A 57,671-nucleotide genomic window follows, 5' to 3' on the forward strand; every position below is an offset into this window, starting at 1 on the left:
GTGTGCAGCGTGGTGTCGAAAATTTTCAGGCTGTAGTCAGCGACCGAATCGTCTTCGTGAATTGCGAATTGCCCAAAGCTCGCGCCAGCTGCAAGGCTCTGCGCCAGCTTCAACTTCAAATCCTGAAAACCGGAGCAACCGATAGCGCGGCAAAAGCGCACGATGGTCGGCTCGCTGATACCCACGCTGTGGGCCAGGTCGGCCATGGAACTGTGCATCACCGCCGCAGGGTCAAGCAGCACGTGGTCGGCGACCTTGAGCTCCGACTTGCGTAACAGGTGACGCGACTGGGCGATGTGTTGCAGCAGATTCAAAGGGCTGGACTCTTTGTTATTGGCAGGTGCCGGGGATGTAGCAAGCTTGTAGTTATACTACAAGAACTTGCTTTTTGCCTGCTCAATGCGTAACTCGATGCCCCCATTCCACGCCACATACGCTTCATGTAGCCCTATAAGGGAATCGCGTCCTTGCGCAGCAGCTCACCCAAATCAGTGGCATCGACCGGACGACTGATCAAATAACCCTGCACTTCATCGCAGTGTTCGGCTTTGAGAAACTCAAGCTGCTCAGGCCGTTCGACACCCTCAGCCACCACTTTCAAGGACAATCCATGGGCCATGGCAATAATCGCTCGAGTGATCGCCGCATCCTCGCTGCCCTGCCCCAAGCCGCGAATGAATGCCTGATCGATCTTCACGTAATCCACCGGAATTCGCTTGAGGTAACTGAGGGATGAGTAACCGGTACCAAAGTCGTCGATGGCCAGTTTGACCCCCAGATCGCGCAACTGCTGGAAGGTCGCGATGATGTGCTCCACGCTGTCCAGTAATTGGCTTTCGGTGAGTTCCAACTCCAGGTAGTGCGGCGCCAGGCCGGTTTCTTCCAGCACCTGACGTACCAGGCTGACCAGTTTGCCCTGGCGCAACTGATGCACCGACAGATTCACCGACACACGAATCGGCTTCAGCCCCTGACGCTGCCACTCACAGGCTTGCCAACACGCCTGACGCAGCACGAACTCACCAATCGGGCTGATCAGACCGGTCTCTTCGGCCAGCCCAATGAAGTCGCCCGGCGGCACCCGGCCCATAGTCGGGTGGTCCCAGCGCACCAGCGCTTCAACGGCGTTCAGCCGGCCAGTGGCGAGGCATAGTTTCGGCTGATAGAACACTTTTAACTGCTTGTCTTCGATGGCTTTGCGAAGCTGATTTTCAAGCTGCAGGCGTTCCAGGGTGCTGGCTTGCAGGCTGTCGGTGTAGAACTGAAAATTATTGCCGCCCAAATGCTTGGCATGCTGCATGGCCATGTTGGATTGGCTGACCAGTGCGGAAATCTCTCGCGCATTGTCCGGCAACAAACTGATGCCCATCGATGCACTGACCACTAATTCATGACCGTCGACCGTCACCGGTAAACGCAGCTTGGTCGACAAGCGCGTCGCCACCCGCGCCAGACTCGACAGATTGCCGTAGGCATTGAACAACACCGCGAACTCGTCACCGGACAGGCGTGCGATGGTGTCCGCCTCTGGCAGCGCATTGACCAGCCTGCGGGCGATTTTTTGCAGTAACTGGTCGGCAATTTCATGACCCAGGCTGTCGTTGAGTAACTTGAAACGGTCCAGATTGATATGCAGTAACGCCAGATTTCGGTGGCTGCCTTGTCGTACCCGCTGATGAGCCTCGCGCAGCCGCTCACGGAACAGCGAGCGGTTGGCCAGCCCAGTGAGTTCGTCGTAATGCGTGAGGTAGCGCATGCGCTCTTCGGATTCGCGCCGGGCTGACAGGTCGGCGAAAAAACCGACAATGTGGCTGACCCTCCCCCGCGTATCACGCACAGCGTTCAGTTGCAGCCATTGCGGATAAAGCTCGCCATTCTTGCGGGTTTCCACCAACTCGCCCTGCCAACTGCCGTGCTGTTCCAGCGCTTGATGGATGATTGCGTAGTGCCGACGGGCATCACGGCTGCACGGCAACTCGACGACGTTGCGTCCGAGCATGTCTTCAATGTCATAGCCCGTGACTCGGCTGAAAGCCTGGTTGACCGCGATCAATGCGTAATGAGGGTCCAGGATCACGATCCCTTCACTCGCCGCCTCAAATACCGTGGCCGCCAATTGCCGCTGTTGCTCCAGTTCCTTGTTGGCACTGATGTCGCGGCGGGTGCCGACCATTCGCATCACCCGCCCGCTGGCGCTGCGCTCTACCGCTCGGCCGCGGTCCTCGATCCAGACCCAGTGCCCATCGCCGTGACGCACGCGATACTCGATTTGATAATCCTCGCTACGACCCTTCAAATGCTCCACCAGCGCCCTTTTGAGCGACGGTAAATCTTCGGGGTGCAGCCGCGGCCTGAGGTGACTGAGCATGGCCGTGACATATTCCGGCGCCAGACCAAACAACTCCTGAAGCTGGGTATGGTGAACTTCATCGGTTTGCAGGTTCCAGTCCCAGAGCCCCAGCTCACTGGCTTTCAATGCCAACGCCAAACGCGCTTCACTTTTGCTCAAGGCTTGAGTCGCCGCATCCAACTCAAGGGAGCGCTGGGTCACGCGGTTTTCCAGCCCGGCTTGGGCTTCTCGTAGCTTGTCTTCAGCACCGCGACGCTGGTCAATTTCCTTGGCCAGTTCGTGATTGAGCTGTTCACTGCGAATTTGCGCCTGCTGCAGATGCTCGATCAGCGCCTGGTTTTGAAAGCGCCGCAACAGCCCGCGATCGATCAGCCGATTGACCTGCCAGGCAACCACACTCAACGCCCCCAGCAGAATCAGCCCAAACCAGCCCCAGCCTTGCTGCTGTTCATCACCGCCCCAGAACAAATAGCCGATAGCCGGCAACAAACAGGGCAAGGTAAACGAGAGGAATGCCGGCAGGCTGACTGCGTAAGCGACACTGGCCGAGAGCGCTGCTGCGCCGATCAGGCCGAAGACCCAGGCTTGCTGCATGAAGGTGTCGGCGGGCACCAGCGCTATGCCGGCGCCCGCGAGCGTCAGGCCAGTCATGGCCGAACCCAGTGCAAACATCCGGCGCCAGATCGGATGCGCCTGACGGTTGGGTATTGCCGAGTCAAAGGCCGCCACCTGAATCACCCGTAGCGCCACCAGCGATAACAGCCACACCAGCCAGATGCTGACCAGAAAGTAACGCTGAGGGCTCCAGAGTAAACCAGCGCAAACCAGACCGTTGATCAGCATGAACAGCGTCGGCAGCAGCGAACCCTGATAAAGCAGGCGCGTGCGCTCTACCGCCATTTCCATGGCGTACTGTTGGCGAATAACCCGGGGCTCCACAGAGGGGCCCGACAGGTCGGTGCGGGAGGTCATAGGCAATATTCTTATAATGTTGAGCCCGAAACGTGGACGGAGCATACACAAGCGAATGACCTTACCAAACTGCTCCAGGTCATAAAATAAACAAAAGCATCAACAGCTGGCCTCTGCGTAAAAGCAGCCAGGCAAGCCCGCCAACGCTTGTAGCCTGTGACCGACCGGTCGTCCTCCTCGCCTCTTTTATCGGCTAAAGCAACGCCGGGTTTGCCCGGTGTGGCGCCGCCGCCTAGAATGCCCCGATGCGCGATGATCTCTCCCTTCTGCTGAACTCCCTCAACGATGCCCAACGTCAGGCTGTAGCTGCCTCCGTGGGTCGTCAGTTGGTCCTGGCCGGTGCTGGTTCCGGTAAAACCCGAGTGCTGGTGCACCGTATCGCCTGGTTGATCCAGGTCGAAAACGCGTCGCCCCATTCAATCCTGTCGGTGACGTTCACCAACAAGGCGGCTGCGGAGATGCGTCATCGCATCGAGCAGTTGATGGGTATCAACCCGGCCGGCATGTGGGTCGGCACCTTCCACGGCCTGGCGCACCGCTTGCTGCGGGCGCACTGGCAGGAAGCCGGCCTTAGCCAGACCTTCCAGATTCTCGACAGCGACGACCAGCAACGACTGGTCAAACGGGTGATCCGTGAGCTGGGTCTCGACGAGCAACGCTGGCCGGTTCGTCAGGCCCAATGGTTTATCAACGGACAGAAAGACGAAGGCCTGCGTCCACAACACATTCAAGCCAGTGGCGACCTGTTCCTGGCGACCATGCGCAGTATTTATGAAGCCTACGAGGCCGCCTGCCTGCGCGCGGGTGTCATCGACTTCTCTGAACTGCTGCTGCGTGCCCTCGACCTGTGGCGCGACAACCCGGGTTTGCTGGCCCATTACCAGAAACGCTTTCGCCACATTCTTGTCGACGAGTTCCAGGACACCAACGCCGTGCAGTACGCCTGGCTGCGTTTGCTGGCCAAGGGCGGCGACAGCCTGATGGTTGTGGGCGACGACGACCAGTCCATCTACGGCTGGCGTGGCGCGAAAATCGAGAACATTTATCAGTACTCTGACGACTTCCCGGACGCGCAAACCATTCGCCTGGAGCAGAACTACCGTTCCACAGCTGGCATCCTCAAGGCCGCTAATGCCCTGATCGCCAACAATACCGGACGTATGGGCAAAGAGTTGTGGACTGACGGCGGCGAAGGCGAAGCGATCAATCTGTACGCCGCATTCAACGAGCACGATGAGGCGCGCTATGTGGTGGAAACTATTGAAAGCGCGCTGAAAACCGGCTTGGCCCGCAGCGATATCGCGATTTTGTACCGCTCCAACGCCCAATCCCGCGTTTTGGAAGAAGCGTTGCTGCGCGAACGTATCCCCTACCGCATTTATGGTGGCCAGCGCTTCTTCGAGCGCGCGGAAATCAAGAACGCCATGGCCTACCTGCGGTTGCTGGAAGGTCGCGGCAACGATGCCGCACTGGAAAGAGTGATCAACGTGCCGGCCCGCGGTATTGGCGAAAAAACCGTTGAAGCGATTCGCGACCATGCGCGTCATAGCGATGTGTCCATGTGGGAAGCCATGCGGTTGCTGGTCGCCAACAAAGGCCTGACCGGCCGTGCTGCGGGCGCCTTGAGTGGGTTTATCGAGTTGATCGAGAACCTCGCCGCCAAATGCATGGAGATGCCGCTGCATTTGATGACCCAGACCGTCATCGAGCAGTCAGGGCTGATCGCCTATCACGAAGCGGAGAAAGGCGAAAAAGGCCAGGCACGGGTAGAAAACCTTGAGGAACTGGTCAGCGCTGCGCGCAACTTCGAAAACGCCGAAGAAGACGAAGACCTGACGCCATTGGCCGCGTTCCTCGGCCATGCGTCGCTGGAAGCCGGCGACACCCAGGCTGACGAGCACGAAGACAGCATTCAGCTAATGACCCTGCACAGCGCCAAAGGCCTTGAGTTCCCTTATGTGTTCCTGGTGGGCATGGAAGAAGGCCTGTTCCCACACAAGATGAGCCTGGAAGAACCGGGTCGTCTCGAAGAAGAACGGCGACTGGCTTACGTCGGCATTACCCGGGCGATGCAGAATCTGGTGATGACCTACGCTGAAACCCGACGCCTGTATGGCAGTGAAACCTACAACAAAGTGTCGCGCTTTGTGCGTGAAGTGCCAAAAGGTCTGATTCAAGAAGTGCGGCTGTCCAACAGCGTCAGCCGTCCGTTCGGCGGCGGTCAGCAGCAGAGTTCCAGCAGCCTGTTTGGCGGCAGCGAAATCCCGGACACCGGTTTCAGCCTCGGGCAGGCTGTGCGCCACTCGGTGTTTGGTGACGGCGTGATCCTGAACTTCGAAGGCGCTGGGGCTCAGGCCCGGGTGCAAGTGAACTTCGACGAAGGCAGCAAGTGGTTGATGCTTGGCTACGCCAAGCTGGAAGCCATATAAAGGCTATCTAATAGCTTTTCTGTGGTTTTTTACGGTGAACCTCTCTCAACAGGCTGATCTAGAAGGCGTAAATCATGGGCTCGGGATTCTTTTCTTCGTGGACATTCTGGGCCCTGTTGTCAGCCGGATTTGCTGCAATGACTGCCATTTTTGCCAAGGTCGGCATCGAAAACGTCAACTCCGACTTCGCCACGCTGCTGCGCACCGTAGTGGTTTTGGTCAGCCTGGCCTTGATTTTGTACGCCACGGGCCAATATCAGTCATTAGGATCGATCTCTGCCAAGAGCTACGTGTTCTTAGTGTTGTCGGGGCTGGCTACAGGCGCCTCTTGGATTTGCTACTTCCGCGCACTAAAACTCGGCCCGGCCTCGTTGGTCGCGCCGGTAGACAAGCTCAGTGTGGTGCTGGTGGCCGTGCTCGGCGTGCTCCTGCTGGGCGAGAAACTCGACCTGCGCCAATGGGGCGGCATCGGTCTGATCACGGCAGGTGTGGTGATGCTGGCGTTGCGGCGCTAAGAAACGTTCCTGCTGAACCTATTCACATTTCCTACAGACAAAAGTACATGGCCCTATTGCCTCGACTTAGCTGAACCCAACCTGTCAGGCAAAAGCCCGAAACACTCTGCCGCTAGCCAGTGTCACTTCAGCTGTGCAACATGGCGCGCGTGCCATCCACAAATGGGAATTCCCTTTATGAAACGTTTTCTTAGCATCGCCATGGCGTTGTGCATCGGCCTGACGATGAGCCTCGACGCCAACGCCAAGCGCTTTGGTGGCGGCAAAAGCGTCGGCGCTGCGCCGACCCACCAGACCAGCCAAATGGCCCCTTCTTCTCCAGGCATGGGCGGCGCTGCGGCGACCGCTGGTGCTGCCGGCGCCGCTGGCGCTGCAGCCAAGGCCGGCGGTGCTTCGCGCTGGCTCGGCCCTCTGGCCGGTATCGCCGCTGGCGGCCTGTTGGCCTCCATGTTCATGGGCGGCGGTTTCCAGGGCATGCAGATCTTCGACATCCTGATCATGGTCGTCATCGGCTTTGTGATCTTCCGCTTCATTGCCGCACGTCGCCGCAAGCAGCAGGAGCATTTGGCTCCCGCTGGCGCGCCGATGCAGCGTGAAGTGTTCGAGAACAAACCTGCTGGCGGTTCGATCTTCGGCGGTTCGGCAGCCCCTGCCGCTCGTCCGGTGATCAACGCTCCGGCCTGGTTCAATGAACAAAACTTCATCGAAGCTGCGCGCAACCACTTCCAGTCGCTGCAGCAGCACTGGGACGCCAACGAAATGGACAAGATTGCCGAGTTCGTGACTCCGCAAATGCTTGAGTTCCTCAAGCGTGAGCGTGCAGAGCTGGGCGACGGTTTCCAGTCCACCTTCATCGAGAACCTCACCGTGCAACTGGACGGCGTGGATGATCGGGCAGACAAGACCATCGCTACCCTGACCTTCAGCGGTGTATCGAAGAACTCGCGTTTCGATCAAGGCGAAGTGTTCAGCGAAAGCTGGAATATGGAACGTCCGCAGGGCGACAACCAGCCTTGGCTGGTGGCCGGTATCCGTCAAAACGGTTGAACCGACCCGCTTTAAGAATGCTCCTACGAAAACCCCGGACTTGTCCGGGGTTTTCTATTTCACGGTTACATCCACAGCGAGCTACTGTATAAAACGCCCCATATAAACCGCGCCATCAAGCAAGAGGATCCCGGACGTGGAAGAAATCATCGAACAACTGCGTGAAGCCAACGAACCGGTACCGGTCCCCTTGGAGTTGCCCGACGAAGATCAGATCGTGGAAATCGAAGAACAACTGTTCATCGACATTCCGTTTGTCTTCAGAGAATTTTTGCTGACCGTCAGCGACGTCGTCTACGGCAGCCTGGAGCCGGTGACCGTCACCGACCCGCAATCCCACACCTACCTGCCGGACGTTGCCGCCAACGCCTGGGACGCTGGCGTTGATCGCAGCATGATCCCGATCTGCCAGGACGGTGACGACTACTACCTGGTTGAAGAAGACGGCACCGTGGTGCTGTGGCAAGCCGAAGAAGAACTGATTGCCGAAGAAACCTGGGAATCGGTCTGGCACTGGGCGCGGGACGTCTGGCTGGAAAGCTGATTGCCTCGACGCCCCGGTGTTCAGTGCCCGGACGAATCCTTGTGGTTGTCCAGGGTTTCCAACAACGCCACCTGCATGCGCGTGTGTACACGGATGAACCAGCGCCACAGCACGGTGGCTACGGCGGCCGCCACCACGGCGATCAGCACTAGCAACTTGTTGGTCGGGAGAATACTGGCCGACAAAGCGGCCAGTAGCAGGAAGATCACCAGCAGCGAGAGGATCGGGATCACTTCAGCGATCACCCGGCGCACTCGCTGTGTATGGCGGCCAGCCATCTCCGGTTTGACGCCCATCTCTGCCAGCAGCATCGACAGTGCCTTGAGCTTGCGATAGGCAGCAATCAGGAAGGGCAGCGATAACAGCAACGCCCCACCCCAGACCAGCGCTTTCTGCCAGCTTGGGTCACTGATCCAGCCTTGCAGATAAGCAGCCATGCGCTCGGCGAAAAACGCGCCAGAGAAGAAAGTCGCAATCACCAGCGCCAGATTGACACCCACCTGCAACAAAATGCGCCGAATCATCGACGCCAGCAGCGCACCCTCGCCCTGTGGCTGGATGCTGCGCAACCATTCGCCGTACATCCCCAGCACTCGGCTCAATCGCGTAGGCATCACGGCGGCAAGCTTGATCGATAACGGATCGGCCGCGCGAATCAGGTAGGGCGTCAGCAGCGTAGTCATCACCGATACCGCGACGGCCACCGGGTAGAGAAAGTGGCTGGTGACCTGCAAGGTCATGCCCAGCGCGGCGATGATGAAGGAAAATTCGCCAATCTGCGAAAGGCCCATCCCGACTCGCAGCGAGGTCCGTCCATCATTACCAGCGATAAAGGCACCTAAGCCGCAGGACAGCATCTTGCCCAGCACCACGGCCACGGTAATCACGGCTATCGGCCAAGCGTATTGCAGCAGAATTACCGGGTCGAGCATCAAGCCAATGGCCACGAAGAAGATCGCACTGAACAGGTCGCGAACCGGTTCGATCAAGCGCTCTATCTTCACCAGCTGCCGGGATTCGGCCATGATCGCGCCAATCAGGAACGCGCCCAGGACCATGCTGTATTCGAGCTTTACTACCAGCAGGCAGAAGCCAAAACACAGGCCCAGCACCGTGATCAACAGCATCTCGTTGCTTTCGAACTTGGCCACATAGGCCAGCAGTCGCGGCACCAGCAAGATGCCGATGACCAGTGCGACGATCATGAACAGCGACAGCTTGCCGACCGTGGAAAACACTTCCCCGGAACTGACTGAGCCGCTGACCGCGATGCTCGACAGTAAGGCAATGATGCCAATGCCAAGGATGTCCTCGACAATCAGCACACCGAAAATGAGCTGCGCAAAGCGCTCGTTCTTCATCTTCAGGTCATTGAGGGCCTTGACGATGATAGTGGTCGAGGAAATCGCCAGGATCGCGCCCAGGAACAACGAATCCATCGTGCTCCAATCGAACCAGCGGCCAATTTCGTAGCCGACCCAGATCATCAGCACGATTTCCAGGAACGCTGCGATAAATGCAGTGGCACCGACCTTGAACAATTTGCGCAGGCTGAACTCAAGACCCAGGCAGAACATCAGGAAAATCACCCCCAACTCGGCGAGGGTCTTGATGGTTTGTTCGTCGTGAATCAAACCGAACGGCGGGGTGTGCGGGCCGATGATGAAACCCGCGACGATGTAGCCGAGCACCACGGGCTGTTTCAGTCGATGGAAAAGTACGGTCACCACGCCGGCGACTAGCATGATCACTGCCAAGTCCTGAATGAAACTGATGGCATGCATGGCGTGGCGCTCCTTGGGTGACATGGCTCGACGAGCAGACACAGAAAAGTCTGATCGAGCAGAGTGAAAATTCGTTTTCAGCGTAGGAAAGGCCCTTGGGGTGGGCTTTTGAAGGGTAACACCGCGACTTCAAGCAGAAAGGCGGTGCAATATATGGAAACAGATCGGTCCAGGCGTGACGGCAGCCTCCCGCCCGGCGTCCCGATAACTGTTAGTTTGAAAAAACTGACGAGGCGCCCGCAGAGGTGCATCCCATGAAACCTGCCTTGAACCGTGAGAACGCTATGGAACCCGGAAACGCCCAACTGTCGATGACGGTATTAATGACCCCCGACATGGCCAATTTCTCTGGCAATGTCCACGGCGGCACGCTGCTCAAATACCTCGACGAAGTGGCCTATGCCTGCGCCAGCCGCTATGCCGGCCGCTATGTCGTGACCCTGTCGGTGGATCAAGTGATTTTCCGCGAGCCGATTCATGTGGGCGAACTGGTGACCTTCCTGGCGTCGGTCAACTACACCGGTAATACGTCGATGGAGGTGGGCATCAAAGTGGTCACCGAAAACATTCGCGAACGCTCGGTGCGTCACACCAATAGCTGCTTCTTCACGATGGTAGCGGTAGACGACCAGCGCAAACCGGCCGCAGTCCCCGCGCTACAACCGCAGAATAGCGAAGACAAACGCCGCTTCATGCAGGCGCAGCAGCGCCGGCAGATTCGTCAAGAGCTGGAAAAGCGCTACCAGGAAATCAAGGGCGACGTCTGAGCGTCCTCGCACCGGTGATGAGAAGGCTTGCCCCCGTTGGGTCGCCTAGCGGCACGGCGATCAAAGACTGATCGCTGTCGCCTCAAACCGTACACGTGGATGAGCAATCCGGTCTTGCGCCCGCACCAACTCCAGCTCGTAACTGGCGCACGCCTGGGTTTCCAACAGCACTTCATGCACCGCCGCTGCCGTGAACTCAAACGCCGCGAGCAGACTGTCGCCCAGCAGCACGCGGGCCAGGAACAACCCGGACGTCAAATCACCAACGCCCACTGGCTGTCGGGGAAACGCGAGCAGCGGCCGACGTAGGTGCCAGCTGCCCTCGGCAGTCACCAACAACATTTCGAATCCGTCCGCCAACTTGCCGGGATATTCCAGGTGTTTGACCAGGATTGCCTTCGGCCCCCGCGCCAGTAGCGCTTGCGCCATGGCGAGGCAATCGAACAGCGACTGCGGCTTGCGCCCCGAGAAACTGTCCAACTCCAGCTGGTTCGGGCACATGAAGTCCGCCACGGCTGCCGCCTCTTCCAGCAGGAAATCACTGACCTCCACCGGCACACTGCAACCCTTTTCCGGATGCCCCATCACCGGGTCGCACAGGTACAACGCCTTGGGATTGACCGACTTGATCCGCGCCACTCCCGTCAGAATCGCCCGCCCTTGGGCGGCGCTGCCAAGGTAACCGGACAGCACCGCGTCACAGTGGCCCAACTCGCCGATCGCGGCGATCCCTTCAATCAGCTCGGGAATCTGATGGGGCGGCAATATTTCTCCGGCCCATTGCCCATATTGCGTGTGATTGGAGAATTGCACGGTATTGAGCGGCCATACGTTAACCCCGACCCGTTGCATCGGGAAAACCGCGGCGCTGTTGCCTGCGTGGCCGAACACCACGTGGGACTGGATGGCGAGCAGATGAGGCGAACGTTTCATGCGGTGAGTTCCGTAAAACGATTGAAATTCGAGCCGCGCAGTATGCGACGAAAAGTGGCCTGTACGACAGACCAGAGACGCAGTTAAGCTGGCGCTATCTTGTTGGAGCACCCCCGCTGATGCTTACCTTGGGAAATATCTTCGTGCTGATGCTGCTCGCCACCGGCGGCGCATGGCTGTGGCACAACCACGGCTTGCGCGAGCGCGCGCTGGAACGGGTCAAGCGGCATTGCGTCAAGCTCCAGATCGAGTTGCTGGACGGCAACGTGGCGTTGAAAAAAATCGGTTTTATCAAAGATGCCAACGGCCGTCGACGTCTGGCGCGCGTGTATAACTTTGAATTCACCGTGACCGGCGAAACCCGTCACATCGGCACCATCACCCAGTTTGGCGCTCACAGTGCGCAAATCGAACTGGCGCCCTACCCCATGCCGCAGGATGACACCGCGCCCGTGGTCGATGTGGCGAGGCCTCGCGCCGAAGTGATCGAACTCAGCCAATGGCGGCAGGATCACAGCAAGTTGCGTCCTTGAGGGTTGATGGCTCAGCATCGAAGCATTTCTGGACGCCCCAAGCGTTGCCGCTAACGCGGTTCGACCCTGCACCCCACCAACGCTTGCTGCAACCAATAGCCCTCTTGGGGCTCGGCAAAAATCAACTCAACCCGCGAATCCTGGCGCCATTCACTGGCCTGCCAATCCAGCGTCGAGTTGTCCAGCGCATTCGCTGAAACCCACCCCGCCGTGCTCTGGATAACCAGCTTCGCGCGCCGCCAGGCGAGGCCTTCAAGCCACATGGTAATGAGCGCGACATCGAACAGCTGGCTCGGGTGCCAACGCCAGCCTATGCTCCAGCCGCCCTCCTGCGCCTGACTCAAACAAATAGGCCGCGTGGGATCAGTCCAAAGGGCCGGCATCTGCCCAAGGCCCTTGGGCACGATGAAATTATCCACACCTGCCACAGCTCGAGCCTGAAGGCCCGGCAATGCGCTCAACGGCAACACAGCCTGCTGCGTCCAGTAAAGCGGACGTGCAGGCAACTGCGCGACGATTCGCTGACGATCACTGTCGCCAAGCTGTTCTGACTTGTTCAGCAACAGCAGTCCTGCGTGAGCAAGCGCCTGTTGCTGCGCCGCCGGCAGTGGTTTTCCGGCGGCCAGCGCGTGGGCATCAAGCACCAACACGCAAGGCTGAACGGCCAGAACACCTTGCCAAGGTGCCTCGCTCAACTGTCGCAGTAACTGCGCCGGATGCCCCAAGCCAGAAGGCTCGATGAATAAGCGGTCCGGCCGCGCCTTGCGCAGCAGGCGCCCAAGCCCGATCTGAAACGGCGCACCATTGACGCAACACAAACAGCCTCCGGCCACTTCCCCCAGTGCGATACCATCGGCATCCCGGGTCAGCAGCGCGGCATCGAGACCGATCTGACCGAACTCGTTGATCAGCACGGCCCAGCGTTCATCTGCCGGGCGCTGTGCCATTAAGTGCTTGATCAGACTGGTCTTGCCGGCGCCCAAGGGGCCAGCAATGACGTGAGTGGGAATGTTCTGCAGCATGGTCGAGGTTTTCTGAGGAGGTTGAAGATGCGGTGGATGGGATTGTCGTTGCTGCTGACACTGATGTCGGGCGAGGCGCTGGCCCAGGCTTGCGTGGTTCATAGCCAGGCAGAGCGGCTCGACGTGAAGGTCTGCCAGCAAAACCGCACTATTCCGCAAAAACTGTTCGCCGATGGCTTCTGCCAGCCGAACCTGCCCGGACAAAAGATCGACGTGCAATACGTTGACCAGTGCCCTGACGGCGCCATCGGCGTGTGCAGCAACGCTCAGGTGGCCAATATGCCTTACCGGCAGGATATTCACTATTACGGCGTGGCCACCGACGCAGCGTATTTGAAGCCGTACTGCGAAGCCCAGAGCCGGGGCTCCTGGCTCAACCCCTGAGGGGCTAGCTCAGCCAATCGAGGGTCAGGATCAATCGCCGAGCACCGGGAGCCGGCTGCGGAGAGCGATGGATCAAACCGAAACCTTCGTTGCCGCGCCAGTTCTCACCTTTGAGCAGCGCGACTTCGCCTTGGATGACTTGCTGGATCTGCGAAAGAGGCTCGGCCTCGGGCTGGCCAAGCTGCTGCCGATCCATCACCCCTTCCTTCAGCCACTGGCTGCCGATACCGGCATACGTAGTGATCAGCCGCACCGGCACATGATCGACGTGAAAGCGCGGGCACATGGCCTTGTCCAATACCCGCAAACGCACGCCGATACGCTGGGCACCCAATAGACACGCAAAGGCGCTGACCAACCAGGAAACATCGGCGATGAAGCCTTCATAGCCTTCAAGGTCGCTGAAGCTCGACGCCAGGCCTTGGAGGTTGGGCTCGGTGTCCTCGCCGGATAACTCCAGAGACAGCGCTTCGGCCAAGGGTTCGTTCAAGGACAGCAGCAGGCTGGCAAAGTCGGCGATGTGCGCCGGAAGTTGGCGCTGCCAGACAGCGAGATTCACATCGTCGTGGAGAATTTTCGTCAGGACTTTGGGGTTTTCTCCGTGATGTTGACGTATGGCCCGCACGGACGTCTTCGTAGGTAGGCTCGCACCCACTGGGGTAAGTGTGAGCATCAGGCAGCTTCCTCGTGCCAAGGGCCAAACGGGTCAGGCAACAATCGCCAGCCTTCGACGCCCTGGACCATCTCATCGTCGGTGAGCAGGCATCTGTCGAGCTCAGCTGTAAGCAGTGCGAAGTCGATGTTCTGCCCGATGAATACCAGCTCCTGACGGCAATCGCCGGTGGTGGTGATCCAGTTTTCCATGATCCCGGCCGTACTTTCTTCGTCTTGCGGCCACTGATCTTTTGGCACAAAACGCCACCAGCGCCCGGCAAAACCATGGCGCATCAGCCCCCCCGCCTGGGACCAGCTACCGGCGTCCATGTGTTTGCTGGCCAGCCAGAAAAAACCTTTGGAACGCAGCAGTTTGCCGTTGACCCACGGACGGTCGATGAAGCTGAAAAAGCGCTGTGGATGAAATGGGCGCCGCGCCCGGTAGGCCGTGGAGGCGATGCCATACTCGTCCGTTTCCGGTACATGTGCGCCGCGCAACTCCTGCAACCAGCCCGGCGCCTGAGCGGCTTTTTCGAAGTCAAAACGGCCAGTATTGAGGATTTTTTCCAAGGGAATTTCGCCCATGACCATCGGAATAATTTCCGCCTGGGAATTGAGGCGTTCCAGGATTGCGATCAGCTCCTGGCGTTCGCTGCTGCTGATCAAGTCGATCTTACTGATCAGGATTACGTCGGCGAATTCGATTTGCTCAATCAAGAGGTCGGTGATTGAACGCTCGTCCTCCTCACCAAGGGTTTCGCCCCTCGAAGCGAGGCTTTCGGCGGCTTGGTAGTCGAGCAGAAAGTTCATGCCATCGACGACGGTGACCATGGTGTCGAGCCGTGCGATGTCAGCCAGGCTTTGTCCTTCGTCGTCGCGGAAGGTGAAGGTTTCGGCAACCGGTAACGGTTCTGAGATGCCTGTGGACTCGATCAGCAAATAATCGAAGCGACCGTCCTTCGCAAGTTTGCTGACCTCTTCGAGTAGGTCCTCACGCAAGGTGCAGCAAATGCAGCCGTTGCTCATTTCCACGAGCTTTTCTTCGGCACGGTTCAAGCTGACATCACGCTGAACTTCGCTGCCATCGATATTGATTTCGCTCATATCGTTGACGATCACGGCAACCCGCAGCTTGTCGCGATTACGCAGCACATAGTTGAGCAGCGTGCTTTTACCGGCGCCTAAAAAGCCGGACAGCACGGTCACGGGGAGACGATTGGGCATCAGGTTTCCTCACAGGGTATGGCCGGTCAAATCGCCCAGCGATGGCGTTCGCGCAGCTCTTCACGTTCTTTGGCTTCGGTACACAGGGAACGCATATTTCGAATGTTATAGTATAACGGTACAAATTGACCACTCTCCTCTTGCTCGCATCGACAAAGAGACGGATGCTTGAAACCGTTCCAGCCTCGAGAAACACCATGGGAAACGCCCTTAATTGCGCGCTGTTGAGCCTTTCGCTATTGTTGGCGGCTGATGCCTGGGGACAAACCCCCAGCCTGGCCACATGCACCCGCAGCGCCAATCTGCTGGCGTGTATCGACCCCGAGGGCAATGCCTACAGCGTCAACACCGTCGGCAGCACGATCTATCTTCGAGGCTTTGAAGTGGCGGGCAAACGCTATTGGGCACAAACGAGCAGCCGCTATGGGCAACTGACATTTTTCACCGGCCTCGCTTCCGATGGCGAAGCCTGGGTCGGCTACAGCCGCCGCGTGGGCTGGACGACAATCAATCGGTTTTCCAGCTCTGGCGGCAGCAGCGCGAAGTTCACCTGTAGTCGGATGACGGGGTGCTAGACCTGCGCTTTGCGCTGCTCTTGTTGCCAGGCGACATAGCTATCGATCGGTGGATTCTTTAGAAAATACCGCTGCAAACCCTCAAACAAGCCGTTAGCCACCGCTTGTTGGTGACGTGCAGTGACCAACCGCTGGCTGTCACGAGCGTTTGAGATGAAACCGGTCTCCACCAGAATCGACGGCACATCCGGAGATTTCAGCACTGCAAACCCTGCCTGCTCGACGCGTTTTTGATGCAGCGAGGTGATACCCGCCAGACTGCCGAGCACCGTGCTGCCCAACTGCAAGCTCGCGGCGATGGTCGCGTTCATCGACATGTCGAGAATGACCCCGGCGAGCATCGGGTCCTTGTCCTTGAGATTAAGCAGGCTGGTGGCGCCCAACAGGTCCGCGCCGTTCTCGCGCTGCGCCATAAATCGTGCGGTGGCGGAGGTCGCCCCGCCTTCAGACAGGCAGTACACCGATGCGCCCGACGCAGTGAGCCGTGGCGCCGCATCGGCATGTACCGAAATAAACATGTCAGCGCTGTGCTTGCGAGCAATCTCCACGCGCTTGCGCAGCGGCACAAAGAAGTCGTCGTTGCGCACCAGTTTCACGTCAAAGCCTTTCTCGCGCTTCAAGCGTTTCGCCAGCAATTGTGCAATCGATAGCACCACGTCTTTTTCCCGCTCACCTTTAGCGCCGACCGCGCCCGGGTCTTTGCCTCCATGGCCGGGATCGACCACCACAATGATGTCGCGCTTGGGGTGAACCTTGTTGATGATCGATTCACGCAACGGCGCCGCCGCGATCTGCAACGGCGCGGCGGTCTTCATATCGAGTACCAATCGGTGCCCTTGCCCATCCTGTGGCGGCAGCAAAAAACTATTGAGCTGCACCGGCCCGCTGAGGTCGAGAACAATCCGCGTGTCGCTCTGGCCGAAATGGCCGGAGCGGATCGAGCGAATCACTGTGTTATTCAGCGCTAGCTGACTGAAGTCACCACTGAGACTCGCGCCGCTCAGGTCGATGATCAACCGTTCAGGCGCACTCAAAGAAAAGGTTTTGTACTGCACGGGCCCGCTCAAATCGAACACCAATCGCAACTTATCGTCCGAACGCCACAGTCGCGCATTGCGCACCTGCGTCGCCGAAACACTGAAGGGTAAAACGAAAGCCGCGCTGGCCAGAATCAGGTTGAGCAAATGACGTCTGTGCATGGTGAAAGCTCGCTCGCGAAAAAGCATCGTCGATTTGAATGTAATAATATAACATGCCAAATCAACTCCCACGATGGACCTGCTCATGAACGCCCAGACTCTGCCGGATATCGCCGCGCAGGCCTCACGCCAAGCCCTGCCACTGGAGTGGGTGGGCATGTGCGGCATTGCCCTTCCTGTTTTATTCGATGGCCAACGGCTGAGCGCCAAGGTCGACGCTGGCGTTAGCCTGGACGAGGGCGACGCACGCGGTATTCATATGTCGCGGCTCTACTTGGCGCTGGAAATGCTTGAGCAAGAAAGCCTCACACCCGCACGACTTCGCGAAGTCTTGAAGCGCTTTCTCGCAACGCACACCGGGCTTTCCAAGTGCGCTTACCTAAAAATCCACATCGGTCTAATGCTCAAAAGACCGGCGCTGATCAGTCCTTTGGCCGGTTGGAAAACCTATCCAGCGACGATTGAAGCGCAGGTAAAACACGAGATGTTCCACGTGGAACTTAAAATCGACGTCCCTTACTCCTCAACATGTCCTTGCTCAGCGGCGTTATCACGCCAGTTGATCCAGCAGCAATTCGTCGATGACTTTGCCAGCGCACCGTTGCAACACGCCGACGTTCTGGCGTGGCTCGGTTCCACCGAAGGGATCGTCGCGACCCCTCACAGCCAACGCAGCATGGCTCACCTGACGCTGCGTCTCGCCGACTACCTCGACGATTTTCCGCTGATTGCGGTGATCAATGACGCTGAAGCAGCGCTTGGCACCGCTGTGCAAACGGCGGTGAAACGCGCCGACGAGCAAGCGTTTGCGTTGGCCAATGGTCAGAATCTGATGTTCTGCGAGGACGCCGCCCGACGCTTGAATCTGGCCTTGAAACGCTCCCCCGGCATCAAGGCATTCCACGTGCGCGTGGTGCATGCCGAAAGCCTTCACGCTCATGACGCAGTGGCCGAAAGCCGCTGGCAGTGGGAAGCAGCATGATTCGTTGCCGGGCCCTACGCTGGGGCGCACCGGGACAACCACTTACGCCCGCCATCGATATCGAATTATCCAAAGGCAGTCTGACGGCGATTATCGGTGCCAACGGATCAGGAAAAAGCAGCCTGCTGAAAGTCATCGCCGGTCTGCAAAAACCGCTGGCCGGGAACGTAATCCTCGATGTACCACGCAAGAGCAGACTTTCGTTCCTTCCACAGCAGCAGCACCTCGACCGACAATTCCCCATCAGCCTGCAAGAGTTGATCGCCGCAGGCTTCTGGGGCAGTAAACAATCGGCAGCGCTGCGCGCACAACGCCTGAAGTCAGCACTGGAAGACTGGTGCCTGACCGGGTTGGAGCATCGGCCCTTAATGGCGCTTTCCGGTGGTGAATTGCAGCGCGCCTTACTCGCCCGTTTAAGCCTCGCCGACGCCCCTCTGCTGCTCATGGATGAGCCGCATGCTGCGCTTGACGAACTGGGTCAGGAATTGTTGTGGAAACACATTCACGCCTGGCATGACGAAGGCCGGACCCTCGTAGTGGTGTGTCATGACCTGAGCGCGGTGCGGCGGCACATTCCGCAAACCCTGCTGATAAAAAGCAGCGGCTGCACCCTCGGCCTCAGCACCGAGCTGATTCGCCAACAACCGCAAACGCAGGTGGCTTGCTGATGATCGCCGCCACCCACCTTTGGCAACCGTTCCAAGAGTTTGTATTTATGCGCCGGGCGCTGCTCGGCGGCCTGGTGCTGGCGTGCAGCACCGCACCACTTGGCGTGTTTTTGATCTTGCGCCGCATGAGCCTGATCGGCGATGCAGTGGCTCATGGCATTCTGCCCGGTGCCGCACTGGGCTTTTGGTTTGCCGGTTTAAGTCTTCCCGCGCTGACCCTTGGCGGACTCGGTGCCGGCCTGAGCATGGCCGGACTTGCGGCGTGGATCACCCGCCGCACCGGCCTGCGCGAGGACGCCAGCCTCGCCGCGATTTACCCAATTTCACTGGCCAGCGGCGTGTTAATCCTCGGCATCGCCGGCAAACGCCTCGATCTGCTGCACCTGCTCTTCGGCTCGGCGCTGGCGGTCGATGGGCCGACATTGACGGGCATGCTCTGGGTTTCGGGTTTCAGCCTGATAGCGATGGCGCTGATCTACAAGCCACTCTTGCTGGATACCCTTGACCCGCTCTTCTTGCAAACCGTCAGCCGCCTCGGCCCGCTCGCCCACGGCGTATTCCTGACCTTGGTCGTGCTGAATCTGGTGATCGGGTTCCAAGCCATCGGCGCGTTGATGGTGGTGGGCTTGATGATGTTGCCGGCCGCCGCCTCACGATTCTGGAGCCGACGCTTGCCGGTATTAATGGGTATCTCAGCCGTACTCGGTTGCTTGTCCGTGTGGTTCGGTTTGCTGCTGTCGTTCTATTACTCGCTGCCCAGTGGTCCGGCCATCGTGCTGGTGGCTGGCAGCTTATACCTGCTGTCCGTGGTGTTCGGTCCGGTGCATGGTTTGTTGCGCCGCCCGCCTTTGCTCACATCCCAATGAGGTGTTTCCCGATGCGCGCTTTACTCGTGCTGTTCAGTTTGATGCTGTCACTGTCGGTGTCTGCCGCCGAAAAGCTGCAAGTGGTCACCAGCTTCAGCATCCTCGCAGACATGACCCATCAGGTCGGCGGCGATCATATCCAGATCACCAACATGGTTGGCCCGGATGCCGATGCCCACACCTACGAGCCAACCCCGGATGATGCCAAAGCGTTGCTCAAAGCCAGGCTCATCATCAAGAACGGACTCGGCTTCGAGCCATGGCTGGATCGTCTGGTAACCAGTACCGAAACTAACGCCCAGGTCATCAGCGCGAGCCACGGTGTCATTCCTCGCTCGATGGATGAAGACGGCGAAACCATTCCGGACCCGCACGCCTGGCACAACCTGGCGAACACCGAGCTGTACATCGCTAACATCACCAAAGCACTGATCACCGCCGATCCTGCAAACAAAGCCGATTACCAACGCAACAGCCAGGCATACCTGAAACAGATCTACGCCCTGCTCGCCGAAGCGAAAGCCAAGCTCGGCTCACTGCCGCCGGGTAATCGCAAAATAGTGACCTCCCATGACGCCTTCGGCTACCTCGGCCAAGCCTACAGCATCGACTTCATGGCACCTCAAGGTCTGTCCACCGAGCGTGAACCTTCGGCCGCCGAAGTCGCGGCGCTGATTACCCAGATTCGCCAGGCCAAGGTCAAAGCGGTGTTCATGGAAAACATCAAAGACGCTCGTCTGCTCAAACAAATCGCCGACGAAAGTGGCGCGCAGATCGGCGGCACGCTGTACTCCGACGCACTCGCGGCTACCGGCCCAGCCAGCACGTTCACCGGGCTGTTCAAGTACAACCTCAACACCTTGTACGAGGCGTTGAGCAAGCCATGATCCGTAAGAATCCTTCGGGCGATCTGCCGTTGATTGCGGAGTCTGCCTACGTGGACAAAACCGCAATCATCTGCGGCAAAGTGGTGATCGGCGAGAACGTGTTCGTCGGCCCTTACGCGGTAATTCGCGCGGACGAAGTCGATGCCTCGGGCGAAATGGAGCCGATCACCATCGGCGCCAACTCGAACATTCAGGACGGCGTGGTCATTCACTCCAAGTCCGGTGCAGCGGTGACCATCGGCGAGTTTAGCTCCATCGCTCACCGCTCGATCGTTCACGGTCCTTGCACCGTCGGCAACCGGGTATTCATCGGTTTCAACAGCGTGCTGTTCAACTGCGTGGTCGGTGATGGCTGCGTGGTGCGGCATAACTCTGTGGTCGACGGTCGGGACTTACCCGACGCCTTCTACGTACCTTCCACGACCCGCATCGGGCCCGGCACCGACCTGTCGCAGTTCCCGCCAGTGAGCGTCAGCGCCTCAGAGTTTTCCGAGGACGTGGCGCGGACCAACGTGGATTTGGTGCGCGGCTACAAAGCCCTGCAAAACGAGTTTTGACCATGAGCAGCGTGCTGATTCGCAATGCCCGCCTAGTGAATGAAGGACGCGAATTCGATAGCGATCTGCTGGTGAGCAACGGCCGCATCGTGAAGATCGCCAGCAGCATCCAGGACGAACAGGCCGAGGTAGAAATCGACGCCGACGGCCAGTGGCTGCTGCCAGGCATGATCGACGATCAGGTGCATTTTCGCGATCCGGGCGCACCTGACAAAGGCAGTTTCTATACCGAATCTCGCGCAGCGGTGGCCGGCGGCATCACCAGTTTCATGGACATGCCGAACACCGCTCCCGCCACACTCACCCTGCAAGCACTCGCCGATAAAAAGCGCCGAGCGGCGATCCATTCCGTCGCCAACTATGGCTTCCACTTCGGCGTCAGCAACGACAACCTCGACACCGTCGCGGCACTCAATCCATGCGAAGTGGCCGGCGTCAAAGTGTTCATGGGCGCCTCCACCGGCAACATGCTGGTGGACGATCCACGCGTTCTTGAGCGATTGTTCGCCAACGTACCCACGATTCTGTTGGCCCACTGCGAACACACACCCAGCATCGGAGCCAATGCCGCGAACCTGCAAGCGCTGTTCGGCGAGCACATTCCGGCGGCGGCCCATCCATTGATCCGCGATGCCGAAGCCTGCTTTCGCTCTTCGTCATTGGCTGTGGACCTGGCCAGACGTCATGGCACCCGACTGCACGTTCTGCACCTGACCACCGCTCGGGAGCTGGCGCTGTTCGAAGACAAACCGCTGGCACAGAAACGCATCACCGCCGAAGTCTGTCTGCACCACTTGCTGTTCGATGATCGGGACTATTCGCAGCTGGGTAACTTGATCAAGTGCAACCCGGCCATCAAGTCTCAGGCCGACCGCGATGCGTTGCGTCAGGCCTTGTTGAGTCATCGCCTGGACGTCATTGGCAGCGATCATGCCCCCCACACCTGGGCAGAAAAGCAGCAATCCTATCGCTTGGCGCCCTCGGGCTTACCCTTGGTGCAGCATGCCTTGCCCGCACTGCTGGAACTGGTAGCGGACAAGGTGCTGCCGATCACTACCCTCGTGGCTAAAACCAGCCATCGGGTGGCCGATCTATTTGCCATTCCCGACCGGGGTTATCTGCGCGAAGGGTATTGGGCCGACCTGGTGCTGATCAAATCCGAGCCGGACGGCGTCGCCGTTTCCCAGCAACCCATCCTCTCGCAATGCGGGTGGACGCCGTTCGCGTATCACCGCTTTCGACACCGCGTCAGCACCACGCTGGTGTCAGGGCAATTGGCTTGGCACGGCAGTCGGCTACAGGACAACTGTCAGGGATTACCCCTGCGTTTCATGCGCTGAGCTACTGGCGAACGTAAAACGTAACGTCGCGGTGCGGTGGGCGATGGCAACGCTTTTAAGCCCTGGGTTTAACGGTGCCGCAATCCTGCCCCAGCCAAACCGCACGGGTGTCCAGGCTGCCCTTTTGCTGAATACCGGTGGCGTTGAAGGTGCCGTTGACCTTGGTCGTGAACTCACGATCGCCAAGGAAGGTGGCGACACCGGTCCCTTGGGCTTTCGGACAGCTAAAGCGGAATGTCCACTGATTGCCATTGCGCCCGGTGATTTCCTGCTTGCAGCCCGACTGAGGGTCCGTCAGCGGAATGTTGTCGGACTGTACTTGAGCCTGAGTCAGACAGGCACGAATGCCCTTGCCGCCCATGGTGATGCCCTGCTTTTCGAGCGCCGCTCGCTGCTCCGGGGTCATCTGGCTTTGCAGCTGACCCAGAATCAACTGCAAATCCGGAAGGTTCTGGTCATCGACCTTCATGTTGCTTGAAGTCAGCTCCCACAACCCCGGCTGTAGCATCTGCGCCTGAGCGACCACCGGAAGTGCTAAACCCAAGGCCAAGGCCAAACCCAGCAGACGAACATTCATCGAATAACTCCTGATCAATAGTGGCCGTTAGACGTCAGCCTGATGCTTCGGTTCATGGGGCAATTAAATAGCGACATTCTGCACGGAACATGGTCTGTTAAGCATCGATTCTTCAGGAGCAAGGCTGTCCCATGGATTATTTTGGACCGCATGTTTTCGGTTACGTGATTGCGCTGCTGCATTCGTTAGGCCTGATCGCCGCCATCCACGCCGTATTGACCGTGCGCACCGCCCAAGGCTCAATCGCCTGGGCCCTCTCGTTGCTGTTCATTCCCTACCTGACCCTGATCCCGTATCTGGTCTTCGGCCGCAGCACCTTCGACGGTTACATCAAGGCGCGACGTCAAGCCAACGAAGAAATGCGCAAAGCCATTTCCGAGCTGAACTGGCGTCCTTGGGTCGAGGAAGCGTTGGCTGCCCGCGCCTCCAGCGCTTACGCATCCTTGAGGGCGATGCCAAAATTGGGCCGCATGCCGTGTCTGGCGAATAACGAAGTGCGCCTGCTGATCAACGGTACCGCCACGTTCGATGCGATTTTCGACGCCATCAGCCACGCCAAAGAAGCGGTGCTGATCCAGTTTTTCATCATCCACGACGATCATCTTGGCCAACGGTTGCACGCCCTGCTGCTGCGCAAAGCCGCCGAAGGCGTGGCCATTTACTTGCTCTACGATCGCATTGGCAGTCACTCGCTGCCCCGTCGCTACGTGCAATCGTTACGTGATGCCGGCGCAGAGGTCAAAGCCTTTGCCACTCGCAGCGGCTGGCTCAACCGGTTTCAGGTGAATTTCCGCAACCATCGCAAGATCGTGGTGGTCGACGGAGTCCTGGGCTTCGTCGGCGGGCACAACGTCGGCGACGAATACATGGGCGAAAAACCGCCCCTCGCACCTTGGCGCGATACTCATGTGCAAGTACGCGGTCCCGTGGTGGCCTGTATGCAGGAATCCTTCGCTGAGGACTGGTTCTGGGCTGCTCGCTCACTGCCGCCGCTGATCCTGCCGGACGCTTATCCGGACGACGGCGTACTGTGCCAGTTGCTCGCCAGCGGCCCGGCGGACGCCTACGAAACCTGTTCGCTGTTCTTCGTCGAAGCCATCCATGCCGCGACGGAACGGGTGTGGATCACCAGCCCCTACTTCATCCCTGACGAAGCTGTGTTCGCGGCGCTACGCCTGGCGGTACTGCGGGGCGTAGATGTGCGGATTCTACTGCCCTCACGTCCCGATCACCGGGTCGTCTATGCCGCGTCCAGCCTGTATGCCTTCGAAGCAGTACGCGCCGGCGTAAGAATGTTTCGCTACCAGCCAGGCTTCCTGCATCAAAAAGTGGTGTTGATCGACAGCGAAATCAGCGCCATTGGCAGCGCCAACATGGACAACCGCTCGTTCCGGCTGAATTTTGAAGTGATGTTGCTGACAGTCGACAGCGTGTTTGCCGCCGAGGTGGAGCAGATGCTCAATGACGACTTCGCCCAAGCGCATGAGATCGCCAAAGAAGAAAGCCGCAAAACCCACCGCCTGCAAAAGGTTGGCATGCGGGTCGCGCGGCTGATTTCACCGATTCTTTAAGAGAAGTAGATGTCGTCCCGGGACCAGGGCAGGTCATGGCTGCCATCGGCGTAGGCTTTCACGGCAAGGATTTGATGCAGGTTGATCCAGCCTTTGGCGAACGCATAAGCGCAACCGGCCAGGTACAGCCGCCAGATCCGCAGGGCCTGCTCAGGCACCTGTTTGGCGGCGGCCTCGAGGTTGTCTTCCAGACGCTCACTCCAGTGGTCCAGCGTGCGGGCGTAATGCAGACGCAAACTCTCGACATCAACGATCTCTAAACCGGCGTCGCTGATCTCGGCCGAAATCATCGCCAGGTGCGGTAACTCTCCATTGGGAAACACGTACTTCTCGATGAAATCACCCGCACCGCGGCCCACGGGGCGGCCGTCGATGTGCTTGGCCGTGATCCCGTGGTTCATCACCAAACCGCCCTCCTTCACCGCACCGAACAACGTCTTGCAGTATTGGGCCAGGTTCGCGTGCCCCACGTGCTCGAACATGCCGACACTGACCACCTTATCGAAGCGTTCGTCCTGAGGCAGATCACGGTAGTCCAGCAACTGCAGCTCGACCTGATCGTCCAGGCCTTCAGCGCTTACTCGCTCACGGGCGAGAGCCAGTTGCTCTTTACTCAGCGTAATTCCGAACACTTTCACGCCAAATTCCCGCGCGGCATAACGTGCCAGTCCGCCCCAACCACAGCCCACATCCAGCAGGTATTCACCCGGCTGTAGCCGCAGCTTACGGCACAGGTGGCGGAACTTGGCTTGTTGGGCTTGTTCTAGGGTTTCGCTGCCCGTCTCGAAATAAGCACAGGAATACGCCATGTCACTGTCGAGCCACAGCTGATAAAAGGCGTTGGAGAGGTCGTAATGATAGGAAATGGCTTTCGCGTCGCCTTCCTTGTCATGAAAGGAGCGGATCGGCTGACTGTCTGCATCGCCCAGCAACGCCTGGCTCCACTCATCGCAGACGCGGATCACCTCGCTGATCGAACCTTCCAGTTCAAGTTTGCCTTCGACAAATGCCGCCCCCAGCAAGTCGAGGCTTGGGTGAGTGAACTGACTCACCATGTGTGGATCCTTGACCACAATCGTAACGCTGGGCGCCGGCCCTAAATTGAATTCATGGCCGTCCCAGAGCCGCAGGCGTAGCGGTAGGTGCAGATTCTGTAAGGCCGGTGGAAGTTGCGCGAACATGAAAAATCCCCCTTGTTTCAGACGTCTGAAATGAGGGTAGACCATCCTGAAAAAATAGCCGGCTATCTATTTAGCAGCCATTTCTCAAGGTTCGCGACGCTCTAGCCAGCCGTCGTAAATCCACTGCTTCAGCCAAGTGACCGCCTGAAGCGAGGCCCCCTCTCCATAGATGACTACCAAATCGAGGCACAGTTCTGAAAAGCTAGCCCCTTGCTTGGTCATGTATTTTAGAGCGCTCGCCTCGGCCCCCGCGAGACAGCGGTAATGGCAAACCAGCCCAGCGCGCCAGATGACTAAAGTCTCGGGCTCGTCGACAGCGACTGACCTCGGAAAATCCGTCTCCGCTTTCACTGCACGCCATAGCGCAATGCTGTTGAACGCACACGGAATGGACTGCACGCTGGGGCCCAGACTGACACGCAAGGTCGCCCAATCTTCGGCCGGTAGCTGGACCATGTCCTGCACCGTCAGCGACCGACCGACCGGCGCATCGAATGCTAGCGTAAATGCCCATTCCACTGCCGCCAACTCTGCCAATGCTGCGCTTTGCTCAGGAACCAGATATTGGCGGATGAACGCCTCAAACCCCTTGCCCAGCCACCGCAGGCTGTAATGGTTCGACGGAAACTGACGAATATAGGCCGCGACCAGCTGTTCGAATTCATCATCGCCGAGCCAATGCCAGAGCGTCGGATAGTCACCGCGCAGCACTTCCTGAAGCCTGGCCTGATACGCATGGTGATAAATCGCCAAACCGGCGCCAACGTCCAGGCTGGGACCACCGATCAAACTCCTCGACAACGCGGGATTGGGCGCTGCCGTGTCGCCCAACAGATAATCTTCAAAAGCCAGTTGCCAGTCGTTCAGGCGCATATCGACCTCCGGGCGAGCACACGGTCCCCCAGCTCTCGAGCCTTTTGCAACTCGGTGAGCAACGCTTCGAGCGGCGGAAAATGATCGTCGCGTTCCAGCAACGTGGCCACGGGACCGAGGTGCTCCAAGGTCTGTTGATACAACGCCCAGACCGGGTCGCTGACCGGGTGGTCGTGGGTGTCGATCACATAGTCGCCATAGTCGCTGTGACCGGCCAAATGCAGTTGGCGGACTTTGCTCGCCGGCAGTCCCTGAATGAATTGCCAGGGATCGAAACCATGATTACGCGAGCTGACATACACGTTGTTCACATCGAGCAATAGCTCGCAACCGGTGAGCCAACTGAGGGTCGCCAGAAACTCCCACTCGCTGAAATCATCCCCTGCGGCGCGCACGTAACTGGAGACATTTTCCAACACCAGCGGTCGTTGCAATACGTCCTGGACCTGACGGACCCGAGCGGCCACGTAATAGAGGCTTTCCTCGGTGTAGGGCAGAGGCAGCAAGTCATGGAGCTGATGGGCATTGCCACGGCTCCAGCACAAATGATCGGAGATCCACGCGGGTTTGACCCTATCGGCCAGGCGCTTGAGTTGATTCAGGTAGTTCGGATCGAGGGCATGTGGACCGCCGATGGACAGCGACACACCGTGCATCACCAGCGGATAACGCTCGGCAATCGCATCGAGGTAATGCAGGGCTTTACCGCCCGGCACCATGAAGTTTTCGGAGACGATTTCGAACCAGTCCACGCTCGGCGACTGTTCGAGAATCTGTTGATAGTAGGCACTGCGTAAACCCAGGCCATAGCCCAGACAAGGAAGGGAAGCAGACATTGGCGGACTCCTCGCAAAGTCGCCGCAGTGACCAAAAAACCACTGCGGCTGCAATCAGTAGTCGGTTATTCGCCGACCTTGCCACCTTCTTTTGCGCACTGGTCCTGTGTCATGGCCTTGAAGCCGTGGCCCTTGCAGGCGGCCTGACCTTTACAGGCATTGTCGACAGTCTTGCAGTCGTTCATGCCTTTGCAAGACGTCACACCGTAGCAGTGAACGTTTACCGCGTCGGCAGCCTGGACTTGAGTGGCAACACCGGCAAACATCGTTGCAGCGGCGAGAGCGAGAGCGGCACCAGCAGCGGCAGTTTTGAAAGTCATTTTTAAATCCTCAGCAAAGTCAGGGGGTGTCGGCTGGACGGTTGTTCAGTCCCGACTTAGCACTAGAGAGCACTGCCCCGACGGCGTTACAGAGGATGCAAAAAACTTTTAGAGGCTGTCCTTGAGTTTAAGCAGCGGCTCCTGAAAACGCAGGAGACGACCCGCATTCCCCAGCACCAACAAGGTGCTCAAATTGTGCAGCAACGCCGCAATCATCGCCCCCGCCGCACCGAGCCAGCCAAATGCCGCGAAGGCGACAATCGCCAGCGTCCAGCCGAGGCCAATGATGACGTTGACCTGCAACGTCTGTCGGCATTGGCGACTCAAGCGCACACACGTCCCAAGCCGTCGCAGGTCGCTGCCGATCAGCACGATGTCGGCCGACGCCAGGGCAATGTCCGCGCCGCCCGCACCCATCGCCACACCGACCACCCCGGCTTTCAGCGCCAGAGAGTCGTTGATGCCATCACCGACCACCATGGGCCGGAAACCGTTGTCGATTTCCGTGAGCACGCGATTGAGCTTGTCTTCAGGCAACGCCTGAGCTTGGACGTTGCTGATGCCGACATCACGCGCCAACGTATTCGCGACGCTTTGCCGATCGCCGGTGAGCAGCAACTGCCGCCCCAAACCGAGTTCACGCAACTCATTCAGGGCAAACCTGGCCTCGGGTTTAACGCTGTCAGCCAGCAGCAGCCAAGCGAGAAATTCACCGTTGAGTGCCAACCCGGCAATCGGCCCATCGTGCTCGGGAATGGCGGTGGTAGAGATACCCAACTGTGCGAACAGCTCCGGACGACCAAGCGCCGCCTCACCCTGCTCCGTCATCGCGACGACGCCCAGGCCTTGACGCTCATGGATGTCAAACAGCGGCCAAAAGTGCTCTTGTGTCACCAGACCGGCGAGCGCACGACTCACCGGGTGACTGCTTGCCGAGCCGAGGCTGGCGGCGAGTGCCTGGACGTGACGACGGTCTTCAAACGGGCTTTCGATGGATTGCAGGCGCAACGTTCCGAATGTCAGCGTGCCGGTCTTGTCCACCACCAGCGACGTAAGGTCTGCCAGCTCTTCAAGGAACGCCGAGCTGCGGATCAGAATCCCATGACGCGCGGCCACCGCCACTCCGGCAATCGCCGTGGCCGGTGCCGACAATACCAACGCACACGGACACGCAGCCACCAACACCGCGAGCATCGCCTGGGCATCGTTGGTCACGAACCACGTCACCGCCGCCAGCAACAACACCAGCACCATGTAGCTGCCGGCGTATCGCTCAAGCAAACGCGTAATCGGTGGCTTGGAGCGCTCAGCGCTTTGCATCAGCGCGATCACTTTCCCCAAGGTCGATTCGTTGCCGGTGCGGGTCACTTCAATGCGCAACAGGCCATCGAGGTTAATCGCCCCGCCGAACACCGGCATGCCCACGTCGGCCTCCAACGGCACCGACTCGCCGGTAATTGAAGCGGTGTCCAGGCTGGCCTGACCGGACAAGACCCGGCCATCCGCCGGCACCCGATCACCGGCCCGCACCTCAACGATGTCGCCGGCCTTGAGGATGCCGTTGTCGACTTCAAGGATGGTGCCGTCGGCTTGAACTTTGCGCGCATGGCTGCGGGTGAGTTTGCCAAGGGCGTGAATGGCTTCCTGGGAACCGATCACACTGCGCTCTTCCAGCACGTGGCCGAAGATCATGATGATCGGCAGCAGCGCGGCGGTGAGCAAATCGCCGGTGGCCCACGCACCGAGCATCGCCAACGCGATCAACTGATCCGTGATCCCGTGCAGGCTCGGATAACGCAGGCTGTACCAAGCCGAGCGCATCACCGGTACGGCAACCAGCAAAGAAGCAAAACCAAGCAGCAGTTGACTGACGCCCGTCTGCTGCGGCGACACCCAGCGCCAGATTAAGCCGAGCCCCAGCAAGCCTAGAGCGAGCATGGCCAGGGTCAATTGGCGGGCGGCGCTTCGCTGTTCAGCCGAGGACAATAGGCTCGGTGCGGCGGCGGTTGGGGCAGTCATTGTGCAGCTCCCTGAATGATCAGGCGGGAATCGTCTTTCGGATCAACCATGGTCACCGAACCCGCCTGACGGAGGATCTTCGGTATCCGTTCGCGGTACAGGCGCAGCAACATTTGCGGGTCAGTGCCCTGCTGTTGCGCCGTCGCCAGGCTCAGCACCGTCGCGGTGTCGGCCGAGGCTTTGGCCAAACGCTCACTGGCCTGGGCGTGGGCTACTTGCAACGCCCGGTCGGCTTGTTGGTTAGCGGTCTGAGTCAGCTTCTCGGCATCGGTGCGGGCGTTGGCCACGGCCTTGTCGGCTTGCTGGCTGGCCGTCAACACCGCGTTAAAGGCATTCACCGCCGGGCCAGGCAAACTGGATTGCACATCCACTCGGGCCACCTCGATGCCGAGGCCAAGACCGGTGGCTTTCAGGTCGGCCAAGCGCTGATTGATGCCTTGCACCAGGTCGCCTCGCAAGCGTTCGCGGCGCTCGGCAGCCTGGTTATCGGCGCCAATCAGTTCGGGGCGTGCGACCAGAATGGTGTCCAGATCGCGGGCGGCGGTGAGCGCCACAGCGCTGCGTGTAACCAACCGATCCAGCGCGGGCACTACATGTTCGCCCTGAAGCACGAACGCGTAGGGCTCGGTGACCTTGTAAAAGACCCGCACATCGAGTTGCACAACGCCGGCATCCCCGGTCAGCAAATAACCAGAGCCGGCCAACGCGTCACTCAAAGGTGTGGCAAACGTGGCGACCCGATCAGCTTGCAGAGCGACGTCGCTGCGCAGCAGGTTTTCGACCCGACGCTCGATCACTCGCTCCGCCGACGGCAGCAAAATCACCTGCTCGAACGGTTGCGGCCAAGCCAGCAGTAAACCCGCATTTTGAATACGGTCCAGCGCACCGAAGTGCAAAACCACCGCGCGATTTTGCGGGTCGATTTGCCGAACATTGGAGAACGCCCACGCCAAAGCGGCCAATACAGTGACCGCGTAAAGCCCTAGAAAAGCCAAACGCCCAGCCTGAATCCAGGGGCTACTGAACTCGTTTGTTCCACGTGGAACTACATTCATGGCTGCGATCCGGACTTGTTATCCAGACTCGGCGGTCCGTCAACCAAGACGCGAAACGGCGCCGCGTCGGTGCGCAGGATCAGTTTGGTGTCTGGCGTAACGAGGGTGCCCAGGGTGTCGAGAGAACGCAGCAGGTTATAAAGCTGCGGCGAGCCAGCATAGGCACGCCCGTAAATTTGAGCCGCTTCGACGCGAGATTGGGCTTCGATGTCAGCGGCCTTAATCGTGGCGTCGGCCTGAACGATTCGCGCGTCACGCTCGGCGGCGGAGCGGATTTGCGCCGCCTCACGCTTGCCAATCGCGGTGCGTTCGGTGGCGATTGTTTCACGCTCAGCGCGCATACGGTCGACGGTGGCGGTGAGCGTCACCGAGGGCAACGTCAGGCGCTCGATACCGACTTGCAGCACTCGCACGCCATAGGTGTCCAGTAACTGCTGATCGATTTGCTGACGTAACTGCGCTTCGAAATCAGCAATGTGTACCTGATTGGCGTCGGTATTGACCAGGTTAGCCAAGTCAAAACTACTGGCGGTGGTTTCCAGCGCCGAGCCGACAAAGGTCCGAATCTGCCGCGCAGCTTCATCCGGCTGGTTCTGCACAGCGCGCATGAAACGCTGCACGTTGTCCGGATCGGCCTGAACCTGCCACGCCACGTAAGCCTGAACGATGATGCGCAATCCGTCTCGGGTGCCGACGTCTTGCAAACCGCTGGAGGTGGTGCGAAGCCTTAAGTCCACCGGGATTGCCGCTTCGAACGGCGCCGGCCAGCGCCAACTCAGCCCCGGCGCCAGAAGGACCCGCGACGGGTTACCGAAACGGGTAATCACCGTGGCCTCCCCTGAGCGCACTTGCACCAGGCTCGCCGCCGCCACGGCAAACGCCACCAGCAACGCGGCCCACCCCATGCGCCGCCATGGGAAAGGACCCGCTATTTGCGGATCGCCATGATGGTGATGACCGTGGTGATGCCCGCCGTGACCGTGATCGTGGCCCGTGTGGTCATCATGTTCGTGTGTAGGCGACTGGCTCAATTGGCAGCTCCTGGCTGAGCGGTTTTACGCAGCGGCGCAGGGTCAGCCGGCAACGTGAACGTGCGGAGGTCAATGGTCGGCGCGTTGCTGCTGCCGCCCAGGCGATGGTCGAGCACCAGCAACTTGGCGCTGGCCAAGCCCTGGGTCAGTTGACTGAGGTATTGCTCCAGCACGAAGGCCTGCCCCGCACGGGCGTAAGCTTTTCGCTCAGCCGTGAATTTCAGATCGGCCGCTTGGGCCTCCGCGTTGATTTCGTGAGCGCGGGCAGTCGCCTGATCACGGGCGACGCTGGCCTGCAACTGCGCCTGGTTGGTGGCTTCTGCCGCCGCACCGCGTTCCCGCGCGATCAGCGCTTGAGCACCAATCTGCGCAGCCTGAACCGCGTGATACGCATTGGCAGCGCCGGCCGGCGGATGAATCGCTTCGACCACCGTGGCGAGAATTTCCACCCCACTGTCGAGTGTCTTCAGATCAGCCTGCACCGCCTTGCCGATTTTTTCACCGAGCCCCACCCGGTCCTCACCCAGCAAACCGTCCAGGGTTCGCGAGGCAAAGTCATGCACCAGAATCCGGCTGGCCGTGCTGCGTATCAGCGTTGGGACATCGGCACTGCTGTAAGTCGCGGCCAACGCGTCCCGGTCGCTCAAGCCAATGCGATAGACAAAACGCACGTCCATATTGACGATCTGGAAGCTCTGCTTATCGGCACGGCTGCTGGCAATGACTTGAGATTTGTCATTCACGTGGCTCGCGTCCCACAAGCGATTGGCAATTGCCGGGGCAGGGCCTTCGGCAGGCTCGGCGAGCACTGGCACCGACGTCTCACCGACGCTGGTAGCAAGCTCATGGACCACACCGTTTTCGACACTCAAAACTCGCCCCAACGGCCACGGCAAACCCACATGCAAGCCCGGCCCGAACACCGCCACCGGTTCGCCAAAACGCTCGTAGATACCTCGTCCTTGAAGGGGGATCTCATGCACACCGGTCAGCGACCAGCCGATCAGCGCCACTGCCGCCAGCACCGGCAAAAACGCCCGACGCATATACGTGAAGGCCCAAATCTGCCGCAGGTCGATGCCGAAGCGGTTGTGCAATTCATGCTGCAACGCCAGCAAGGGTTGTGGCGGCCAGCGCAGCACATCGGCGACGAAGCTTCGCGCCAGCAAGGTGGGCTCAACAGTTTCGCGCGGCGCACTGAACAGCGATAACGCGGCGCGCAGCAGCAACTCGGCCGCCACCAACCCCGGCAGCAAACCAATCAGCACCGCCAGCCTCACCGGCCATACCGAGGTTTCGCTGGCAAACAATAAGCACAGAGCGCTCAACACCAGGCAAATGATTGCCACGCGGGTCAGTTGCGCCAGCGGCGCTGCTTCCGGCCATTGGCTTGTGTTTTCCTGGGCCAGTTGACGCTCCAGCACCAGCAAGCCGAAAGCCAAGAGCAGGGACAACACGGCACCGACACTCGCCGCCAAGCCCTGCGCGACAGGGTTCAAGCTCAGGTTCCAGACTTGCATGATGCTGAACAACGTCAACAGCGCCCAACCAGCCAACCAGAATGTCGGCGCGCCAATCTGCGCCAGCAGATGCACCCAGCGCTGCCCAATCCGGTCCAGCATCCGCTCGTACCCACTCACGGGTTCAACCCGTTCGCTCTCTACGACCTCTGGCACCGCTACCGTCGGATGCAGCGCCCTCACCCGCCATTGCGTGACCCACCATGCAGATTGCAGGCCGGCGACCAACACCAATAAAGCGGCGCTTTGATTAACCAGCAACGCCCCCCAAAGCGACTGCGGCGCAAACAGCGCAACAAAAACCGCCAGCACCAGCCCGACCGCCGACAAGGCACTCAAGCCGATAGCGAACTGCCGTAAGCGCCGCCCGTGAAAGAGCGCCTGCTGAAAACGCGGCAACCCGGCTATTGGCGTTTCATCGGCATCTAGATCGACTTGCATATCACCCCAGTGTTTTACGTTGCGGACATCACTACCCATCACAACTCGTTACGATATAACGAAAGTGGTGAAATTTCTGTTCTAGATCGCGCGGCCATCCGCACATCGGGGGGTGATCCGCGCCGGCGAGGGGTTAAGTGACGATAGTCGAGTTTCTTGATCGGATCGTCCACGTGTCGGCAGTCAAGCCGCAAGAGCACGGCAACTGACGCTCACCACGCAGGGCGCCAGCTCCAAGTTGCGTTCAAACATTCCCCATGCCAGTGGCTCGCCCGAAGACATCGATAAAAACCTATGAAGCGGCTGCGTTGCGTTACGCCACACTACGCAGTCTTGGGATATAAACACGCAAGCCGACAAGAACAATAAGGCTAGACGTTACAACGTAGACACTATTTAAAATCATCCCCTTCAACGGGTTATTTCTGTTAATGCCCCTACTAAGGAGCCGAACAATCAACAACGATATAAAAAGACAATGTTTATATAAATGCCCAGATTAGCGTTCACAACGACGCGGCATTCGATCTACAGCGGCAAATGTTCTAAAGGCAACGCCCCAGGCGCCTTTACCGTGTGAATTGCAAAGTTGCTGCGGATATCGCTCACCCCTGGCAGTTTCAGCAGTTGACCGGTGAGAAAGCGGTCATAAGCGCGCAGGTCCGGCACCACCACCTGCAGCAAAAAATCCGATTCCCCAGACACCAGAAACGCCGAAATCACTTCCGGCAACGACGTCACTGCCCGGCGAAAAGCTTCAGCCTGTTCATCGTTGTGGCGCTCGACCCTGACCCCGACAAACACCGTTAGCCCAAGCCCGACTTCATCGCGGTCGAGGTTGGCCTGGTAACCGCGAATCACCCCGGCCTCTTCGAGCATCCTGACCCGGCGTAAACACGGCGAGGCGGACAGTCCGATCTCGTCCGCCAGTTGCACGTTGCTCAGACGACCGTCGCGTTGCAGGGCGGCGAGAATTTTGCGGTCGTAGGCATCCAGTTTCATGGTTTGGCAGATCCTGATGGTTAACACGTCATAACGTGGCAGGTTATGCCAACCTTGTGGGTTTTAGAAGCGGACTACGCAAGCACCCACCCTGCCCTCTCGGCCTAGACTGCCCCTGCCAACTCGACAACGAATGGAGGGACACACGTGGCACAACTCTGGCTGTATTTCATGGCGCTGGCGGTGGTGTACCTGCTGCCCGGCCCAGACATGATTCTGCTGTTGCAGACCGGCGCCCGTCAGGGCAAAAGCGCCGCGCTGGCCACGGCGGTCGGACTGGGTGTTGCCCGAGCATGTCATGTGGCCTTGGCCGCGCTGGGGTTGGCGGCGCTGTTCAAGGCTGCGCCCTGGACCTTCGACGTGGTGCGCCTGACCGGGGCCGCGTACCTGCTGTGGATCGGCATCCATTGCCTGCGCAGCACTTTGTTGCCGAGCCTGGACGGGGCAGACACCACCAACGCTCATCCCCGTTGGCACGACGCCATCCGGCGCGGCTTACTGACCAACCTGCTCAACCCCAAAGCCTTGCTGTTCTGCTCGGTGTTACTGCCGCAATTCATCGATCCTCACGCCGGCTCGGTGCTTGCGCAGTTTGCGACCCTGGGCGTGCTCTTGGTCGGCACCGGCTTACTGTTCGACAGCGCCTACGCGCTGACGGGCGCCGCGCTGGGCCGTTGGCTGCAACGCAGCCCTTCGGCCCAACGAATGCAACAGTGGCTGTTCGGCAGCCTGTTGATCGGTTTCGCGCTGCGACTGACCTTTGTCCAACAGGCCTGAGCCTTACGGCGCGTGGCGGCGGCGGCGGCGACTGATCAACAGCCAGGCCGCCGCTGCCGCCATGCCCAGCCCCGCTAACAGCAACGGCCATTTATAGGGCCGCAGCGCCGAGCGAACCGGGTTCACTGCCTCGGTGATATACCGCTTGTTCGCGGCATCAAAGTCGGGAGACGCGCATTGATGACCGAAGTTCTCCGCCCAATCCACATACGGCCCTTGCTTCACGTAACGCTCATAGAAGGCGCTTTGCTCTTCTAGGCTTGAATCCCAACCCGCCGCCTGACACAACACCGCGGCAAAGGCTTGGCTGGAGTGAGGCAATAAATCTGCCGCCTGGCTGGCCAATTTAGTGGCCACATAACGATAGTGGTAGCGCTCATCCGGTTGCGCGAGGGTGGCTTGCCGACGTTGCACTTCACCTTCCGCCACCAGCGGGCCGACGTTCAGTTCTGGCGTCTGCAAACTGTAATTGCCGCCGAACGTGGCGAAGTCAGGTGCCATCTCATAACCGAGAAGCTCCATGCCCGAGTGGCGCGCCAGGGCCCCGGCATTGAACAACGCGGCGGCGCGGTTGGTCGGCCACCAGTCGGACTGTGCTTGCTGACGCAACTGCCCATAAGCCCGGGCTTTGTTTTGCAAATCGACGTTGTCGAAATAGGCCGGCGCCTCATCGTAGCGCCCCTCGCGCAACAAGCGTCGGCCGAGCACATTGCGCAGGCTCGCCGCCACCGGCAATTGCACGTAATTGTTGCGATCCTGCTGGCTCAGCGGCGCCGGCGCGGGCACCTGCGTGTCAACGTAATGTTTGAGTTCGTCGAGGGTCAGCACCCGCTCGGCGACGGTGGCCGCGTCAAACCAGTAAAGGCTTTGACTGCGATAGAGCTGATCGAAGGCTTGCAAATAATCACCGCGCTGCAAGGCCAGAATCGCGCTTTCAGCCTCGACCCGGCACTTGGGTTTCACCGTTTCGAAATCCCAATCCGGCGTCCGACGCTCACCCCAGGATTCAGTCTGCGGGAACGCCTGCGCTGCTTTTGCATAGGCTGCGGCGGCAGCGGTTTTGTCGCCGTCGCGCAGTGCCAGTTTGGCCCGCAACCACCAGGCCAAGCCACCGTCGCCCGCCTGCTCGAGAAAGGCTTTGGCGCTGACGTAGTCACCTTGCTGATAATTCATCGCCGCCAACCGATCGGCGTTGTCGAGGCTGCCCTGAGTGCTCTTTTTCAGCAGTTGGACCAGTTTTTTCTCGCTCTGCGGTTGATCACCGAATGACCAGCCGATTCGGCTGATCAACGACGCGGTGACCAGTTGCTGCACGGCTTTGCCCTGAAGCAGCACCGCCAGTTGGTCTTCCGGCATGGCAGACAGATCGTTCATCAACAGCTTGAGTGAGGAATACCCCACCGCCGAGCCCTGCAGATTTTGACTGACGTAGAGTTCGATAGCCGTGTTCCAGTCGCCGGCTGTACGCGCCACCCGCGCTTCTTCACCGAGGCTGGCGACGCCGAGTTCCAGTGGGTCACTGAAGCCGTCGATGGCTAATTGGCGGGTCTGTTCGAAAGCCGCTTTCGCCTGGGCCAGCAGCTCAGGACCGGCGGGCGCTTCAGTGCTCATGGCAAACAGCGCACGCCCCAGCGAGTAGGCAGCCCAAGTGCTGCGCAGCGCGCGTTGCTCCACCGGCAGCGCCAGTACCTTATGGAAGTACTCGGCGGCCAACCCATGGTCTCCGGCACTGAAGGCGGCGGCACCGGCCAAGTACAGCCGCAGTTCGGCAGGTAGAGGCTCGCCCTGCCGCTCAACCTCGCGGGCATCGGTCAGCGTGCGCAATTGCGTTACCAACGCTTGCTGCTGAGCCGTCAAACCGCTTTGTTCGGCCTTGTCGCGTTCCACGGTGTAATCGGGCGCATCGCCGTAGCCAGCGTCCGGGCTGTGGGTCGCGGCGGTAACCTGCTTGAGCCCGGCGATAGCCTGCCCGAGGCGATTGATCTCAACGTTGAAGTTACCTTCCGGCAATTGCGCCAGGGACTGGCCACGGTTGTCCAGCAGGCGCATGGGGAAGTCCGGGCCGCAGGCCAACGCCGAACCCAGCGGCAAGCTGAGGCTCAGGCACAGCAGATGGCCGGGCCAGTTACGGGTAAACATTCGAACCTCCTTGATCAATTTTTGTGCAACGTGCCCAGCCGATGGCGCGTTGTCCGCCAGCCGCCATTCGACCTTCGCGCAGGCGAGTGAAGGTAAGCAGATCCGGGCTTTGTTGCAACGCGTAACCGGCCAACGCATCGGCGCCATCGCAGCCGCGCACTGCCAGTGTCAGGCGCTGTGGCCAAGCACTGTCGAGGTTGCCTTGATTGCTGAGGCCGATGTCATAAAGACCTGCGTGCTCCGATAGTTTCAGACTCAAATGGCTTTCAAGAGCCTCACCACGCGCCACGGCGCGCAGGGTCGTCAAGCTCCAGGCTCGGCGATCAGCGTCCAGAGGCAAGCGGAACCAGATCAACCCGACTAGATGAGCCGGCGGGTCTGCGCGCAAGTCCAGGGCCAGTTGGCTCAGTTGCCGTGGGTCGGCCAACAACTCCCGGCGCTTGCCACCGCGCGCGAGGGACACTTCACTTTCCACGACCGGCGCGCCGCCGGCATCTGGCAACAACGCCACACCGTAGGCCGGCAATGCCAGATAGAACGGTTTGCGGGTGATCTGACTCCAGGCCTTGGCCCATTGTTTAGCCTGATCGGCATCGAACAAACCACGGCGCGGATCGCTCACCGCGTGAACCTGTAACACGCTGCTGTCGACTGCCGCCAGTATGGCGGGCAACTCCGGACTGTCGAGCCAGGCCGGTAATGCGGTGATGCTCAGGGGCAGAGAGGTTGGCAGTGCGCCGCGTAGATGCGTGAGAAATTTCTCATAGTCAGGTAGGCGGGCATTTCCTGCATCGTGGTCTATTTCCACGCCGGACAGGGTCAGGCCCCGCCCTTGCCAATCGGCGACCAGCTTCAGGACCTGCGCCGTCACGTCATCCTGATGCAGCGCCTTGAGCTGGCCATCGAGACGGATCACCGCAATCAGCGGTCGAGCATCGCGTTTTAGCAACGCCGGATCGATCCGCGCCCAACGCCAGCCTTCCTGTGGAAACGCCTGCAACGCCAGTACCCGCAAGGTCGAGAAGTCGGCACGGCTGTCACGCAGCGCGGCATCGTGATCCGAGGTCCATTGGCGTTGCCATACGTAGAGTTGCTGGTCGAGTGGCGGCGCTTCTTTGCGCTCGCAACCGTTGAGCATCAGCAACGCGGCGAAGAGAACTGACAAACGAATGAAAAACCCCATGAAACACCTGATCCCTGCACACCCAGGGCTACAGGGTACACAAAACCTGTGGCAACGAGCTTACGCCCTCCGGAAAACGGCTCAGGGCTTATCGCTTACGGCTTACGGCTTACGGCTTACGGCTTACGGCTTACGGGCAATGATGACCTGACTTTTCGCCACGACGGCGTCCAGCGCCTGTTTGATTTGTGCGCCTCGTGGAGAGTCCAGCACCTTCTGCCAGGTTTCGGCCCAGTGATTGAGCATCGGGTGATCGACGTTGCTGAAATCGACCTTGGCTTCCCAAAACAGCAGCATCCACATCGACCAGTAGAACCCGTACTGGCTGTGGCTGAGCACTTCCAGGCCAGCGTCGCTGACCATGGCCTTGAACTGCTCTTCGCTGATGATGCGAATGTGGTTGGGCTTCTGGAAATACTCCGGAGCAGCGATGTCCTTTTGCAGGTTTTCGGAACTTGGGTGCGGCACGCTGAGCAGATAAAGGGCACCCGATTTGCCGACCCGCACCAGTTCGGCGAGAAATTGCGCAGGGTCGTCCACGTGTTCGATCACTTCTGTGGACACCACCCGTGTCGCGGTTGCATCGGCGATCGGCAGCGGATTGCAGTCAGTGACATGGCATTCGATGTCACGGGCCGGCGTATCACTCAAACGTTGGCGGGTGGCTTCAACCTTGACCGCGTCGATGTCGGCGATGATGATTTTCGCCCCACGCATGCCGCAAAAATGCACATTGCCACCGTCACCGCAGCCCACGTCCAGCAGGATGTCCTCGGGGCGTACCAGAAAACCGGGAAACAACTCGTTGGTTTGCTGGTTGAACCAGCCGCTGAGCGTCGCGTCGTATAGGCCGAGCATGAACGGGTCAACCTTATCGGCCACGGGCATCACGGGCGTCACCGGCGTAGGCGTAGGCGTAGGCGCAGGTGTACGTGTCGTGAGTTTTTTCAGAAGGCTCAGCATGAAGTGGCTCCAGAGGACGGGGCGGCAATTTGGGGAGCGCTCAGGCGTTTGACCAGAGCCGCGCCGCGATGACGCATGGGCATTTCGATGAAGCGGTAGTTGAGCTCACTCAACAGTACGATCAGCCCGCCAGCCAGCAGGATCATCAGGATTGGGTGACCGGCCGGACTCGGCAGACCAACGGCCTGCAAGCGGAAGGTGAACTCGCGTACCAGCAGATAGGCTGGAATATGAATCAGGTAAATGCCGTAGGAACGGCCGCCGATCCAGATCATCAGATCCTTCAACAATCCCTTGGGCATCAGGTAATCACGGTTGTAGGACGCGACCCAGACGAGCACCGCGCAGAGCGCAGCGATCGCGCCAATGCGGTAGTTGGTGAACGTAAAGCGATCCGTGGCCAGCACACTCAGCGCCAATGCCAACACGATAAACAACCCCGGCCCGGCCCATGGCCGACGCAAGAAAGTCGGTTCAAAACGCCGGTATCCAGGGTGCGCACTCCACATCGCCAACAGCACGCCAAGGGCCAACGCGTCTGTGCGCACCACCATCAGGATCGGCGTGCGCAACGTCAATGACTGCACAGCGACGAGCGCCAGCAAGGCCCAGACCAAATGCTTGCGGCAGACCAGAATCACCAGCGGGAACAGCAGGTAAAACTGCTCCTCCAGCGACAGGCTCCAGTACACAAAACTGGTGCCGTATTCGTAGTGATAAAAGCTGTCGGCAAAGCGGAAGTTGGCGTATTGCGCGAGCCCGGCCAGCGTCGCTTGAAGGTTGGCCTGCAACGTACCAAAGGCCCCGGAACGGTTAAGAAAAACACACGCCAGCAGCATCAGCGCCAGCCACAACCAGGCCGAAGGCAATAACCGAAAAGCTCGACGTAGCCAAAAGTTACGTGTCTGCTGCCAATACTCCTGACGGCTGCTGCAACCTTGCAACGCTGGAATCAGACTGCGGGCGATGACGAATCCCGAGATCGCAAAAAACAGATCGACCCCCCACCACGGCTGAGCCCAGGCATGGATTTTTTCCAACAGCGGCACCGTGTCGGTGAACAAACTGCCTTGCAGGTGATGGAACAACACTCCCAGCACCGCAATGCCCCGCAGCAACTCAATGTCCATGATCCGTTTGCTGCTCATACCAAGCTCCCTGGCGTGTCGGCAATGCCCCACGGTTTACGCGCGATGATCACCTGACTCTTGGGCATGAATTGATCGAGCACCTGCTTGATCGCCAAGCCGTCAGGTTGTGCCAGCAGGTCTTGCCAGGTTTTCGCCCAGCTCTCCATCAGCGGCGGATACGGCGCTTGTATCCGGTCGCGCACCGCTCCTCCCAGATCTCGCCCGGCGGCCCGTTCGCTGGCCCAGAAAAAGATCATGCCCATGACCCAGAAAAAACCGCTGGCTTGACGATGCTCAATCACCAGACCGGCATCTTCGACCATCGCGGCAAACCGTTCGGGCGTGAAGATCTGCACGTGATTGGGCGATTGAAAATAGCTGGCCGGGGCGATGCCCTGCTGCAAATGCTCGCCCACCGGTGCCGGAACACTCAGCAGATACAAGGCACCGGGCCGGCCCATGCGCACCAATTCGGCCATGAAGGGTTCAGGCTGATCGATATGTTCGAGCACTTCCATGCACACGACTTTGCTCGCGCAGCCATCCGCCAGGGGCAGCGGCAAGCTATTACTCACCAGCCCGAGGTTTTGCTTGTCGGACTGCGCGTCCACCTGACGGGCCAAATCGCGAACCTTGGCGTGTTCACTGTCAGTGAAAATGACCGACGCGCCCTGACGCACCGCAAACAAGGTGGCTACGCCCTCACCGCAACCAACGTCCAGCAACGTATCGTCCGCCGTGATGGCAAAGCCCTTAAGCAGTTCGCCGCTGTCACCGAGAAACCAGCCGTCGAGCACTGCGTCGTGCAACCCCACATCCCTGGGGGATACAGCGCGGCACACCGCAGGCAAAGGTTCGGCTTGCACCGCTGGAAACAGCCGTTGGATCAGCGCGCGGATCATGCCTCGGGGGTTTCCATGACAGGCGCCGCACGAGAGGCGAACAGTTGCTCGAAAAAATGCTTCAAGCGTTGTTCAGCAGTGGCTTGGCTACAAAAGGTTTCGAGGCTCTTCACCGCATGGGCAGAAAGCCGGGCATAGCGCTCGGGGTCATCACGGGCCACGTCATAACTGGCCCGATAGGCTGCGCACAACGACGCCCAGTGGGTCACGTAACGCAGCGTGCGGTAAGCCTTGCGTGGGTCGTGGGGCCAAGCGGTCAGCTCATCCGTGGTGTCGATGAGGAAGGCGTTGTCGGCATCCAGGTAATCGATCATCGCCGTGGTACGCGGCGCCACGGCCGGTTTGCCACACGACATGAACTCCATCAGCGGCAGGCACTGGCCTTCGCCATAGGCGGTGTTCACTACGTAGCTTGTGGCCTGCACCAGACGCTCGTAATCGGCGTCGGCCAAGTAGCCGTAAATAAGCACGATGCGGCAGCGGTAGGACTGGTTTTTGTACAAGTGATGAAGGATGTCGGTCAGGGCTTCTTCAGCATCGTGGTGAGTCAGCTTGAACACCAGCGTGGCATCTTCCACGTCGCGAAAAGTCACGCAGAAAGCACTGAGCATGTCTTCCCAGTTCTTGCGCCCGTCACCGGGGTTGAACACCGAGGTGTAGATCACCCCGTCGAGGACAAGCTCATGCTCGCGAGCCGGGGCCTTGAAATCGATGCCCTTGCCCGTGCGCAAATGCGCAGGTCCGAAGGCCCGCAGGTCAAGTTGTCGGCTGTCCGCCAGCAGCCCTTTGATCTTCAATCGAACTTGCCTGGCGATCGGCTGACGCTGCAACTGCGCGCCCCGCGCGGCAAAACGATCCCACACAGGCGCCGGCACCGCAACGATGGGGTACTCAGCCCCCATCGCCTCGCGCACCGCGTTGACCGTGTAACTGGAGTGGGTGATCGCCGCGCCCGAAGCGTGCAACACCGTGCGCCAGTCATTGCGCGGCTCACCCGCGAACGGCTCGTTGGGAATGGTGCTGAACTCCCACGCGAACACCGCCAGGGTCGGGCACGCAAAGTGTACCGGCGTGCGGTGCGGCGGCGAAAACGACAGGAACACGCACTCTTCACCACGGGACAGGCAGTCCAGGTAAAGGGCATCGACTTCCGTCTGCGGATCACGGACCTCGACCACACGACCCAAGCGTTCCAGCACGGGTCGGTACTCTTTGAGCACAAAGTAATAGCTGTACTCCGAGCGACCCAGGTTCTGCGCAATGGTGTGCTGATTGGTTTCCGAATGAATGATGATCAGCATGGGGCGTTATCCGTCACGGCCGCAGGCTTTGAGGCCTGCGGTGCCAGCCCGAAGAAGTCCGACAAACGTTGCTGCACCGGAGCGAACGCGCAGTAATCGTGCATGCGCTCGATGGCGGCGCAAGACATGCGCTGATACGCCTGTGGTTGCTCCTTGGCCATCCGGTAACTGTTTTCGTAGGCGGTTTTCAATGAACCCCAGTCCGGCCGATAGCGCAAGGTGCGGTAGATGATGCGCGTGTCCTGCGGCCAGATAGTCAGCTCTTCGCTGGACGCGACCACAAACGCTACCTGCTCATCGATGTAGTCCTCCATCGCCGTGTGATGAGGCGCAATCACCGGTTTGCCGCTGGCCATAAACTCCATCAACGGCAGACACAAGCCTTCACAGCGCGAAGCATTCACATAAAAACTGGCGGCTTCGTAAAGCCGGGCGTATTGCGCATCGTCCAAGTAACCGTGCATCACCACCACCCGACAGGCGAAGGGCGACAATTGCGCGAGTAACGTCATCAGCTCGCTGTAGTAGGACGACAGGTCACTTTGAGTAATCTTCAGCACCAGTGTGGCGTCGTTGGTTTCGCGAAACGCCCAGCAAAACGCCGTGATTAACTGATGCCAGTTTTTACGACCGTCACAGGGGTTGAACACCGTGACGTAGACCACGCCGTCCACGCAGGTTTCGACCTGGGCCGTGGTATCGGGCAAGTCCAGCAGGACCTCGGCCGGCGCCACCGAGGGCAAAGGACCGGCGATGGCGGGAACGTATTTGGCCAGTTTCGAATGGCCGGCGTCGGACAACAGATCGCGCAGCCCTTCCCAATACCAATGGCTCAGGTACCGCGTGCGGCGCTCCCCCGGTAGCCCCTTGCCCAATAGACTCAGGCACCACAGGCGCAAAAAGTGCCTGGCGATGACAAAACGTCGCTTCAAGGTCAGCGGTGGTGGCGACAACGCATCCAGCTCGGCCTGCTGCTCAGCGGTCAGTGGCGGCGCAATCAAGGCGTCGGCAGACAGCCCAAGCGTGCGGCTGTCGAAGAGGCAACCCTTGATCGCCAGGGACGAGCCCGGATTGACCGGAGCACTGGTGTGATGACTACGAATGGCCGCGAAGTTTTCCCACAAGGGAGTTGGTAATACCAACACAGGGAAGTCGTCACCCATAGCCCGGCGAATCGCCCGAGCCGTATGGCTGGAGAGCGTGATAACCCGGCCCTGGCGCGCGAGCATTTGCGTCCAGTCCTGTCGCGGGTCGTTGTCCCACTGCTCATCGGGAATCGAGTCGAACTCCCAGGCCACCACACACATCGTCGGGCACTTCAGGTCGTTCGGGGTTTTTTGCGGGGGCGTGAAGGACAGGAAAAGGCTGTCTTCGCCAGCGGCCAGCAGCTGCGCGTAGAGGGGGTCGACCTCACCCACGCAGGACACCAGATGCACCCGGCCAAGGCTTTCCAGTACCGGGCGATAGGCCTTGAGCACAAAGTAGTAACTGTATTCGGGACGACCGAGGCTTTGGCTGATGGAACCGTCGTTGACGTCCGAGTAAAGAATGAAATTCATGGCATCCCACGATGAAACCGCCCTGCGGACAGCCCCACTCTATGACGGCAAGGCCACGGATCGAGTCGGCATTTGCGTGCCCTCGTCCATCGTCTTCTTGCTCGTCTACGTTCTTGTTTTAATGGTCAGTTTCAGGGGGTTTAAAAACAACCCGACGCAACCTTGAGTAATCGTGACGAGGGGCATTCTAAACACATCCGTTGAGGATTCGTGAACCGCCCAGCGAGAAAAACAGGGCTACGCTAACGAGAACTGATCAGTCACGGTTGGACCTGTTGAAATTGCTCCGCAATTGGCACAGATTGACACCCAAACAACTACAACAAGATATTTCGCACGTCTTTCGACCCAAAATCCAACAGGTCCGTAAGACATTTCCGCAAAGCCTGTGGGGAATTGACGAAATGTATGATCAAGGGGCCGCTGTTTGAAAAAGCGTCTGTTCGTAACGGGTCTGAGTGGATTCGTAGGACAACACATCCAATCGTGTCTGAAGGCTGAGGCCTCGGAATGGGAACTGCTGACGACACCCTCCCGCTATGACCTTGGCAACCCGGACACCCTCGAAGGCCTATGGCCCGAGATGCCCGACGCGGTCATTCACCTGGCCGGCCAGACCTTCGTCCCCGAAGCTTTCCGCGATCCCGCGCGCACGCTGAACGTTAACCTGCTCGGCACGCTGCACCTGTTGCAAGCCCTCAAGGCTCGCGGTTTCAGTGGCACCTTTTTGTACGTCAGCACAGGCGACGTTTACGGCCAGGTCAGCGAAGCCCACCTGCCCATCACTGAACTCCAGCCACCCGGCCCGCGCAACCCGTATGCAGTCAGCAAACTCTCGGCCGAATTTCTCAGCCTGCAATGGGGCGTGAGCGAAGGTTGGCCGGTGCTGGTGGCCCGGCCGTTCAACCACATCGGCAGCGGGCAGAAAGACAGCTTCGTGATTGCCAGCGCCGCGCGGCAAATCAACCGGATCAAGCAAGGCCTGCAAGCACCGCAACTGGAAGTCGGCGACATCGACGTGACGCGCGACTTCCTCGATGTGGGCGACGTGGTTTCGGCCTACCTGGCCTTGTTGAAAAAAGGCACACCGGGGCAGATCTACAACATTTGCTCGGGGCGCGAGCAAAGCATTCGTAGCCTGATTGAACAGCTGGGAGACCTTGCTCAAGTCGATATGCAATTGATTCAGGACCCTGCGCGTCTTCGCCGCGCAGAGCAGCGTCGAGTCTGTGGCAGCCATGCCAAGCTTGCCCAGACCACAGGATGGACGCCAAAAATCACAACACAACAATCCCTGCGGGCGATCCTGTCCGACTGGGAGAAACGAGTAAAAGAACAATGACTAAAAGTGCTCTGATCACAGGGATCACCGGCCAGGACGGCGCCTATCTTGCCAAACTGCTGCTCGACAAGGGCTACAAAGTCCACGGTCTGGTCGCACGGCGCAGCAGCGATTCGCGCTGGCGTCTGCGCGAAACAGGGATTGAGGGTGACATTGTCTACCTGGATGGCGACATGGCTGATGCATGCTCGGTACAGCGCGCCGTGATCAAGTCGGCGCCGGACGAGGTCTACAACCTGGCGGCGCAAAGCTTTGTCGCAGCGTCCTGGGATCAACCGGTGATCACCGGCATCGTCGACGGACTCGGGGTGACGCACCTGCTTGAAGCGATCCGCCAGTTCAGCCCGCACAGCCGTTTCTATCAAGCGTCTACAAGCGAGATGTTCGGCCTGATCCAGGCCGAACAACAGGACGAAAACACTCCGTTCTACCCGCGCAGTCCTTACGGCGTGGCCAAGCTCTACGGTCACTGGATCACCGTTAATTACCGCGAGAGCTTTAACCTGCACGCCAGCAGCGGGATCCTGTTCAACCATGAATCGCCGCTGCGCGGCATAGAGTTTGTGACCCGCAAAGTCACCGATGCCGCCGCCCGTATCAAGCAGGGCAAGCAACAGGAATTGCGCCTGGGCAACATCGACACCAAGCGCGACTGGGGATTTGCCGGCGACTACGTCGAAGCCATGTGGCTGATGCTGCAACAGGACAAGGCCGACGACTACGTGGTCGCCACCGGCGTGACCACCACCGTGCGCGAAATGTGCCGGATCGCTTTCGACCACGTGGGCCTCAACTACCGCGACTACGTGAAGATCGACCCGGCGTTTTTCCGCCCGGCCGAGGTTGACGTGCTACTCGGAAACCCGGCCAAAGCCCTGCGCGTACTGGGCTGGAAGCCAAAAACCGATCTGGACACCTTGATCCGCATGATGATGGATGCGGACATGAAACGCGTCGCCAAGGAGTAGGTCATGCTGATTCCAGTGATTCTCTCCGGCGGTGCCGGGACCCGTTTGTGGCCGGTTTCTCGCGAAGGTCATCCCAAGCCGTTCATGACCCTGCCCGATGGCCAGTCGCTGCTGGGCAAGACCTATCGGCGTGCGGCTGGCCTGCTCGATGGCTGGGGCGATATCGTCACCGTGACCAACCGCGAGTACTACTTCCAGAGCAAGGATCACTACCAGGACGCGCAACTGTCCCGTCATCGCGGGCACTTCCTGCTCGAACCGACCGGCCGCAACACCGCCCCAGCCATCGCCGCGGCGGCGCTGTCGCTGCAAGCCCTGCACGGTGACGCCGCAATCATGGTGGTGATGCCGGCCGATCATTTGATCGTCAATGTCGAGGCCTTGCAGAGTGCGGTCGAGCATGCCGTGAAGCTGGCCAAGACCGGCTACCTGGTGACGTTCGGCGTAGAACCGACGGCGCCGGAAACCGGCTTCGGCTACATCGAGACCGGCGCGCCGCTGGACGACAAAGGCGCGGCCAGGGTGCAGCGCTTTGTTGAAAAGCCCGACCTGCAAACCGCTACTCATTACCTCGAAAGCGGCAACTTCCTGTGGAACTCGGGCATGTTTTGCTTCGCTGTGACCACCCTGTTGGCCGAGTTGCAGGTTCACGCCCCCGAGTTACTGGAACAGACGCGCGCCTGCATGGCCGCCAGCGCAGCGGTGGAAACCGGCGGGGGTCTGCAACAGGAATTGTCGCCTGCCCTGTTTGCCGAAATCACCGACATCTCCATCGACTACGCCTTGATGGAGCGTTCCGACAAAGTCGTCGTGGTGCCCGCCGGATTCGACTGGAGCGACATCGGCTCCTGGGGCGCAGTGGCCGCATTGGTGCCGGCGGATGCGCACAACAATCGCGCCAGTGGCGAAGCGATTTTTATCGATAGCCACAACAACTTCGTGCAGAGCGAAGGCCGGCTGGTTGCCGCCGTGGGTGTGGATAACCTGATCATCGTCGATACCGCCGACGCGGTACTGGTGGCCCACGCCGACCGCGCCCAGGATGTGCGCCGGGTGGCCAAGCAACTCAAGGATAAAAAACACGAAGCCTATCGCCTCCACCGCACGGTCAGCCGACCGTGGGGCACTTACACCGTGCTCGAGGAAGGCCTGCGCTTCAAGATCAAGCGCATTGTGGTCAAGCCAGGTGCCAAGTTGTCGTTGCAAATGCACCACCACCGCAACGAACACTGGGTGGTGGTCGAAGGCATGGCCAAGGTCACCAACAATGGCACCGGCACGCACTTGGTGGCCAAGAACGAATCTACGTTCATTGCCGCCGGGCACAAACACCGTCTGGAAAATCCGGGAGTGATCGACTTGGTGATCATCGAAGTGCAAAGCGGCGAATACTTGGGCGAGGACGATATCGTTCGCTTCGAAGACCAATATGGCAGGACGGTTTGAATGCTGCTTTCTCTGTACCGCTCGTTGTGGAGCTATCGAGGATTCATCCTCGGTAGCGTCAAGCGGGAGTTCCAAGCGCGTTACCGCAACTCCTTGTTCGGTGCCCTGTGGACCGTACTCAACCCGCTGTCGATGATCATCGTCTATACCGTAATTTTTTCTCACATCATGCGTGCACGTCTGCCGGGGGTGGATGACGGCATGGCGTACAGCGTCTACCTCTGCGCCGGCCTGCTGACCTGGGGACTGTTTTCGGAAATCACCGTGCGCAGCCAGAATATGTTTCTGGAGAACGCCAACCTGTTAAAGAAAATCAGTTTTCCGCGCCTCTGTCTGCCGGTCATTGTGCTGCTCAACGCCGGGATCAACTTTGCGATCATCATCGGCCTGTTTATGGGTTTTTTACTGATCACCGGGCGCTTGCCAGGCTTGGCCTTGCTGGCGCTGCTCCCCTTGTTGGCGCTGCAAGTGATGTTCTGCGCCGGGTTGGGCATGATCCTGGGCGTGCTGAACGTGTTCTTTCGCGATGTCGGACAGTTCTTCGGCATTTGCCTGCAATTCTGGTTCTGGCTGACGCCGATTGTTTACCCCATCAGCATCCTGCCGGAGTGGGTTCAGCGCCTGCTGCAACTCAACCCCCTGACCAACCTGATCACCAGCTACCAAAACCTGTTTCTCTACGGCCAATGGCCGCTCTGGAGTTCCCTGCTGCCAATCTTCGTCAGCGGTGTGCTGTTCTGCGTGATCGGGCTGCGGCTGTTTCGCCAGCGGGTCGGCGAAATGGTGGATGAACTCTGATGGGATATGTACGCGTTAACGGCCTGGGCAAGGCCTACAAGCAATACCCTACGCGCTGGAGCCGACTGGCCGAGTGGTTGATCCCGTTTTCGCCGATCCGCCATCGCCAGCACTGGGTGCTGCAAGACGTGACTTTCGAGATCGCGCCGGGTGAAGCGGTGGGCATCGTCGGCATCAACGGCGCCGGCAAAAGCACCTTGCTGAAGATGATCACCGGCACCACCCAGCCCACGTGCGGCACCCTCCAGCTCGAAGGCCGGGTCGCCGCCCTATTGGAACTGGGCATGGGGTTTCACGCAGATTTTACCGGCCGGCAGAACGCTGTCATGGCCGGGCAACTGCTGGGGATGTCCATTGAAGACATCACGGCATTGATGCCGCAGATCGAGCATTTTGCCGAAATCGGCGACGCTATCGATCAACCGGTACGCACCTATTCCAGCGGCATGCAGATGCGCCTGGCGTTCAGTGTGGCCACCGCCCGACGCCCAGACATCTTGATCGTTGACGAAGCATTGTCGGTGGGCGATGCCTACTTCCAGCACAAAAGCTTTGACCGTATCCGCAGCTTCCGCAAAGCCGGCACCACCTTGCTGATCGTGTCCCACGACCGTTCGGCGATCCAGTCGATCTGCGACTCGGCAATCCTGTTGGACCAAGGCCGTATGGCCATGCACGGCACGCCCGAAGCGGTCATGGATTACTACAACGCCTTGCTCGCCGAACGTGAAGGCCAGACCGTGCGTCAAGAAATGCTCGCCGGCGGTCAGGTGCAAACCGTTTCCGGCACCGCAGAGGCGGCCATCCTCAGCGTGCGTCTACTGGATGACCGCGAACGCTCAATCGATGCCGCCGAAGTCGGTCAACCGGTGGTGCTGGAAGTACACGTTGAGGTCCGACAGGACATCGAACGGCTGGTGCTGGGCTTCCTGATCAAGGACCGCCTGGGGCAGGCCATGTACGGCATCAACACCCACCGCCAAGACAAAGCCCTGACCGACCTGCACGCCGGGGAACGGATCACTTACCGCTTCGCGTTTGTCATGGGCCTGGGCAAAGGCAACTATTCGGTGGCACTCAGCCTGTCGCGACTGGACTCGCACCTGGACCGCAACTTCGAATGGCGCGACTACGGGCTGGTTTTCCACGTCATCAATAACCGCCACGAAGACTTCGTCGGCTGCTCATGGTTGGGGGCCAGAACCGTCATCACGCGCACGGGCGAGTCGATAGCCTCGGAGAACGCGCCATGACTCGCCTCCTGGTGGAATGCACTTATGTGTTTCAGCACCCCAAGGTCAATTCGGGGATTCAGCGGGTGGTGCGCAACGTCATCAATCAGTTGCCGGACACGGTGAATGATGTGGCATGCATCCCCGTCGTAATACTCAGGGGCAAGCTGTACCGCGTGCTCCAACTGGCGCCTCTGAACACCCCGTTTTTTAATGGCCTGATGACGTTCGGCAGTCGGCTGGAACGCGTGGCCCATCGTTTTTGGCAAGGGCATCAGCGCCTCGACCAGCGCTGCTCTTCACGCTGGACTCGGCGGGCGCTGTACGTGGCTTACCGCCTCATGGTGCTGTCGTGCTTCAGCGTGCCACTGCGCCTGATCGATCAGGTCAACCAGTATCAATTGCCCAAGCGTTGCGCGCCGTTGCAGCACCAGCCTGGCGATCAACTGGTGCTACTGGATTCGTCCTGGCATGCCGATTTCTTCCCGTTAGCCGAACAGCTCAAACGTGAAGGCGTGGGCATTGTGTCGGTGATTTACGACTTGATTCCTCTGACCCACCCGCAGTTCTACGACGAGCGACTGCCGCAGATCTTCAATCAATGGTTTGACTGGATCGCCAAAACCGCCGACGGCTATATGGCGATTTCGGCCACGGTGCGCGACCAGGTGCGAGAGGAGTTGCAGCGCCGGGTCGGTCCGGCCAAGGCGCAATCGCTGTGGTTCGACTATTTTCACTTGGGCAGCGAACTGGACCTCAAGGAAGACAGCGCCGCCGTGGAGCCGCGCCTGATCCGCCTATTCGAAACGCCGGCCCCCGTGTTCCTGATGGTCAGTACCATCGAGCCGCGTAAAAACCACGACTACCTGCTGGACGCCTTCGAACGCGCCTGGGCGTCGGGTTCAAAAGCACGGCTGTGCATCGCCGGCCACATCGGCTGGAAGTGCGACGCACTGCTCGCTCGGGTCCGTACTCACCCGCAATTGAATCAACGGCTGTTCATGTTCAACGACCTGAGCGACACCAGCCTCGAACACGCCTACTCCCACGCCAGTGCGCTGGTGTTTCCTTCCTACGTCGAGGGCTTCGGCCTGCCGTTAGTGGAAGCGATGCAGCGTGGCTTGCCCGCCATGGGCAGCGACATTGCGATCTTCCGCGAAATCGGTGGCGAGTTTATGGCCTACTTTGACCTCACCGACCCCCAAAGCCTGGCAGACCTGGTCGCCGGATTCGAAAACAGCAGCCAGTTCCCGGCCCTGCGCAACGTCAAGGACTGGCGCTGGATCGGCTGGCGTGAAGCCAGTGTGCAATTGGCCGAACGGACACTGCGCAATCTTCAATCGGCGCCAGTGGAGCAAGCGAGGCACCATGCGAATTGCCCTTAACGCCCGAATCCTCCAGGCCCCGCGTGCCGGCATCGGCCATTACGTCGCCGAGCTGGTGAGCGCCCTCGCCGGCGAGCCGGATGTCGAGCTGTCACTGTTTCATGGCTGGGGCTGGAGTTCAGCATTGCCCGAGGCAGCCATGCCCGGTTATTCACGGCTAACGCCCCTGCTTCGGCAAATTCCCGGGGCGTATCAAGCACGACGCTGGCTGGAGCAGAGACGCTTCAACCAGGGTCGCGCCCAGGAAATCGACCTCTATCACGAGCCTAGCCTGTGGCCGCTGTCATTCGACGGCCCGACGGTCATCACCCTGCATGACCTGACCCACCTGCACTATCCCGACACCCAACCGCCGGCCCGCTTGAGAGAGATCGAGCGCCGGCTGGCGGACGGCGTGCAACAGGCCAAGGTGATTCTCACCGACTCGCAGTACATCGCCGACGAAGCCCAAAGGTATTTCGCCCTGCCAGCCGAGCGTTTTGTCGTCGCGCCGCTGGGTGTGGCTGCCCGTTTTCACCCGCGTGAGCCCGAGACAATCGACGCCGTACTCAAGGCCCATGGGGTCGATGCACGCGACTACTTCCTTTGCGTCGGCACCTTGGAACCGCGCAAAAACCTGACCCTGGCCCTGCGCGCCCATGCGCGCCTGACGCAGGCCGATCGCCAACGCTTTCCGCTGTTGATCGTCGGCATGGCCGGCTGGCGGCGCGATCAGTTCAGCGCTGAGTTGGCGAAAGCCCTGGCCGCCGGTCATGTCTGTTTGTTGGGGTACCTGCCCGACGAGCAAGTGGCCCAGCTGTTGGCCGGCGCCCGAGCGCTGATTTTTCCGTCCCTGTACGAAGGCTTTGGCCTCCCGGTACTGGAGGCCATGGCCAGCGGCACGCCTGTCATCCTGAGCAGATTTTCAGCCATGCCGGAGGTTGCCGGCGCAGCGGGCAACTATATTGAACCTGACGAGCCAGACGGCTTGCGCGATGCCATGAGCCGTCTGATCGACGACAAAATGCATTGGCAGGCATGCCGAGAAGCGGGACTACAACAAGCGAAGATTTTTTCCTGGGAGCGTTGCGCGAAGATGACAACTCGCGCTTACCGCCAGGCATTGGGAGGTTGAATGCGAGTTCTTCATTTTTTTAAGACGTACCTCCCCGACTCGGTCGGCGGGATCGAACAAGTGATCTTCCAACTGTGCGAAAGCGGTGCCCAGCATGGCATCGAAGGGCAAGTCCTGACACTGAGCAATGATCCAACCCCAGCCGTGGTGCAACTGGGACAACACCAAGTGCATCGGGCCAAACTCGACATTCAGTTCGCCTCCACGGGGTTTTCCTGGAGCGTGTTCAAGCAGTTTCGCGAACTGGCTGCCGAAGCTGACGTGGTCAATTACCATTTCCCCTGGCCGTTCATGGACCTGGTGCATTTTGCCAGCGGCATGAACAAACCCAGCGTGGTCACCTACCACTCGGACATCGTTCGCCAGAAACACCTGCTCAAACTCTACCGGCCATTGATGAACCGCTTCCTGGCCAGTGCCGACCGGATCGTCGCCGCCTCGCCCAACTATTTGCACACCAGCGATGTGTTGCAGCAGTTTCAAGACAAAACCCGTGTCATCCCTTATGGCTTGAACAAGGCAAGTTATCCACAGCCTGACCCTGAGCGCATGGCCCAATGGCAGCGCAAGCTTGGGGATAAGTTTTTCTTGTTCGTGGGTGTAATGCGCTATTACAAAGGCCTGCACATCCTGCTCGACGCCTTGAAAGACGTGGACTACCCGGTGGTGATCGTCGGTGCCGGCCCGCTGGAAACGGAATTGCATGCCCAGGCCGCCGCATTGGGTTTGCGCAACATTCATTTCCTCGGACGGCTCGGTGACGAAGACAAAGTCGCGTTGCTGCAACTGAGCTACGCCATTGTTTTCCCTTCGCACCTGCGCTCCGAAGCGTTTGGCATCTCACTGCTGGAAGGGGCGATGTACGGAAAACCAATGATCTCCAGCGAAATCGGCACTGGGACCAGCTACATCAATATCCATAACGAAACCGGGTTAGTGGTGCCGCCGAGCAATCCGCAGGCCTTTCGCGAAGCCATGCGCACCCTGTGGGAAAACCCAACGCTGGCCGCCGCCATGGGTGTGAAGGCACAGGCCCGCTATCGTCGTTTGTTCACGGCAGACGAAATGGGCCGTAAGTGGACGCAGTTGTACCAAGAGTTGCTGCAAGAGAAGTCGCTGTCCTACGCCTAACGCCAAGTGGGAGCGAGCACGCTCGCTCCCTTTCAACACCGGTTACAGGTCCAATACCAGCGGTTGCGCACCCTGCGCCGGCACCGCACAACAAATCAGCACCTGCCCGTCCTCCGGCATATCGCCCGGAGGCTGTGGATAACTCACTTGTCCACTGATCAGCCGGGTCTTGCAGGTCCCACAGGATCCGCCTCGGCAACTGAAGTCCGGGCGCAAGCCGCAGCTTTGCGCGAACGTCAGCAAACTACCGCTCTGCGGTTGCCAGTTCGCTTGCTTGGCGGAGCGTTGGAATACCACGGGCACCGCGGTCGTTGCCGCCGGTGGTTGTTCAATCACCACCGCGTCGGGGTCGAGTCGTCGGCGCAAAGTTGATGGACCGAACGTTTCGGCGTGAATCCGCGAATCACGGATGTCGAGGTCCCGCAGGCTCTCGTACATACCTTGAGTAAAACTGCCCGGGCCACAGAGGACAAAATCCAGCTGATCGTAGTCTTCGACGTCGAGGATGGTGTGCAACAGCGCGGTGTCGATGCGTCCAGTCAGGTCGAAGTCTTCGCCCTCACGTGCCTCGGCTTCCGGCTGACTCAAAAGGCGCAGCACACGAACGCTGTCACCGGTCTGTTGCAGCAACTGATTGAGCTCTCGGCGAAACGGTTGCTCGGCCAAGGTCCGCGAACTCTGAAAGAACCAGGTCGGCCGAATACGCCGCGTCCGCAGCCCTTGATAAACCACTTCCCGCACCATCGATAACAAGGGCGTCACGCCGACCCCAGCGGCTAACAACACCAGCGGCCGAGGTTCATGCGGCGCCACGGTGAAATGCCCTTGAGGGGCACGGACTTGCACTAGATCGCCCACGCGAACCTGCTCATGCAGGTGCGAAGACACCCGCCCTTCACGCTTCACACTGATACGAAAAAAATCATCGGACGGCGCACTCGACAGGCTGTACGTGCGGATATGCACCTCGCCCTCAATCGTCACGCGCAGCGGCAAATGCTGACCCGCCTGGAACACCGGCAATCCGCCATCCCCAACCGGCTCAAGATAGAGCGAACGAATGCTGTCGCTTTCCCGCTCGATCCGCGCCACCCGTAGCGAACGCCAGCGGTCGCCGAGCGCGTGGGCTTGCAGACGAGCCGCCACCTGCGGCCAAGTGCCGGTCATCAGACTGTTGGGCGACATGCCATCGAACCGCCAGCGCAAAGCCACCGCGGCCGGCCGCCGCACCAATTTTTCAACCTCAAATGTCCACAGCCGCTCGGCGCCTTGAAAGGCTTCGATGTGCGGACTGTCGAGGATGATCTCGGTGCGACCGCTGAGGTGTAGCAGGTCGCCGGTCTCGAAATCAATGAACAACAAACCGGCCCGTGGATTGAGCAACAGATTGCCCAGGGTATTGAAATACAGGTTGCCGGCGAAATCCGGAATGGTCAGGCGATTGCCGTCGATGTGTACGAATCCTGCCTGGCCACCGCGGTGCGAAACATCCACTGAACGTTGGCCATCGACGTCCACATAGCTGGCGACAAAGAAGGTATCAGCCTCACTGATCATCGCTTTGGCCGCCTGATCCAGCCCCTCAAGACGTTGAGCGCTGCGGGTCGACGGGTCCGCCAGTGGCACCGAGCGAAACTGGCGCTGTTGGATGTATTGCGGGCAATTACCAAATGATTGCACCACCGTCACACCGAAGCCGCTAGCGGTCATGCCCCCCACATGGCCGTTGAGACGGTTACGGCGACGGGTGTGCAGTTCGATGCCCAACAGACCAATCGATGCACCGTCGTGCAATTGCGCAGGGTCATCGCTGTCAGGCAGGCTGTCGATCTGCAACAGCGTCGGCTCGGGGGAATGAGTAAAGCCCGGTGGTCCCTCAAGAAGGCTGGCCCACGGGTTGCCATCGGCATCCACTGCGCCGTACAGCATGAACGGCAGTTGCCGATAGAAGCCACGGTGTTGGTCCGGTATCTCGCTGCGCATAATCTGACGCCCGAACGCTTTCATTCGCTCGGCCACACCGGCATGCGTCTGCAACTGCTGCTCGCCAGCGTGCCAGGGTGAACGTTCCATAACGGCAACTCCTCGCGCCTGTCAGGCGGTTTTTTGCAGCCCAGCGACGGTGCGCGGCATGCCGATAAACCCCGGTAACGCTTCAATCCGTACCAGCCAAGCACGGATATTGGCGTAGTCCTCAAGCGACACATTGCCTTCCGGCGCATGGGCGATGTAACTGTAGGCCGAGATGTCAGCGATGGTCGGCTCACTGCCAACCAAGTAGTGAGTCGTGGCCAGTTCCTGATCAATCACCTTGAGCAACGCGTGGGCGTTCGCGATGACCTCCTGCGCGTTGTAAGAGGCACCAAACACGGTGATCAGCCGGGCGCGAGCGGGGCCCGACGCAAGGGGCCCAGCAGCCACCGACAACCAGCGCTGCACCTTGGCCGCGCCGACCGGGTCAGTCGGTAACCAGCGACCGTTGCCATATTTTTGCGCCAGGTACACCAAAATCGCATTCGAGTCCGCCAGCACCACGCCCTGATCATCAAGGACCGGCACCAGGCCAAATGCATTGAGCGCCAGGAACTCCGGCTGTTTGTGCTCGCCTTTGGCCAGGTCGACGAAGATCAGTTCGGTCGGCAGTGCGAGCAGCGACAGCATCAGCTCCACACGATGAGCGTGGCCAGAGCGTGGAAAGTTGTAGAGTTTGAAGGTGTGCATGGTCGGCATCCTTTGGATGGCGCCGCTGGGAAGGATCGGCGCCGAGGGAAGCCATCATCTACCCGCCGTAAAAACAACAGAATAGGCAGGTAACGCAATCCATTATTTCATCCAGTGCAATAACTATCAGGCATGAAGGGCCGGATGCTCGCGCAGCATGCTCACTGCAAAATCCACGAAACTGCGAATTCGTACCGGGGCGTTGCGTCCGCCCTGGTAGACCACATGAATCGGCAATGGCGGCAGCTCAAAGTCAGCCAGGACAATTTCCAGGTCACCGGCAGCCACCTTGCTCGCCACTTGATAAGACAGGACACGGGTCAGGCCCAGGCCAAGACACGCGGCACTGATAGCCGCCTGATTAGCGGTCACCACGAGTCGAGGTTCCGGGCGCACATTGAGCGGTTGGCCGTTTTCAAGAAAAGACCAGTTTCTAAACTGGCCGACGGACGAGGAGGCGATCACCGGCAACCGTGACAATGCTTCGGGGTGCAAAGGCCTGCCATGGATCTGCAGGTAAGCGGGTGAGCCGCAGACCACTCGCCGCACTTCACCGACGCGAATCGCGTGCTGATTGCTGTCGGGCAATTCGCCGATGCGCACGGCGACATCAATGCCCTCCTCGACCATGCTCGCCACGCGATCCAGCAGCAATGCATTAATGCTCACCTCAGGAAACTGTTTGAGATAGCCCACGATCACGGGCGTCACAAACAAGTCACCGAACAAAACCGGCGCCGTCACCGTCAGTTGACCACGAGGTTGCGCATGACTGCCCGCCGCCGAATCCTCGGCTTCCTGCAACTCAGCGAGAATTCGCCGACAGTCTTCCAGGTAACGCTGCCCCGCCTCACTCACGTTCACGCTACGGGTGGTGCGTATCAACAATTGCGTGCCAATACGCAACTCCAATGCCGCCACC

52 protein-coding genes (2 of these 52 cut by a window edge) are annotated in these 57,671 nt (G+C 59.6%); 24 read left to right on the forward strand and 28 right to left on the reverse strand.

Translation table 11 applies throughout. The features are described 5' to 3' along the window. Nucleotides 1-314: the beginning of a transcriptional regulator HexR gene (hexR, locus tag RHM68_RS25460; protein ID WP_008027445.1), read on the reverse strand. The gene continues 553 nt to the left of window position 1, outside the view; 314 of the gene's 867 nt are visible here — the first part of the coding sequence; the start codon lies at nt 312-314; its stop codon lies beyond the left edge, outside the window. Nucleotides 315-448: 134 nt separating this feature from the next. After that, on the reverse strand, nt 449-3,322 hold the full coding sequence (locus RHM68_RS25465; RefSeq protein WP_322219736.1) for an EAL domain-containing protein: 2,874 nt from the start codon (nt 3,320-3,322) through the stop codon (nt 449-451). Nucleotides 3,323-3,567: 245 nt separating this feature from the next. Between RHM68_RS25465 and uvrD the strand changes: the two genes are divergently transcribed. The 4 genes from uvrD (at nt 3,568) to RHM68_RS25485 (ending at nt 7,857) form a co-directional block, all read left to right on the forward strand. After that, complete coding sequence (uvrD, locus tag RHM68_RS25470; RefSeq protein ID WP_322219737.1) at nt 3,568-5,751, forward strand: DNA helicase II; 2,184 nt, start codon at nt 3,568-3,570, stop codon at nt 5,749-5,751. Between the two features lie 74 nt (nt 5,752-5,825). Further along, nucleotides 5,826-6,266, forward strand: coding sequence for an EamA family transporter (locus tag RHM68_RS25475; protein WP_322219738.1), 441 nt, complete (start codon nt 5,826-5,828; stop codon nt 6,264-6,266). 177 nt (nt 6,267-6,443) lie between these two features. Next, the gene (locus tag RHM68_RS25480; RefSeq protein ID WP_322219739.1) at nt 6,444-7,313 is read left to right on the forward strand and encodes a Tim44 domain-containing protein; all 870 of its coding nucleotides are present in this window, start codon (nt 6,444-6,446) and stop codon (nt 7,311-7,313) included. Between the two features lie 136 nt (nt 7,314-7,449). Continuing rightward, nucleotides 7,450-7,857, forward strand: coding sequence for an SMI1/KNR4 family protein (locus RHM68_RS25485; protein ID WP_007943369.1), 408 nt, complete (start codon nt 7,450-7,452; stop codon nt 7,855-7,857). 20 nt (nt 7,858-7,877) lie between these two features. On the opposite strand, the gene RHM68_RS25490 is transcribed toward RHM68_RS25485, so the two are convergent. Continuing rightward, entirely contained in the window at nt 7,878-9,641 is a 1,764-nt protein-coding gene (locus tag RHM68_RS25490; protein ID WP_322219740.1) for a cation:proton antiporter, read from the reverse strand. A 284-nt stretch (nt 9,642-9,925) separates the two neighbouring features. On the opposite strand from RHM68_RS25490, the gene RHM68_RS25495 reads away from it, so the two are divergent. After that, entirely contained in the window at nt 9,926-10,408 is a 483-nt protein-coding gene (locus tag RHM68_RS25495) for an acyl-CoA thioesterase (protein WP_322223946.1), read from the forward strand. A 60-nt stretch (nt 10,409-10,468) separates the two neighbouring features. On the opposite strand, the gene pdxY is transcribed toward RHM68_RS25495, so the two are convergent. Next, nucleotides 10,469-11,341 carry a pyridoxal kinase PdxY gene (gene pdxY, locus RHM68_RS25500; protein ID WP_322219741.1) on the reverse strand — a complete coding sequence of 291 codons (873 nt, stop codon included), beginning with the start codon at nt 11,339-11,341 and terminating at the stop codon, nt 10,469-10,471. Between the two features lie 119 nt (nt 11,342-11,460). On the opposite strand from pdxY, the gene RHM68_RS25505 reads away from it, so the two are divergent. Continuing rightward, a complete protein-coding gene (locus RHM68_RS25505) occupies nt 11,461-11,874 on the forward strand; it encodes a DUF3301 domain-containing protein (RefSeq protein ID WP_322219742.1) in 414 nt (137 codons plus the stop codon). Between the two features lie 50 nt (nt 11,875-11,924). Here the strand turns inward: RHM68_RS25505 and RHM68_RS25510 are convergent, their stop codons facing one another. Continuing rightward, nucleotides 11,925-12,896 carry a CobW-like GTP-binding protein gene (locus RHM68_RS25510; RefSeq protein ID WP_322219743.1) on the reverse strand — a complete coding sequence of 324 codons (972 nt, stop codon included), beginning with the start codon at nt 12,894-12,896 and terminating at the stop codon, nt 11,925-11,927. Between the two features lie 27 nt (nt 12,897-12,923). Here RHM68_RS25510 and RHM68_RS25515 point away from each other — a divergent pair, with 27 nt between their 5' ends. Further along, nucleotides 12,924-13,280, forward strand: coding sequence for an NADH:ubiquinone oxidoreductase (locus tag RHM68_RS25515; protein ID WP_322219744.1), 357 nt, complete (start codon nt 12,924-12,926; stop codon nt 13,278-13,280). Nucleotides 13,281-13,284: 4 nt separating this feature from the next. Here RHM68_RS25515 and RHM68_RS25520 read toward each other — a convergent pair whose 3' ends face one another. Together RHM68_RS25520 and zigA are read right to left on the reverse strand one after the other, a co-directional pair. Continuing rightward, nucleotides 13,285-13,953, reverse strand: a complete 669-nt coding sequence (locus RHM68_RS25520) for a DUF1826 domain-containing protein (protein WP_322219745.1) — start codon at nt 13,951-13,953, stop codon at nt 13,285-13,287. Beyond that, nucleotides 13,953-15,158: a zinc metallochaperone GTPase ZigA gene (gene zigA / locus RHM68_RS25525; RefSeq protein WP_322219746.1), complete on the reverse strand. Its 1,206-nt coding sequence runs from the start codon at nt 15,156-15,158 to the stop codon at nt 13,953-13,955. Before zigA ends, RHM68_RS25520 begins: the two co-directional genes overlap by 1 nt. 197 nt (nt 15,159-15,355) lie before the next feature. On the opposite strand from zigA, the gene RHM68_RS25530 reads away from it, so the two are divergent. Then, the gene (locus RHM68_RS25530) at nt 15,356-15,733 is read left to right on the forward strand and encodes a glutamine synthetase (RefSeq protein WP_322219747.1); all 378 of its coding nucleotides are present in this window, start codon (nt 15,356-15,358) and stop codon (nt 15,731-15,733) included. Here the strand turns inward: RHM68_RS25530 and RHM68_RS25535 are convergent. Next, nucleotides 15,730-16,932, reverse strand: coding sequence for an N-acetylmuramoyl-L-alanine amidase (locus RHM68_RS25535; protein WP_322219748.1), 1,203 nt, complete (start codon nt 16,930-16,932; stop codon nt 15,730-15,732). The two genes, RHM68_RS25530 and RHM68_RS25535, sit on opposite strands and share 4 nt — an antisense overlap. Nucleotides 16,933-17,017: 85 nt before the next feature. Here RHM68_RS25535 and folE2 point away from each other — a divergent pair, with 85 nt between their 5' ends. The 6 genes from folE2 to RHM68_RS25565 are packed head-to-tail and all read left to right on the forward strand — an operon-like array spanning nt 17,018 to nt 22,232. Beyond that, nucleotides 17,018-17,914: a GTP cyclohydrolase FolE2 gene (folE2, locus tag RHM68_RS25540; RefSeq protein ID WP_322219749.1), complete on the forward strand. Its 897-nt coding sequence runs from the start codon at nt 17,018-17,020 to the stop codon at nt 17,912-17,914. Then, the gene (locus tag RHM68_RS25545) at nt 17,911-18,582 is read left to right on the forward strand and encodes a metal ABC transporter ATP-binding protein (RefSeq protein ID WP_322219750.1); all 672 of its coding nucleotides are present in this window, start codon (nt 17,911-17,913) and stop codon (nt 18,580-18,582) included. The genes folE2 and RHM68_RS25545 overlap by 4 nt, the downstream gene beginning before the upstream one ends. After that, on the forward strand, nt 18,582-19,448 hold the full coding sequence (locus RHM68_RS25550) for a metal ABC transporter permease (RefSeq protein WP_322219751.1): 867 nt from the start codon (nt 18,582-18,584) through the stop codon (nt 19,446-19,448). Before RHM68_RS25545 ends, RHM68_RS25550 begins: the two co-directional genes overlap by 1 nt. Before the next feature lie 11 nt (nt 19,449-19,459). Beyond that, entirely contained in the window at nt 19,460-20,335 is an 876-nt protein-coding gene (locus RHM68_RS25555; protein ID WP_322219752.1) for a metal ABC transporter substrate-binding protein, read from the forward strand. Continuing rightward, entirely contained in the window at nt 20,332-20,892 is a 561-nt protein-coding gene (locus RHM68_RS25560; protein WP_322219753.1) for a carbonate dehydratase, read from the forward strand. Before RHM68_RS25555 ends, RHM68_RS25560 begins: the two co-directional genes overlap by 4 nt. A 2-nt stretch (nt 20,893-20,894) precedes the next feature. Then, complete coding sequence (locus tag RHM68_RS25565) at nt 20,895-22,232, forward strand: dihydroorotase (RefSeq protein WP_322219754.1); 1,338 nt, start codon at nt 20,895-20,897, stop codon at nt 22,230-22,232. A gap of 55 nt (nt 22,233-22,287) precedes the next feature. Here the strand turns inward: RHM68_RS25565 and RHM68_RS25570 are convergent, their stop codons facing one another. After that, entirely contained in the window at nt 22,288-22,809 is a 522-nt protein-coding gene (locus tag RHM68_RS25570; RefSeq protein WP_322219755.1) for a DUF3617 domain-containing protein, read from the reverse strand. 131 nt (nt 22,810-22,940) lie between these two features. Here RHM68_RS25570 and cls point away from each other — a divergent pair, with 131 nt between their 5' ends. Further along, nucleotides 22,941-24,380 (forward strand): cardiolipin synthase, encoded by a 1,440-nt coding sequence (gene cls, locus RHM68_RS25575; protein ID WP_322219756.1) that lies wholly within the window; start codon nt 22,941-22,943, stop codon nt 24,378-24,380. Here cls and cfaB read toward each other — a convergent pair. From cfaB to RHM68_RS25620, 9 genes are all read right to left on the reverse strand, one after another. After that, nucleotides 24,377-25,561, reverse strand: coding sequence for a C17 cyclopropane fatty acid synthase CfaB (gene cfaB, locus RHM68_RS25580; RefSeq protein WP_322219757.1), 1,185 nt, complete (start codon nt 25,559-25,561; stop codon nt 24,377-24,379). The genes cls and cfaB overlap by 4 nt on opposite strands. An 84-nt stretch (nt 25,562-25,645) precedes the next feature. Continuing rightward, nucleotides 25,646-26,434, reverse strand: a complete 789-nt coding sequence (locus RHM68_RS25585; protein ID WP_322219758.1) for a DNA-binding domain-containing protein — start codon at nt 26,432-26,434, stop codon at nt 25,646-25,648. Further along, nucleotides 26,425-27,270, reverse strand: a complete 846-nt coding sequence (locus RHM68_RS25590) for a DUF692 domain-containing protein (RefSeq protein ID WP_322219759.1) — start codon at nt 27,268-27,270, stop codon at nt 26,425-26,427. The genes RHM68_RS25585 and RHM68_RS25590 overlap by 10 nt, the downstream gene beginning before the upstream one ends. Nucleotides 27,271-27,335: 65 nt before the next feature. Then, entirely contained in the window at nt 27,336-27,590 is a 255-nt protein-coding gene (locus tag RHM68_RS25595; RefSeq protein ID WP_322219760.1) for a hypothetical protein, read from the reverse strand. A gap of 108 nt (nt 27,591-27,698) precedes the next feature. Then, the gene (locus RHM68_RS25600) at nt 27,699-29,609 is read right to left on the reverse strand and encodes a cation-translocating P-type ATPase (protein ID WP_322219761.1); all 1,911 of its coding nucleotides are present in this window, start codon (nt 29,607-29,609) and stop codon (nt 27,699-27,701) included. Beyond that, the gene (locus RHM68_RS25605) at nt 29,606-30,664 is read right to left on the reverse strand and encodes a protease modulator HflK (RefSeq protein ID WP_322219762.1); all 1,059 of its coding nucleotides are present in this window, start codon (nt 30,662-30,664) and stop codon (nt 29,606-29,608) included. The genes RHM68_RS25600 and RHM68_RS25605 overlap by 4 nt, the downstream gene beginning before the upstream one ends. Next, entirely contained in the window at nt 30,661-31,695 is a 1,035-nt protein-coding gene (locus tag RHM68_RS25610) for a protease modulator HflC (protein ID WP_322219763.1), read from the reverse strand. The genes RHM68_RS25605 and RHM68_RS25610 overlap by 4 nt, the downstream gene beginning before the upstream one ends. After that, nucleotides 31,692-33,656, reverse strand: coding sequence for a protease modulator HflK (locus tag RHM68_RS25615; protein ID WP_322223948.1), 1,965 nt, complete (start codon nt 33,654-33,656; stop codon nt 31,692-31,694). The genes RHM68_RS25610 and RHM68_RS25615 overlap by 4 nt, the downstream gene beginning before the upstream one ends. Nucleotides 33,657-34,184: 528 nt before the next feature. Beyond that, nucleotides 34,185-34,658: an Lrp/AsnC family transcriptional regulator gene (locus RHM68_RS25620; protein ID WP_322219764.1), complete on the reverse strand. Its 474-nt coding sequence runs from the start codon at nt 34,656-34,658 to the stop codon at nt 34,185-34,187. A gap of 147 nt (nt 34,659-34,805) precedes the next feature. Between RHM68_RS25620 and RHM68_RS25625 the strand changes: the two genes are divergently transcribed. Further along, the gene (locus tag RHM68_RS25625; RefSeq protein ID WP_322219765.1) at nt 34,806-35,435 is read left to right on the forward strand and encodes a LysE family translocator; all 630 of its coding nucleotides are present in this window, start codon (nt 34,806-34,808) and stop codon (nt 35,433-35,435) included. A 3-nt stretch (nt 35,436-35,438) separates the two neighbouring features. On the opposite strand, the gene RHM68_RS25630 is transcribed toward RHM68_RS25625, so the two are convergent. The 7 genes from RHM68_RS25630 to RHM68_RS25660 all read right to left on the reverse strand — a co-directional run bounded on the left by RHM68_RS25630 (nt 35,439) and on the right by RHM68_RS25660 (nt 44,612). Next, nucleotides 35,439-37,574: a hypothetical protein gene (locus RHM68_RS25630; protein ID WP_322219766.1), complete on the reverse strand. Its 2,136-nt coding sequence runs from the start codon at nt 37,572-37,574 to the stop codon at nt 35,439-35,441. Next, nucleotides 37,561-38,757 (reverse strand): DUF3142 domain-containing protein, encoded by a 1,197-nt coding sequence (locus RHM68_RS25635; RefSeq protein ID WP_322219767.1) that lies wholly within the window; start codon nt 38,755-38,757, stop codon nt 37,561-37,563. The genes RHM68_RS25630 and RHM68_RS25635 overlap by 14 nt, the downstream gene beginning before the upstream one ends. Before the next feature lie 123 nt (nt 38,758-38,880). Beyond that, nucleotides 38,881-39,720 carry a class I SAM-dependent methyltransferase gene (locus tag RHM68_RS25640; RefSeq protein ID WP_322219768.1) on the reverse strand — a complete coding sequence of 280 codons (840 nt, stop codon included), beginning with the start codon at nt 39,718-39,720 and terminating at the stop codon, nt 38,881-38,883. Next, nucleotides 39,714-40,868, reverse strand: coding sequence for an acyltransferase (locus tag RHM68_RS25645; protein ID WP_322219769.1), 1,155 nt, complete (start codon nt 40,866-40,868; stop codon nt 39,714-39,716). The genes RHM68_RS25640 and RHM68_RS25645 overlap by 7 nt, the downstream gene beginning before the upstream one ends. After that, nucleotides 40,865-41,752, reverse strand: a complete 888-nt coding sequence (locus RHM68_RS25650) for a class I SAM-dependent methyltransferase (protein ID WP_322219770.1) — start codon at nt 41,750-41,752, stop codon at nt 40,865-40,867. The genes RHM68_RS25645 and RHM68_RS25650 overlap by 4 nt, the downstream gene beginning before the upstream one ends. Continuing rightward, the gene (locus tag RHM68_RS25655) at nt 41,749-43,053 is read right to left on the reverse strand and encodes a glycosyltransferase (RefSeq protein ID WP_322219771.1); all 1,305 of its coding nucleotides are present in this window, start codon (nt 43,051-43,053) and stop codon (nt 41,749-41,751) included. Before RHM68_RS25655 ends, RHM68_RS25650 begins: the two co-directional genes overlap by 4 nt. After that, nucleotides 43,047-44,612 (reverse strand): glycosyltransferase, encoded by a 1,566-nt coding sequence (locus RHM68_RS25660; protein WP_322219772.1) that lies wholly within the window; start codon nt 44,610-44,612, stop codon nt 43,047-43,049. The genes RHM68_RS25655 and RHM68_RS25660 overlap by 7 nt, the downstream gene beginning before the upstream one ends. A 427-nt stretch (nt 44,613-45,039) precedes the next feature. On the opposite strand from RHM68_RS25660, the gene RHM68_RS25665 reads away from it, so the two are divergent. The 8 genes from RHM68_RS25665 to RHM68_RS25700 are packed head-to-tail and all read left to right on the forward strand — an operon-like array spanning nt 45,040 to nt 54,028. Beyond that, nucleotides 45,040-45,954 (forward strand): GDP-mannose 4,6-dehydratase, encoded by a 915-nt coding sequence (locus tag RHM68_RS25665; protein WP_322219773.1) that lies wholly within the window; start codon nt 45,040-45,042, stop codon nt 45,952-45,954. Next, on the forward strand, nt 45,951-46,922 hold the full coding sequence (gmd, locus tag RHM68_RS25670) for a GDP-mannose 4,6-dehydratase (protein WP_322219774.1): 972 nt from the start codon (nt 45,951-45,953) through the stop codon (nt 46,920-46,922). Before RHM68_RS25665 ends, gmd begins: the two co-directional genes overlap by 4 nt. A gap of 3 nt (nt 46,923-46,925) precedes the next feature. After that, nucleotides 46,926-48,368, forward strand: a complete 1,443-nt coding sequence (locus tag RHM68_RS25675) for a mannose-1-phosphate guanylyltransferase/mannose-6-phosphate isomerase (protein WP_322219775.1) — start codon at nt 46,926-46,928, stop codon at nt 48,366-48,368. Further along, nucleotides 48,369-49,166, forward strand: a complete 798-nt coding sequence (locus RHM68_RS25680) for an ABC transporter permease (protein WP_322219776.1) — start codon at nt 48,369-48,371, stop codon at nt 49,164-49,166. It abuts the gene before it with no gap. After that, entirely contained in the window at nt 49,166-50,419 is a 1,254-nt protein-coding gene (locus RHM68_RS25685) for an ABC transporter ATP-binding protein (protein ID WP_322219777.1), read from the forward strand. The genes RHM68_RS25680 and RHM68_RS25685 overlap by 1 nt, the downstream gene beginning before the upstream one ends. Next, on the forward strand, nt 50,416-51,783 hold the full coding sequence (locus RHM68_RS25690) for a glycosyltransferase family 1 protein (protein WP_322219778.1): 1,368 nt from the start codon (nt 50,416-50,418) through the stop codon (nt 51,781-51,783). The genes RHM68_RS25685 and RHM68_RS25690 overlap by 4 nt, the downstream gene beginning before the upstream one ends. Next, a complete protein-coding gene (locus tag RHM68_RS25695) occupies nt 51,767-52,897 on the forward strand; it encodes a glycosyltransferase family 1 protein (protein WP_322219779.1) in 1,131 nt (376 codons plus the stop codon). The genes RHM68_RS25690 and RHM68_RS25695 overlap by 17 nt, the downstream gene beginning before the upstream one ends. Then, complete coding sequence (locus tag RHM68_RS25700; RefSeq protein WP_322219780.1) at nt 52,898-54,028, forward strand: glycosyltransferase family 4 protein; 1,131 nt, start codon at nt 52,898-52,900, stop codon at nt 54,026-54,028. Nucleotides 54,029-54,070: 42 nt separating this feature from the next. On the opposite strand, the gene RHM68_RS25705 is transcribed toward RHM68_RS25700, so the two are convergent. The 3 genes from RHM68_RS25705 to RHM68_RS25715 form a co-directional block, all read right to left on the reverse strand. Then, the gene (locus RHM68_RS25705) at nt 54,071-56,101 is read right to left on the reverse strand and encodes a pyridoxamine 5'-phosphate oxidase family protein (RefSeq protein WP_322219781.1); all 2,031 of its coding nucleotides are present in this window, start codon (nt 56,099-56,101) and stop codon (nt 54,071-54,073) included. A gap of 21 nt (nt 56,102-56,122) precedes the next feature. Beyond that, nucleotides 56,123-56,749 carry a glutathione S-transferase gene (locus tag RHM68_RS25710; RefSeq protein WP_322219782.1) on the reverse strand — a complete coding sequence of 209 codons (627 nt, stop codon included), beginning with the start codon at nt 56,747-56,749 and terminating at the stop codon, nt 56,123-56,125. 126 nt (nt 56,750-56,875) lie between these two features. Next, on the reverse strand, nt 56,876-57,671 hold the 3' portion of the coding sequence (locus RHM68_RS25715) for a LysR family transcriptional regulator (protein ID WP_322219783.1). It continues 107 nt past the right edge of the window; the window shows 796 of its 903 coding nt (coding positions 108-903); the start codon falls outside the window, past its right edge; its stop codon occupies nt 56,876-56,878.

The sequence above is a fragment of the Pseudomonas sp. DC1.2 genome (genome assembly GCF_034351645.1).
Lineage (GTDB): Bacteria > Pseudomonadota > Gammaproteobacteria > Pseudomonadales > Pseudomonadaceae > Aquipseudomonas.

Bases quoted from the DNA above. Each gene is read 5' to 3' on its own strand.
- RHM68_RS25465 (WP_322219736.1), bottom strand. From the start codon at position 3,322: ATGACCTCCCGCACCGACCTGTCGGGCCCCTCTGTGGAGCCCCGGGTT.
- uvrD (WP_322219737.1), top strand. From the start codon at position 3,568: ATGCGCGATGATCTCTCCCTTCTGCTGAACTCCCTCAACGATGCCCAA.
- RHM68_RS25475 (WP_322219738.1), top strand. From the start codon at position 5,826: ATGGGCTCGGGATTCTTTTCTTCGTGGACATTCTGGGCCCTGTTGTCA.
- RHM68_RS25480 (WP_322219739.1), top strand. From the start codon at position 6,444: ATGAAACGTTTTCTTAGCATCGCCATGGCGTTGTGCATCGGCCTGACG.
- RHM68_RS25490 (WP_322219740.1), bottom strand. From the start codon at position 9,641: ATGCATGCCATCAGTTTCATTCAGGACTTGGCAGTGATCATGCTAGTC.
- RHM68_RS25495 (WP_322223946.1), top strand. From the start codon at position 9,926: ATGGAACCCGGAAACGCCCAACTGTCGATGACGGTATTAATGACCCCC.
- pdxY (WP_322219741.1), bottom strand. From the start codon at position 11,341: ATGAAACGTTCGCCTCATCTGCTCGCCATCCAGTCCCACGTGGTGTTC.
- RHM68_RS25505 (WP_322219742.1), top strand. From the start codon at position 11,461: ATGCTTACCTTGGGAAATATCTTCGTGCTGATGCTGCTCGCCACCGGC.
- RHM68_RS25510 (WP_322219743.1), bottom strand. From the start codon at position 12,896: ATGCTGCAGAACATTCCCACTCACGTCATTGCTGGCCCCTTGGGCGCC.
- RHM68_RS25515 (WP_322219744.1), top strand. From the start codon at position 12,924: ATGCGGTGGATGGGATTGTCGTTGCTGCTGACACTGATGTCGGGCGAG.
- RHM68_RS25520 (WP_322219745.1), bottom strand. From the start codon at position 13,953: ATGCTCACACTTACCCCAGTGGGTGCGAGCCTACCTACGAAGACGTCC.
- zigA (WP_322219746.1), bottom strand. From the start codon at position 15,158: ATGCCCAATCGTCTCCCCGTGACCGTGCTGTCCGGCTTTTTAGGCGCC.
- RHM68_RS25530 (WP_322219747.1), top strand. From the start codon at position 15,356: ATGGGAAACGCCCTTAATTGCGCGCTGTTGAGCCTTTCGCTATTGTTG.
- RHM68_RS25535 (WP_322219748.1), bottom strand. From the start codon at position 16,932: ATGCACAGACGTCATTTGCTCAACCTGATTCTGGCCAGCGCGGCTTTC.
- folE2 (WP_322219749.1), top strand. From the start codon at position 17,018: ATGAACGCCCAGACTCTGCCGGATATCGCCGCGCAGGCCTCACGCCAA.
- RHM68_RS25545 (WP_322219750.1), top strand. From the start codon at position 17,911: ATGATTCGTTGCCGGGCCCTACGCTGGGGCGCACCGGGACAACCACTT.
- RHM68_RS25550 (WP_322219751.1), top strand. From the start codon at position 18,582: ATGATCGCCGCCACCCACCTTTGGCAACCGTTCCAAGAGTTTGTATTT.
- RHM68_RS25555 (WP_322219752.1), top strand. From the start codon at position 19,460: ATGCGCGCTTTACTCGTGCTGTTCAGTTTGATGCTGTCACTGTCGGTG.
- RHM68_RS25560 (WP_322219753.1), top strand. From the start codon at position 20,332: ATGATCCGTAAGAATCCTTCGGGCGATCTGCCGTTGATTGCGGAGTCT.
- RHM68_RS25565 (WP_322219754.1), top strand. From the start codon at position 20,895: ATGAGCAGCGTGCTGATTCGCAATGCCCGCCTAGTGAATGAAGGACGC.
- RHM68_RS25570 (WP_322219755.1), bottom strand. From the start codon at position 22,809: ATGAATGTTCGTCTGCTGGGTTTGGCCTTGGCCTTGGGTTTAGCACTT.
- cls (WP_322219756.1), top strand. From the start codon at position 22,941: ATGGATTATTTTGGACCGCATGTTTTCGGTTACGTGATTGCGCTGCTG.
- cfaB (WP_322219757.1), bottom strand. From the start codon at position 25,561: ATGTTCGCGCAACTTCCACCGGCCTTACAGAATCTGCACCTACCGCTA.
- RHM68_RS25585 (WP_322219758.1), bottom strand. From the start codon at position 26,434: ATGCGCCTGAACGACTGGCAACTGGCTTTTGAAGATTATCTGTTGGGC.
- RHM68_RS25590 (WP_322219759.1), bottom strand. From the start codon at position 27,270: ATGTCTGCTTCCCTTCCTTGTCTGGGCTATGGCCTGGGTTTACGCAGT.
- RHM68_RS25595 (WP_322219760.1), bottom strand. From the start codon at position 27,590: ATGACTTTCAAAACTGCCGCTGCTGGTGCCGCTCTCGCTCTCGCCGCT.
- RHM68_RS25600 (WP_322219761.1), bottom strand. From the start codon at position 29,609: ATGACTGCCCCAACCGCCGCCGCACCGAGCCTATTGTCCTCGGCTGAA.
- RHM68_RS25605 (WP_322219762.1), bottom strand. From the start codon at position 30,664: ATGAATGTAGTTCCACGTGGAACAAACGAGTTCAGTAGCCCCTGGATT.
- RHM68_RS25615 (WP_322223948.1), bottom strand. From the start codon at position 33,656: ATGCAAGTCGATCTAGATGCCGATGAAACGCCAATAGCCGGGTTGCCG.
- RHM68_RS25620 (WP_322219764.1), bottom strand. From the start codon at position 34,658: ATGAAACTGGATGCCTACGACCGCAAAATTCTCGCCGCCCTGCAACGC.
- RHM68_RS25630 (WP_322219766.1), bottom strand. From the start codon at position 37,574: ATGTTTACCCGTAACTGGCCCGGCCATCTGCTGTGCCTGAGCCTCAGC.
- RHM68_RS25635 (WP_322219767.1), bottom strand. From the start codon at position 38,757: ATGGGGTTTTTCATTCGTTTGTCAGTTCTCTTCGCCGCGTTGCTGATG.
- RHM68_RS25640 (WP_322219768.1), bottom strand. From the start codon at position 39,720: ATGCTGAGCCTTCTGAAAAAACTCACGACACGTACACCTGCGCCTACG.
- RHM68_RS25645 (WP_322219769.1), bottom strand. From the start codon at position 40,868: ATGAGCAGCAAACGGATCATGGACATTGAGTTGCTGCGGGGCATTGCG.
- RHM68_RS25650 (WP_322219770.1), bottom strand. From the start codon at position 41,752: ATGATCCGCGCGCTGATCCAACGGCTGTTTCCAGCGGTGCAAGCCGAA.
- RHM68_RS25655 (WP_322219771.1), bottom strand. From the start codon at position 43,053: ATGCTGATCATCATTCATTCGGAAACCAATCAGCACACCATTGCGCAG.
- RHM68_RS25660 (WP_322219772.1), bottom strand. From the start codon at position 44,612: ATGAATTTCATTCTTTACTCGGACGTCAACGACGGTTCCATCAGCCAA.
- gmd (WP_322219774.1), top strand. From the start codon at position 45,951: ATGACTAAAAGTGCTCTGATCACAGGGATCACCGGCCAGGACGGCGCC.
- RHM68_RS25675 (WP_322219775.1), top strand. From the start codon at position 46,926: ATGCTGATTCCAGTGATTCTCTCCGGCGGTGCCGGGACCCGTTTGTGG.
- RHM68_RS25680 (WP_322219776.1), top strand. From the start codon at position 48,369: ATGCTGCTTTCTCTGTACCGCTCGTTGTGGAGCTATCGAGGATTCATC.
- RHM68_RS25685 (WP_322219777.1), top strand. From the start codon at position 49,166: ATGGGATATGTACGCGTTAACGGCCTGGGCAAGGCCTACAAGCAATAC.
- RHM68_RS25690 (WP_322219778.1), top strand. From the start codon at position 50,416: ATGACTCGCCTCCTGGTGGAATGCACTTATGTGTTTCAGCACCCCAAG.
- RHM68_RS25695 (WP_322219779.1), top strand. From the start codon at position 51,767: ATGCGAATTGCCCTTAACGCCCGAATCCTCCAGGCCCCGCGTGCCGGC.
- RHM68_RS25700 (WP_322219780.1), top strand. From the start codon at position 52,898: ATGCGAGTTCTTCATTTTTTTAAGACGTACCTCCCCGACTCGGTCGGC.
- RHM68_RS25705 (WP_322219781.1), bottom strand. From the start codon at position 56,101: ATGGAACGTTCACCCTGGCACGCTGGCGAGCAGCAGTTGCAGACGCAT.
- RHM68_RS25710 (WP_322219782.1), bottom strand. From the start codon at position 56,749: ATGCACACCTTCAAACTCTACAACTTTCCACGCTCTGGCCACGCTCAT.